The organism is Pseudoflavitalea sp. G-6-1-2 (assembly GCF_012927185.1).
Classification (GTDB): Bacteria; Bacteroidota; Bacteroidia; order Chitinophagales; family Chitinophagaceae; genus Pseudobacter.
On record NZ_JABBGB010000003.1, the window covers coordinates 575898 to 633568 of the forward strand.

Annotated in this window: 50 protein-coding genes and 1 tRNA gene (2 of these 51 cut by a window edge); 21 read left to right on the forward strand and 30 right to left on the reverse strand. The window is 47.0% G+C overall.

From position 1 onward, the window contains the following. On the reverse strand, positions 1–1085 hold the 5' portion of the coding sequence (locus HHL16_RS19610; RefSeq protein WP_169427041.1) for a dipeptide epimerase. Its footprint begins 13 nt before the window's first position; only the first 1085 of its 1098 coding nucleotides appear in the window; the start codon lies at positions 1083–1085; the stop codon falls past the left edge of the window. Positions 1086–1218: 133 nt separating this feature from the next. Between HHL16_RS19610 and HHL16_RS19615 the strand changes: the two genes are divergently transcribed. After that, positions 1219–2448, forward strand: coding sequence for a proline dehydrogenase family protein (locus tag HHL16_RS19615; protein ID WP_169427042.1), 1230 nt, complete (start codon positions 1219–1221; stop codon positions 2446–2448). A gap of 359 nt (positions 2449–2807) precedes the next feature. Next, a complete protein-coding gene (locus HHL16_RS19620; RefSeq protein ID WP_169427043.1) occupies positions 2808–3302 on the forward strand; it encodes a hypothetical protein in 495 nt (164 codons plus the stop codon). A gap of 99 nt (positions 3303–3401) precedes the next feature. On the opposite strand, the gene HHL16_RS19625 is transcribed toward HHL16_RS19620, so the two are convergent. From HHL16_RS19625 to HHL16_RS19635, 3 genes are all read right to left on the reverse strand, one after another. After that, the gene (locus HHL16_RS19625; protein WP_169427044.1) at positions 3402–4259 is read right to left on the reverse strand and encodes a dienelactone hydrolase family protein; all 858 of its coding nucleotides are present in this window, start codon (positions 4257–4259) and stop codon (positions 3402–3404) included. 83 nt (positions 4260–4342) lie between these two features. Further along, complete coding sequence (locus HHL16_RS19630) at positions 4343–4996, reverse strand: response regulator transcription factor (RefSeq protein ID WP_169427045.1); 654 nt, start codon at positions 4994–4996, stop codon at positions 4343–4345. Next, complete coding sequence (locus tag HHL16_RS19635) at positions 4986–6932, reverse strand: histidine kinase (protein WP_169427046.1); 1947 nt, start codon at positions 6930–6932, stop codon at positions 4986–4988. Before HHL16_RS19635 ends, HHL16_RS19630 begins: the two co-directional genes overlap by 11 nt. A 182-nt stretch (positions 6933–7114) precedes the next feature. On the opposite strand from HHL16_RS19635, the gene HHL16_RS19640 reads away from it, so the two are divergent. Continuing rightward, positions 7115–8563, forward strand: a complete 1449-nt coding sequence (locus HHL16_RS19640; protein ID WP_169427047.1) for a tetratricopeptide repeat protein — start codon at positions 7115–7117, stop codon at positions 8561–8563. Between the two features lie 22 nt (positions 8564–8585). Then, a tRNA-Val gene (locus HHL16_RS19645) sits at positions 8586–8660 on the forward strand. Positions 8661–8722: 62 nt separating this feature from the next. On the opposite strand, the gene HHL16_RS19650 is transcribed toward HHL16_RS19645, so the two are convergent. From HHL16_RS19650 to HHL16_RS19665, 4 genes are all read right to left on the reverse strand, one after another. Beyond that, entirely contained in the window at positions 8723–9010 is a 288-nt protein-coding gene (locus tag HHL16_RS19650) for a hypothetical protein (protein WP_169427048.1), read from the reverse strand. A gap of 109 nt (positions 9011–9119) precedes the next feature. Continuing rightward, on the reverse strand, positions 9120–9581 hold the full coding sequence (locus HHL16_RS19655) for an Hsp20/alpha crystallin family protein (RefSeq protein WP_169427049.1): 462 nt from the start codon (positions 9579–9581) through the stop codon (positions 9120–9122). Positions 9582–9611: 30 nt separating this feature from the next. After that, a complete protein-coding gene (gene groL / locus HHL16_RS19660) occupies positions 9612–11240 on the reverse strand; it encodes a chaperonin GroEL (protein WP_169427050.1) in 1629 nt (542 codons plus the stop codon). A 38-nt stretch (positions 11241–11278) separates the two neighbouring features. After that, a complete protein-coding gene (locus HHL16_RS19665; protein ID WP_169427051.1) occupies positions 11279–11560 on the reverse strand; it encodes a co-chaperone GroES in 282 nt (93 codons plus the stop codon). Positions 11561–11881: 321 nt separating this feature from the next. On the opposite strand from HHL16_RS19665, the gene HHL16_RS19670 reads away from it, so the two are divergent. Both HHL16_RS19670 and HHL16_RS19675 read left to right on the forward strand, forming a co-directional pair. Next, a complete protein-coding gene (locus HHL16_RS19670; protein WP_169427052.1) occupies positions 11882–12853 on the forward strand; it encodes an MBL fold metallo-hydrolase in 972 nt (323 codons plus the stop codon). Between the two features lie 68 nt (positions 12854–12921). After that, on the forward strand, positions 12922–13677 hold the full coding sequence (locus tag HHL16_RS19675; protein WP_169427053.1) for a hypothetical protein: 756 nt from the start codon (positions 12922–12924) through the stop codon (positions 13675–13677). 82 nt (positions 13678–13759) lie between these two features. On the opposite strand, the gene HHL16_RS19680 is transcribed toward HHL16_RS19675, so the two are convergent. The 13 genes from HHL16_RS19680 to HHL16_RS19740 form a co-directional block, all read right to left on the reverse strand. After that, positions 13760–14203, reverse strand: a complete 444-nt coding sequence (locus HHL16_RS19680; RefSeq protein ID WP_169427054.1) for a YqgE/AlgH family protein — start codon at positions 14201–14203, stop codon at positions 13760–13762. Between the two features lie 134 nt (positions 14204–14337). Beyond that, positions 14338–15279, reverse strand: a complete 942-nt coding sequence (locus HHL16_RS19685; RefSeq protein ID WP_206022498.1) for an RraA family protein — start codon at positions 15277–15279, stop codon at positions 14338–14340. Positions 15280–15320: 41 nt separating this feature from the next. Then, a complete protein-coding gene (locus HHL16_RS19690; RefSeq protein ID WP_169427056.1) occupies positions 15321–16472 on the reverse strand; it encodes a bile acid:sodium symporter family protein in 1152 nt (383 codons plus the stop codon). 28 nt (positions 16473–16500) lie between these two features. Further along, a complete protein-coding gene (locus HHL16_RS19695) occupies positions 16501–17784 on the reverse strand; it encodes an amidohydrolase/deacetylase family metallohydrolase (RefSeq protein ID WP_169427057.1) in 1284 nt (427 codons plus the stop codon). A 41-nt stretch (positions 17785–17825) separates the two neighbouring features. After that, positions 17826–18320, reverse strand: a complete 495-nt coding sequence (locus HHL16_RS19700; protein WP_169427058.1) for a RidA family protein — start codon at positions 18318–18320, stop codon at positions 17826–17828. A gap of 36 nt (positions 18321–18356) precedes the next feature. After that, the gene (locus HHL16_RS19705) at positions 18357–19580 is read right to left on the reverse strand and encodes an aminotransferase class V-fold PLP-dependent enzyme (RefSeq protein WP_169427059.1); all 1224 of its coding nucleotides are present in this window, start codon (positions 19578–19580) and stop codon (positions 18357–18359) included. 29 nt (positions 19581–19609) lie between these two features. Continuing rightward, entirely contained in the window at positions 19610–20521 is a 912-nt protein-coding gene (locus HHL16_RS19710; protein ID WP_206022500.1) for an SMP-30/gluconolactonase/LRE family protein, read from the reverse strand. 11 nt (positions 20522–20532) lie between these two features. Then, positions 20533–22743, reverse strand: coding sequence for a pyrroloquinoline quinone-dependent dehydrogenase (locus HHL16_RS19715; protein WP_169427060.1), 2211 nt, complete (start codon positions 22741–22743; stop codon positions 20533–20535). Positions 22744–22775: 32 nt separating this feature from the next. Beyond that, positions 22776–23696, reverse strand: coding sequence for a DUF4380 domain-containing protein (locus HHL16_RS19720; protein ID WP_169427061.1), 921 nt, complete (start codon positions 23694–23696; stop codon positions 22776–22778). A gap of 18 nt (positions 23697–23714) precedes the next feature. Next, positions 23715–25301 (reverse strand): RagB/SusD family nutrient uptake outer membrane protein, encoded by a 1587-nt coding sequence (locus HHL16_RS19725; RefSeq protein ID WP_169427062.1) that lies wholly within the window; start codon positions 25299–25301, stop codon positions 23715–23717. 37 nt (positions 25302–25338) lie between these two features. After that, positions 25339–28713 carry a TonB-dependent receptor gene (locus tag HHL16_RS19730; RefSeq protein WP_169427063.1) on the reverse strand — a complete coding sequence of 1125 codons (3375 nt, stop codon included), beginning with the start codon at positions 28711–28713 and terminating at the stop codon, positions 25339–25341. 230 nt (positions 28714–28943) lie between these two features. After that, complete coding sequence (locus tag HHL16_RS19735) at positions 28944–30119, reverse strand: FecR domain-containing protein (protein WP_169427064.1); 1176 nt, start codon at positions 30117–30119, stop codon at positions 28944–28946. Positions 30120–30161: 42 nt separating this feature from the next. Then, the gene (locus HHL16_RS19740; RefSeq protein ID WP_169427065.1) at positions 30162–30728 is read right to left on the reverse strand and encodes a sigma-70 family RNA polymerase sigma factor; all 567 of its coding nucleotides are present in this window, start codon (positions 30726–30728) and stop codon (positions 30162–30164) included. A gap of 175 nt (positions 30729–30903) precedes the next feature. Between HHL16_RS19740 and HHL16_RS19745 the strand changes: the two genes are divergently transcribed. Further along, the gene (locus tag HHL16_RS19745; protein WP_346766850.1) at positions 30904–31665 is read left to right on the forward strand and encodes an endonuclease; all 762 of its coding nucleotides are present in this window, start codon (positions 30904–30906) and stop codon (positions 31663–31665) included. Between the two features lie 184 nt (positions 31666–31849). On the opposite strand, the gene HHL16_RS19755 is transcribed toward HHL16_RS19745, so the two are convergent. From HHL16_RS19755 to HHL16_RS19780, 6 genes are all read right to left on the reverse strand, one after another. Beyond that, entirely contained in the window at positions 31850–33052 is a 1203-nt protein-coding gene (locus HHL16_RS19755; protein WP_169427066.1) for a hypothetical protein, read from the reverse strand. A gap of 154 nt (positions 33053–33206) precedes the next feature. Further along, a complete protein-coding gene (locus tag HHL16_RS19760; RefSeq protein ID WP_169427067.1) occupies positions 33207–34121 on the reverse strand; it encodes a FecR family protein in 915 nt (304 codons plus the stop codon). Continuing rightward, complete coding sequence (locus HHL16_RS19765) at positions 34114–34653, reverse strand: sigma-70 family RNA polymerase sigma factor (protein WP_169427068.1); 540 nt, start codon at positions 34651–34653, stop codon at positions 34114–34116. The genes HHL16_RS19760 and HHL16_RS19765 overlap by 8 nt, the downstream gene beginning before the upstream one ends. Positions 34654–34718: 65 nt before the next feature. Next, the gene (locus HHL16_RS19770; RefSeq protein ID WP_169427069.1) at positions 34719–35477 is read right to left on the reverse strand and encodes a hypothetical protein; all 759 of its coding nucleotides are present in this window, start codon (positions 35475–35477) and stop codon (positions 34719–34721) included. Between the two features lie 116 nt (positions 35478–35593). Continuing rightward, positions 35594–36034: a GNAT family N-acetyltransferase gene (locus tag HHL16_RS19775; protein WP_169427070.1), complete on the reverse strand. Its 441-nt coding sequence runs from the start codon at positions 36032–36034 to the stop codon at positions 35594–35596. 21 nt (positions 36035–36055) lie between these two features. Then, positions 36056–36454, reverse strand: coding sequence for a DUF3592 domain-containing protein (locus HHL16_RS19780; RefSeq protein WP_169427071.1), 399 nt, complete (start codon positions 36452–36454; stop codon positions 36056–36058). A gap of 110 nt (positions 36455–36564) precedes the next feature. Here HHL16_RS19780 and HHL16_RS19785 point away from each other — a divergent pair, with 110 nt between their 5' ends. From HHL16_RS19785 to HHL16_RS19795, 3 genes are all read left to right on the forward strand, one after another. Then, a complete protein-coding gene (locus HHL16_RS19785) occupies positions 36565–37350 on the forward strand; it encodes a DUF3050 domain-containing protein (RefSeq protein ID WP_169427072.1) in 786 nt (261 codons plus the stop codon). A gap of 182 nt (positions 37351–37532) precedes the next feature. Further along, a complete protein-coding gene (locus tag HHL16_RS19790; RefSeq protein WP_169427073.1) occupies positions 37533–39953 on the forward strand; it encodes a mechanosensitive ion channel domain-containing protein in 2421 nt (806 codons plus the stop codon). 216 nt (positions 39954–40169) lie between these two features. After that, on the forward strand, positions 40170–41162 hold the full coding sequence (locus HHL16_RS19795; RefSeq protein WP_169427074.1) for an outer membrane beta-barrel protein: 993 nt from the start codon (positions 40170–40172) through the stop codon (positions 41160–41162). Between the two features lie 67 nt (positions 41163–41229). On the opposite strand, the gene HHL16_RS19800 is transcribed toward HHL16_RS19795, so the two are convergent. Then, positions 41230–42534, reverse strand: a complete 1305-nt coding sequence (locus HHL16_RS19800; protein ID WP_169427075.1) for a DUF389 domain-containing protein — start codon at positions 42532–42534, stop codon at positions 41230–41232. 202 nt (positions 42535–42736) lie between these two features. On the opposite strand from HHL16_RS19800, the gene HHL16_RS19805 reads away from it, so the two are divergent. The 11 genes from HHL16_RS19805 to HHL16_RS19855 all read left to right on the forward strand — a co-directional run bounded on the left by HHL16_RS19805 (position 42737) and on the right by HHL16_RS19855 (position 56912). Further along, complete coding sequence (locus HHL16_RS19805; protein ID WP_169427076.1) at positions 42737–43819, forward strand: histidine kinase; 1083 nt, start codon at positions 42737–42739, stop codon at positions 43817–43819. Then, on the forward strand, positions 43785–44501 hold the full coding sequence (locus HHL16_RS19810; protein WP_169427077.1) for a response regulator transcription factor: 717 nt from the start codon (positions 43785–43787) through the stop codon (positions 44499–44501). The genes HHL16_RS19805 and HHL16_RS19810 overlap by 35 nt, the downstream gene beginning before the upstream one ends. Before the next feature lie 106 nt (positions 44502–44607). Next, positions 44608–45129 carry a DUF1440 domain-containing protein gene (locus tag HHL16_RS19815; protein WP_169427078.1) on the forward strand — a complete coding sequence of 174 codons (522 nt, stop codon included), beginning with the start codon at positions 44608–44610 and terminating at the stop codon, positions 45127–45129. 77 nt (positions 45130–45206) lie between these two features. Next, on the forward strand, positions 45207–47681 hold the full coding sequence (locus tag HHL16_RS19820) for a DUF5703 domain-containing protein (protein ID WP_169427079.1): 2475 nt from the start codon (positions 45207–45209) through the stop codon (positions 47679–47681). 305 nt (positions 47682–47986) lie between these two features. Further along, entirely contained in the window at positions 47987–49687 is a 1701-nt protein-coding gene (gene aspT / locus HHL16_RS19825) for an aspartate-alanine antiporter (RefSeq protein WP_169427080.1), read from the forward strand. Positions 49688–49718: 31 nt separating this feature from the next. Continuing rightward, positions 49719–51356, forward strand: coding sequence for an aspartate 4-decarboxylase (gene aspD / locus HHL16_RS19830; protein ID WP_169427081.1), 1638 nt, complete (start codon positions 49719–49721; stop codon positions 51354–51356). A gap of 62 nt (positions 51357–51418) precedes the next feature. Next, positions 51419–52480 (forward strand): type II asparaginase, encoded by a 1062-nt coding sequence (locus tag HHL16_RS19835; RefSeq protein ID WP_169427082.1) that lies wholly within the window; start codon positions 51419–51421, stop codon positions 52478–52480. A 30-nt stretch (positions 52481–52510) separates the two neighbouring features. Continuing rightward, on the forward strand, positions 52511–53695 hold the full coding sequence (locus HHL16_RS19840; protein WP_169427083.1) for a porin: 1185 nt from the start codon (positions 52511–52513) through the stop codon (positions 53693–53695). A 45-nt stretch (positions 53696–53740) separates the two neighbouring features. Next, a complete protein-coding gene (locus HHL16_RS19845; RefSeq protein ID WP_169427084.1) occupies positions 53741–54379 on the forward strand; it encodes a hypothetical protein in 639 nt (212 codons plus the stop codon). A 169-nt stretch (positions 54380–54548) separates the two neighbouring features. Then, positions 54549–55343, forward strand: a complete 795-nt coding sequence (locus tag HHL16_RS19850; RefSeq protein ID WP_169427085.1) for an SDR family NAD(P)-dependent oxidoreductase — start codon at positions 54549–54551, stop codon at positions 55341–55343. Between the two features lie 189 nt (positions 55344–55532). Beyond that, on the forward strand, positions 55533–56912 hold the full coding sequence (locus HHL16_RS19855; RefSeq protein WP_169427086.1) for a hypothetical protein: 1380 nt from the start codon (positions 55533–55535) through the stop codon (positions 56910–56912). Positions 56913–56989: 77 nt separating this feature from the next. On the opposite strand, the gene HHL16_RS19860 is transcribed toward HHL16_RS19855, so the two are convergent. Next, on the reverse strand, positions 56990–57628 hold the full coding sequence (locus HHL16_RS19860) for an ATP-dependent Clp protease proteolytic subunit (RefSeq protein WP_169427087.1): 639 nt from the start codon (positions 57626–57628) through the stop codon (positions 56990–56992). An 18-nt stretch (positions 57629–57646) separates the two neighbouring features. Then, positions 57647–57671: the 3' end of a hypothetical protein gene (locus HHL16_RS19865; protein ID WP_169427088.1), read on the reverse strand. The gene runs 233 nt beyond the window's last position; the window shows 25 of its 258 coding nt (coding positions 234–258); its start codon lies beyond the right edge, outside the window; it ends in the stop codon at positions 57647–57649.

Sequence of the window (57671 nt, forward strand, 5' to 3'; positions counted from 1 at the left end):
TTTGTTAGTGTATGCAGGAAAGCTTCGTCTGCATCGGCTCCAATGCCGGGCGTATCGGGTGTTTCTACCATAAATCCGTTGTAGCGCACACCGCCGGTTACGGGGTCGAGCTGATGGCCGAGCATGCAGGTATCCATATCGTAAAACACTACATTATCGTGTGCGAGGGCAAAATGAGCGAAGGCGGTCAATGCCACGCGGCTTTCGAGCATTCCGCCCATCATGCAGGGGATGCCGGCAGCGGCGCAGGTTTCATTGATTCTGATGGCTTCGAGAATACCGCCCGATTTGGCGAATTTGATGTTCACATAATCGCAGGCGCCGGCGCGGATAAGGCGTTGCGCATCGTGGTGATTGAAAACGCTTTCATCGGCCATGATCTTAACCGGAGACGCTTTTCTCAGTTCCGGAAGAAAATGATCGTTCCAGTGGCGCATCGGCTGTTCGCAGAACTCGATATGGTATTGTCCCAACTGGGTGAGGGCGAATAAAGCATCTTCATAACTCCATCCCTGGTTGGCGTCGATGCGCAGACCGATATTGGGCCCTACGGCTTCGCGGATGCGACGGATCCTTTCTACATCCTCCTTTGCATCTTTTCCAAGTTTCACTTTGATGATGCGTACACCTCTGGCAACGAAGTCGATGGCTTTTGCAGCCATTACTTCAGGTGTATCGATGCCGATAGTGAGATCGGTTTCGAGTGGCTTGCTGCCGCCGCCGAGGTAAACGGAGAGGGGCTGACCGGCTTTCTTTGCAGCCAGATCGAACAAGGCCATGTCGAATGCGCTTTTGATAGTGGCATTGAAGGCGGTGAAAGCATGGAGCTCCTGCATTCTGATCTCGATCTGTGAGGCATCTTTACCCTTCCAGAGCGCGGCAAAATCCTTTGCCATTTCGAAGCAGGTAGCCTGCGTTTCGCCCGCAATCATGGGAAAAGCAGAACATTCTCCTACGCCATACATGCCGGCATCGGTATGAACCCTGATGAAAATATTCTGTGCATAATGCATTGTGCCCGTTGCGATAGTGAAGGGGTACATGGGAATGCTGAACTTCCAGATCTCAGTTTTGGTAATGGTCATGTTTAATAGTATGTGAAATGGGCTGAAAGATAACAAAAATTGTCCTGTTCGTCCCTCCGGTATAGTTGTCTGCATAATGCATAGTTTCTTCAATATCTTTCCCTTACATTTGCGCCGAACATTCGTTAGTAGTATGGATAATCCAGCACCGGTAAACACAATATCTTTCGACAATACCGAATACGCTTTTGCTTATAAAAGCGATAAAGAACTCAAGAAGGCAAAATTCCTCTTTTCCAGCATGGGCATCGAAAGCCTGGTGAGAATCGGCACCAGACTTACACCTTGGGCAATCCGGGTGGGACTGCCAGTGAAAGGAATCATCCGCAACACTATTTTCCGTCAGTTTGTAGGAGGCGAAACACTGGAGCAGACGGCTGTAGTGGCCAATAAACTTGGAGAATTCAATGTACAGGTGATCCTCGATTATGGTGTGGAAGGCAAAGAAGGAGAGGACAATTTCGATCATGCCACGGAAGAATTCATCCGTGTAATCAAATATGCAGCTACACAGCGCACGATGCCTTTCATGAGCATCAAAGTAACGGGCTTCGCGCGTTTTGCACTGCTCGAAAAACTCGATGCCGCCGCAACAGACCGCAGTGGTTATCAGGGTACTGTTCATACAGAAGTGTTGAATGATGCCGAGAAAGCAGAGTGGGACCGCGTTGTGAACCGCATGGAGCGCATCATCAGCGCCGCTGCAGATAATAAGATCGGCGTACTGGTAGACGCAGAAGAAACTTGGATTCAGGATCCGGTGGATGCACTCACCATGCAGATGATGGAGAAATACAATCGCAACAGAGTGGTGGTGTTCAATACCATTCAACTCTATCGCCGCGACAGACTGCAGTTTCTGAAAGACAGTTTTGCACAGGTAGCGCAACGCGGATTTATCCTCGGAGCAAAACTGGTTCGTGGAGCGTACATGGAAAAGGAACGCAAACGCGCAGCCGAAATGAATTACGAATCGCCCATCCAGCCAAATAAAGAGGCCAGTGATCGCGATTACAACGAAGGCGTGGCTTTCTGTCTCGATCATATCGATCAGATCTCTCTGATTGTTGCATCGCATAACGAGCATAGCAATCTCAGAGCAACGCAGATACTCGACGAAAAGAAGATCGCACACAATCATCCGCATGTGCATTTTTCACAACTGTATGGCATGAGCGATAACATCACTTTCAATCTCGCAAAAGCGGGCTTCTCTGTGAGCAAGTACCTGCCTTTCGGACCGATCAGTGATGTGGTTCCTTATCTCATGCGCAGGGCACAGGAGAATTCATCTGTAGCCGGACAAACAGGCAGAGAGCTGGGACTAATCAAAAAAGAAGTGGAAAGAAGAAAAATGAAATAGAACTAATCTTTGATAGAGCCGAAGGCCTGCATTGTGCAGGCCTTCGGCGTTTTTATTCCACAAAGCATACAACTTTCCGGTAGTTTTTGAACATTCCGGACTAATACGGCACGCGAATACAGCTGTAATTTGTATTTTGTATACCTGAACTTCAGTTATTATTCAGGGCTCTCACTATTTCCAATACGGTCAGGCATTTCAGGCGATACTTCTCTGATTAGATTCACTTCCACGATTTCGACCGATCCGGGATCAGTCGATGGTGCTATTGCTGGTAACAGCGATGGCGGTGTATTGTGTGAGTTTTTATGAAACAGATTCATCACTATTTTTTATAGGAAACACTAAAATTTCAACACATGAAACCATTCATTAATGCACTGCTGATGATTGCATTGTTTGTATCAGCCTGTTCCAAGTCGGGCGATCAGGGACCCAAAGGAGATCCCGGCAATGCCAATGTATCTGTATTTGAAAAGGATATTTCAACGGCCACCTGGATTACCTCCGGCACAATGGCTGCAGGATATCTTTATCTGGATATCGCAGCGCCGAATGTGCTCACAGCAAAGGCACTCGAAGAAAATACGATACTGGTATATGTTTACACTTCAGATTTTAGCGGATGGGGAATTGTTCCATATATGACTGAAAGGAATATCAGAGTTACTGCTATGGTAAATACAGGTGTGGTAAGAATTATTAAAGAACAGAACGGAAAGCCTTCCACTCAATCGTGGCATAACAAAATAAGAGTTGTATTGGTAAAAAATGCCGGTGCTCCCGGAGCATTGAATCTAATAAAAGAAAGAGGGATCGGTGCAGGAACATCACACATCGGATCGCTGCAATAACCGGTTTCATTGCCAAATCGGTTGCATCAGAATTCTGCAACCGATTTGGTTATGAGTTTGCGAAACAATTGTTTTGTCTGCTACGGATTGGATGAACTGTTATTTTAGCCTGCTGCCAAAGAAATTCAATGTGCGTTCCCATGCAAGTTTTGCAGCGGCTTCGTTGTATCGTGGCCCGGATGTATCGTTATGGAAAGCATGCTGTACGCCTTCATACATATACAATTCATATTGTATACCTGCTTTTTTAAGGGCTTCTTCATATGCAGGGATGCCTGCGTTAACGCGTTCGTCCATCTCTGCGTAATGGAGCTGCAGCGCTGCTTTTATTTTGGGTACATCAGCTGCACCAGGTTGTCTGCCATAGAAGGCAACAGCTGCATCGAGCGTGGGAACATATACTGCAAGATAGTTTGCCATAGCGCCTCCCCAGCAGAATCCAACACATCCTGTATGTCCATTGCAGTCGGTTCTCGATTTCAGATAATCGAATGCTTTTATGTAATGATTTACGGTCTTTGGCATATCTAGTTTGCCGATAAGCTCGCGTGCTTCATCAGGGTTTTCGGGCGTGCCTCCCGATGCTGACAATGCATCGGGCGCGAGAGCAATGTATCCTGCATTGGCTACTCTTCTTGTTACATCTTCGATATGAGGATTTAAACCACGGTTCTCATGAATTATCACCACGGCTCCATATTTCCCGGCGGCGGATGGGCGTGCGAGATAACCTTTCATGGTGATGTCATCAGTTGAATAGGTGATGCGTTCGGTGATGATGTCGTTGCTGGTTTCTGAAATGGTTACAGCGTTATCGTATTTAACTTCGAGCTGTGCGAGAGTGGACAATGCTGCCGTCATGCTGCCGGTGAGCAATGCGAGACGTTTGATGAAGTCGTCGCGACGGAGTGGTTTGTGTGTGTATTCGTCGAACAGATTGATGATCTTTTGATCCATGGTTGCAGGTTTGTAATGGTGATGGAAAAAGATGTGCGGGGTACAGGTAATGAAATATACTACAATTGACGTGCCCGGTAAAATCAAATCCAAGCATTGTTGATAAGGCCCTGTTTTGTTGCCTCGGTGATCATTTCGGCTACATTTCTGGCTTTCAGTTTCTGTAAGAGATTCTTGCGATGATTGTCTACAGTGAACTTGCTGAGGAATAATTGTTTGGCAATCTGCGAAGAGGTAATCCCCGAAGCAATCAGTGTGAGTATTTCTTTTTCCCTTGCCGAAAGGCGAATCACATTCTGGTCATCGGGCAACTGTTTATCAGATTCAACAATTTGTTTTACTTCAGAGCTAAGTGCTGGTTTGCCATCGATCGCGTCGATAATGCATTCGATAATTTCTTCCGGTGGCGTGCTTTTCAGGAGGTAACCATCGGCGCCCTTGCCCAGCATCTGTGTAATGGCGCTACGCTCGCTGTGATTGGTGAAAATAAGTATCTGTGTATCGGGAGATATTTTTCTTATCTGGTGAAACAGCTCCATTCCGTTGAAGTCCGGCAAACCTATATCCAACAAAATCATGTGGGGGTGATTGCCTGATAAGAAATCGAGCAGACTTTTTCCGTTTGTGAAACTCCCGGTTACGACAAACCTGCTTTCGCTGTTCAATAGTTTTACGAGTCCTTCCAACACAATCGGATGATCGTCGATTACTGCTATGGTTGTTTTGTTATGCAACATGCAACTGAATATTTACGGATGTGCCATTGCTACCCTTTATCGGGCTGATATCTATGCTGCCATTGAGATAATGTACCCGACTCCGGATATTCCTGAGGCCGATGCCTGCCTTTTGATTGTTAAGCTGCAGCCCTACGCCATCATCTTCCACAGTTATCAGCAACATATCAGACTGACGTGCACATTGAAAGAATACAGCAGTTGCCTGAGCATGTTTCAGAATGTTGCTGAACAACTCCTGAACAATCCGGTAAATGATCACCTGCTTTTCTACTTCAAAGTTCTGATCGAGATTGATGAACTCATTTTGTACAGATAGGCCTGCAGATTCGAGCAGATGGCAGAGGTCTTTCAAAGCCGCTTCCAGACCAAGTTTGAGTAGCATTTCAGGCATCATATTATGGGCAATGTTCCGCAGCTCCTGAATGGAAGTGCCTAATTGGATGGTTGAATGGGCAATACCATTTCTTACATCGCCCTCTTCCAGATTGTTGGCTATGATGCCGAGATTGATTTTGATACCGGAAAGTGTTCCTACCAGGCCATCGTGGAGGTCGCGTGCTATTCGTTCCCGCTCTGTTTCCTGTGCATGCAGCATTGTTTCGGCGATCTTCAGTTTTTCTTTTTGCGCAGCGGCACGTTTGTTATTCCGGAAGAATAAATATCCCCAGCCAAGTATTATCAGCAAAAGCAGACAGGTTACTCCCAGTAGAATATTGGTGAATCTTTGATTGCTGATCTGCTGGGATGTTCTTCTTTTATCGAGCTCAAGCCTTGCTATCTTCTCTTCTTTTTGCGAAGTGCGCAGTAGTGCTTCGAGCTCGTTTATCTTTTGAGTATTTTCCTGTAACTGCACACTGTCTTTTATTTCGTTGTATTTCTTCATGTACAGAAATGCAGTTCTATAGTCGCTTAACCGGGAGGAATAATCTGCAATATTTGCTGCGGAGACAATGATCCTTTCGGTGTAATTATCTTCAATGGCCATCTGATGTTCTTTGAGTGCAGCATCTCTGGCATTCTTATAGTTTTTCAGGCTGTATTCCGCAGCACAAATGGCCTGCAGGGCCATGTACATATTCGATCTCTCCGGATATTTTTTCAGCAGGTTTATTGTTTTGTTTGCATCAGCTATGGCCCTGGCTGGTTGCCCGATATTGGCGTAGTACGATGCCTGAAATGCATAGTAACGTGGCCATAGCGGAGATTCGCCGATCTGATCGAGCGCATGCCTGGCTTTATCCAGATACAGTTTTTGTTCATCGAACTTTTTGAGGTTGTCACATACAACAGCAGCATTGATAAAGGCGTAAGCCTGATTGCTGGGGCTGGTTCCCGGTTTGTCTGCAAGACCTACATCCTGCAACATATACCGGTAGGCTTTTTCATAGTCGCCCATCATTACAAATCCTGTTGAAATATTACTTAAAGTGGCCTGATACAAATTATCATCACCAATTGATTTTATCAATGGAAGGTTATTGATCAGCACTTCCATGGAGCTTTTCATATTGCCACTCGTAGAGTAGGCGACAGCGATGTTGTTATTAGACATCACTTTTAATCTGATTGCTCTTGCACTCGTCTCATGCTCCAAAAAGGCAAGCGCTTTGTTGGCATAGAATAATATGCTGTCGGTATTAGCTTCCGAAGCATACACATAGGAGCCAAACTGGTATGCTGATCCTTTGTACAGGTTGTTGCCGGTTTTATCAGCAAGTGGAAGCATTGCATGCAAGGTGGCTTTGGCTTTTGCGATTTGTCCGGTTTTGATTTCTTCTCTGATCAGCTTACCTAAGATGGTAACTTTTGCAGTATCGGATTTCTCCTGCCCATAAGCGGCTTTCAGGCTGTCTGCAACGTTTTGCTGCGCAAGAACTGGGCTTGTGCAAAGCATCAGTCCCAGTATCGCTTGTAGTACAGATTTGATTGTCATATAGTGTTCTCTGCTTTTATATGATCCTAATCTTTCCTAAATGTATAAAAACAATAAGAGTAAGAATCAGCATAGCCCTAAAAATGACCATTTATAGCTATTGCCCTGATTGCCTGTTACAGGTAATTTTGAGATCGCAACATTTGATGGCACACAACTATTTCTGATTACAATTTACTGTGATGACAAAATACGTAACCCTCCTGATTCTCTTCAATGCATTCCTTCATGCGAATGCTCAGTCGGGTTCATTGGCAGAAAATGCCTGGAAGAATCTGACGGAAGCCCGCTTCAGTTCTGCAAAAGGTTTGGCAGCAGAGGCAATTGAAAAGGACAATAGCGATGCCCTGGCATATGCCGTTCATGGATATACGCTGATTATAGAAGGAAATAATAGAGATGCTGAAAAGGATCTGGAAAAAGCCGTGGCGCTGAAGCCTGCACAGAGTCCATATCTTGCGCTGCTTGCCTGGTGTTATTTTATGAAGGGGGAAGACAAATCTGAAGTGGATAAAATATGCCGCAAAGCGGAACAATCGGAAAAGCCATTGAAAGATTGTAATCTGGTTGAGTTGTTTGGCAAGCTATTGAGAAGGGCTGTATCCAATCCCAGTTCAGGTGGTGGGGACTATGGTTTGGATGAGGCTACCAACCTGATACAGAAGAGTCCGAAGTTTGTTCATGCCTATGCCATAAGAGCGAATATTTACAAGCTCCGCAAAAAATACGACAAAGCAATTGCGGATTACTCAAAAGCGTTGGAGATCAATGCTGCATTTGCGATTGCCCGTCTAGGGCGCGGAGATGTATATCAGGAGATATCAAAATACGATCTGGCGCTGAAAGACTATCAGAAATTACTGGAAGCTGCTCCGTCAAATGCCATAGTACATAACCGGATAGGGAATGTTCAAATGGATATGTACGAATATGAAAAAGCCATTGAATCTTACTCCAAAGCCATCGGATTGAATGCCAATTATATCAATGCCTACAGAAACAGAGCTATTGCATTCGAATCGGTTGCACAAACAGATTGGGCTGATAAAGATTGGAAGAAATACCAGGCGTTGGGTGGTACAGATATTTCACGCGAAGCTTTTCAGCCGAGGATTTACCCGCAGGGAAAGTTCGATGCCGCGCTGGCAGGTAAGATGCTGAAAAAAGGAACAGCCAGTATTTCGGGCCGTGCCTGCACTTCGAGGGATGGATATCAGTGGAACGCAAATGGAATGTACATTACCCTTTATCCGGCTACACCCTATGTGGAAGAGTGGTTCGAACTGCAAAAGAAAAAGGGCAGGAAAACTGCAGTGTACATGGCAAACGCTGCTTATCAGTATTCCATTACAGTTAATGCCAATCAAAACGGTGAATACAGGTTCGATGAAATCAGTCCGGGAAGATATTTACTGATTGGCGATTTTGCCCTGGAGATCACCAATACAAAAGATGTGTATGACGGTGCTCAGCGGGAAGGGCCAGCAATGGTTCATTACTATCACAAAGAAAAATATGTAAACAACTATAACGACAAACTGTTTCGTTTTGTAGAGGTGAAAGCGAATGGAGAAGCGTTGAAAAAAGTTTCGCTGACCAGAACAGGAAGAGGCGGATGTTATGGGTGGTAAGCCTTATATTGCAGTCTTTCAGGGACTGTTAGCTCAGTTGGTTTAGAGCATCGCCTCGACAAGGCGAGGGTCGACGGTTCGAGCCCGCCACAGTCCACAGATCAATCAAGCCCTGCAAATGCGGGGCTTTTTCATAGCGGTGCTCATTTTTCTCTCGGGTCATATTCCCAAATGACTGTTTCTGAATAACTGTTTTGCAATGGTGCGGCAGTTGGCGGCCAATTGATCCAATGTGCAGGACAATATTCTGATGTTGGCGGGAAGATTGTTTACGGTTTCTGTAAGTTCCATAAATAATACATTGCCGTTGTCTGAGTTGCTGTTCCCTTTCAATTGACTGAATAAATCATAAGCTGCTTCTTTGTTGCTTCCCAGATCAAACTTTCCGAAGCTTTGCAGTTCGCCCTTGATCCTGATATGAATTATGATAAAAAATTGCTGAGCCATATATTCAGGTTTTGTTGCAAAATGGAGCCATTGCGGTTTCTGTTTGAAGCATATTAAAAGAATAAGGGAAGATGCTACTCCTCCCTTATTCAGATTAATGGGAACCGGATTACTGCACAGCAATGGTTCTGCTTACTTTTTTCGCTTTTTCGCTCTTGGGCAAGATCAGATGCAATACTCCATTCTCGTATTTTGCAGAGATATTGCCGGTGTCGATAGAGTCGTTGAGATGGAAGTTCTGGTGGAACGACTGGCGTTTGAATTCACGCCGAACATAGTTCTCTTCTTTTTCTTTTGTTTCTTCAGCATCTTCATACGAAACAGTAAGAGAGTCATTGGTGATCTCCAGATTCAGTTTTTCTTTCTGAATGCCTGGCATTGGCAGTTCCATTTCGAAACTGTTGCCGGTTTCAAGGATGTTCACCGGTATCCTGCCTGTTGAATCGAATCCTTTGAAGCCCCAGAAAGAGTCGTCAAAGAATCGGGATAAATTATTCTGGAAGATCTGATCTACTACACTTCCAAAAGTTGCAGGCGTGTGGCCATTTTCTTTTTTGATGATGTTTGCCATAAATCCTCCTTTTATGAATTGTAAGAAAAATCAATATTCCATTCCGGGCATTGCAGGAGCGGCTGCAGGAGCAGGTTCCGCCTTTGGATTTTCACTGATCACACATTCTGTAGTGAGCAGTAAACCTGCGATGGATGCAGCATTCTCGATGGCAATCCGAGCTACTTTTGCAGGATCGATCACTCCTGCTTCCAGCAATGGTTCATACTGTTCGGTACGTGCATTGAAACCGAAATCATTTTTTCCTTCGCGCACCTTCTGCACTACAATGCTTCCTTCCAATCCACAGTTCTTCACAATCTGACGAAGGGGTTCTTCCACTGCACGCTTAACAATGGCAATACCGGTTTGCTCATCTTCACTGGCTGCATTCACTGCTTCCAGTGAATCGATGGCGCGTATGAACGCCACACCACCTCCAGGCACGATGCCTTCTTCCACTGCTGCTCTTGTAGCATGCAGTGCATCATCTACCCGGTCTTTCTTTTCCTTCATTTCCACTTCTGTTGCTGCGCCTATATACAGTACTGCCACACCGCCGCTGAGTTTGGCAAGCCGTTCCTGCAGTTTTTCTTTATCAAAAGTTGAAGTGGCATTCTCCAATTGAGTCCTGATCTGTTTGATGCGTGCCTGTATCTCTTCTTTGCTGCCCTTTCCACCTACGATGGTTGTATTGTCTTTATCGATAGTTACAGAGTCGGCAGAACCAAGGTAATCAAGGTCTGCGTTTTCGAGTTTATAGCCTTGCTCTTCACTGATCAGACGGGCATTGGTTAATACAGCAATATCCTGCATCATTTCCTTTCTTCTGTCTCCAAAACCAGGCGCTTTCACTGCTGCCACTTTCAGTACGCCGCGAAGCTTATTCACTACCAGGGTGGCCAGTGCTTCGCCTTCAATATCTTCGGCAATGATGAGCAGCGGACGTCCGGATTGCGCAGCTTTTTCCAGCAGCGAAATAAGATCTTTCATTACCGTGATCTTCTTGTCGAAGAGCAGGATATACGGATTATCCAGTACTGCCTGCATCTTGTCTGCATTTGTAACGAAGTAGGGAGAGATATACCCTCTGTCGAATTGCATGCCTTCCACTATGTCTACAGTGGTTTCAGTACCGCGTGCTTCCTCCACTGTTATTACTCCTTCTTTGCCTGCTTTGCCAAAGGCTTTTGCGATGAGTTTGCCGATGGCTTCATCATTGTTCGCAGAGATGGTAGCTACCTGCGTAATTTTTTTATTGTCGTTACCTACTGTCTGCGACTGTTGTCTGATGGATTCTACTATCGCCTGCACGGCTTTATCGATCCCTCTCTTTATCTCCATGGGATTGGCGCCGGCAGCAACATTCTTTAAACCCTCATGGATGATGGATTGCGCCAGCACTGTTGCCGTGGTGGTGCCGTCTCCGGCAATATCAGCTGTTTTGGATGCTACTTCTTTCACCATCTGTGCACCCATGTTTTCAATAGGATCTTCGAGTTCGATTTCCTTTGCTACACTAACCCCGTCCTTGGTGATAGTGGAGGTGCCGAATTTTTTTTCCAGCACTACATTTCTACCCTTCGGACCCAGGGTAACTTTTACTGCATTGGAGAGGATGTCTACACCTCTCTTCATTTTGTTTCTTGCATCTGTATCAAAGAAGATCTTCTTTGCCATAGTTGCAGATTTTTAAATTAAAGGTTTAAGTGAAAAAATTACAGTACTGCGAGAATATCTGATTCGCGCATGATAAGAAGATTGTCGCCATCCAGTTGAATTTCAGTGCCGGCGTATTTTCCATACAATACAGTGTCGCCTGCTTTTACGGAAACGGGCTCATCTTTTTTGCCCGGACCTGCGGCCACAACTGTGCCGCGCTGGGGCTTTTCTTTGGCGGTATCCGGGATGATAATTCCTCCGGCAGTTTTCTCATCGCCCGGAGCGGGCTTTACTACAACCCTGTCGTGAAGTGGAGCGAGCTTTACATTGTTTGCCATAATTCTATGATTTTGAATTGTAAAAACAAATTCATAAAAAATGAAGAACAACCCTTGTGCACAGGATGCAAAAACGGTATTTTCAACTCGCATGCCAGCACATAAAAAACTGACAACTATTACAATGGTCTTGCAAAACTGACACTGGCAAAATCGGAGTGCACAGAAATTTTGACAGCAACTCAACAGAACAATGTCTTTTATTTTTACAGGAGCTGCGTCACCCGTATTGTTTTCCTTATTTTTAACCTTACTCAACTGCTGCTACCTGAACTCTGCCGAAGAGATGCTATGCTTTATTTTTATCTGTAAAACCAGTCTATGCTTGTGAGGCTTCAAATATTTCTGTCAGTTCTTCTTCTGATAACTGTTTGCAGCTGCAAACCTTCAGGCAAGCGTGCAGATGATAAATTGCCGGCCCCGCTTCCGTCTGCATTTTTAGTGGTGCTTGGCATTGCGCAGGATGCGGGGTATCCGCAGATAGGCTGCGAAAAGGATTGCTGCAAATCATACTGGGAAGGCAAAGAAAGCAGGAAATACAGCACCTGCCTGGCATTGGTAGACAAAACCAGTAACCGGTACTGGATCTTTGAAGCCACTCCGGATATCACTCCGCAATTGCATGAAGTACAGAAATATGTGGGAAATGTGGCGAACTATACTCCCAATGGAATCTTTATCACACACGCGCATATCGGACATTACGCCGGATTGATGTTTTTAGGAAGAGAAGCCATGGGCGCAAAGAATATCCCTGTCTATGCCATGCCCCGCTTAGATACTTTCCTGCGAAGCAATGGTCCATGGAGCCAGCTGGTTGCTTTGCAAAATATCGACCTGATAAAAATGACACCAGACAGCAGCATGAAGCTGAGCGACAACATCACTGTTACACCAATCAAAGTGCCTCACAGAGATGAATATTCTGAAACAGCAGGATTCGAAATACAGTCAGGTAAAAAGAAAGTACTCTTCATTCCGGATATAGACAAGTGGAATAAATGGGAGCGTGATATAGCTGAAAAAGTAAGCAGTGTTGACCTTGCATTGCTCGACGGTACATTTTACAAAGATGGAGAAATCAAAGGCCGAAGCATGAGTGAGATACCGCATCCCTTTGTGGAAGAAACCATGCAGCTGTTCTCATCTTCTCCGAATGCTGTAAAACAAAAAATAAAATTCATACATTTTAATCATACCAATCCTTTACTGAAAGCGCAATCGCCGGAAAAGGATAAAGTAAAAGCAAATGGATTTTCCGTTGCATTCCAGGGAGAGATCATTGAGTTGTAAAACCCGTGGAATGGTTAACTGGCATAATTTTTTCTGAACACTCATACACAACACCACAATACACTGTTATGGGAATCTTCAAAAAACTTTTTGGGAAAACATCAGCACCTTCCACACCTCCGCCATCTCCGGTTTCCAGCGTAGAAAAAGACAAAGTGCCCGTTTATCCTATGATCAAAGATGCGGGCTGGCAGGCATTGCAGCATGCAGCGCATCTTCCTTTTGTGAAAATTGGCGATACGCTCAATCTGGCCATCGTATTTCCGCAGGATGCAGGAGACAGATTCGAGTACATCACCAACGCCGATCTGAATAATGAAGCCATCAAAGAGAACCATAAGAAATGGCAGGCGAATATCGATCAGTATCCCTTTGAGCTTGAAATATCCCAACACCTCAACAAAAGGGTAGTGTTTGCATCCGGAAATGATCATTCCTCCGAGAAGATCTTCTCTGCTGAGTTTCTTGCAGCGGCCTGCAAAGCATTGAATACGGATAAACTGATCATATCAGCTCCGCGCAGAAGATGCCTGATGATCACCAGTTATCACGAAGAATTTCAACTGCTGGAAACCTTCTTCCACCTGCATTTCATAGCCTGGCATGAAGACGATTATGGCAATGAACCCATTACCGAAATGGTGTTTGTAGCTGATGCCGGTAAAGTACAATATGCAGTGCCATTAGGTTTCCGAATCAACATGTATGAGAAAGATGGACAAAGGCAACTGGTGTATTCTACAATGGATGATCTGTTCGCAGAAAACGGACAGATTAATTTTCAGAAGATAATAGAGAGAAATAAAGTCCCGGTGTTGTATTGAGTTTGTAAAATAAAAAGGGTACCTCCTCATTGGGAGATACCCTCAACTGTTATTGCTGAAACCGTTTTCAGATTCTGGCGCATCATTCACCAAACAACTGTCCTTCTTTGGAAACCTCCCAGCTGCCTTCCACTATTTCTTCTTCGAGATCCTGATGATCCCAGCCGCAGTAGCCAATCAGCAGCTTGATATCTTTTTCTGAAAGTGTTTTGTTATTGATCAGGCGAACCGCCTCTTCGAAGTCTCCGCCTAAGTAGATATTGCCTGTAACAAGCGTTCCGCCGGTGATCAGATCCGGACGCTGATGTATGAAGAAAAGCGATTCTCTGTCCATGGGTCCACCATCATACATCGGAAATGGAGCACTGTGTTTGAACTCTTCCAGTTCATTGAATTTATAAGGGAACAACTCATTCACTACAAATCCCATCGCTCCGTTTTCATTGTATTCTGTGATGAAAATCTGCGTATTCTCGAAAAACGTGTCCTTCAGCAAATCAGTGCTGTTCAAAAATATTCCTTGCATAGTGAGCAAAATTACTACAGTAAGAGCATACATAAATTTCGTAACTGTGAAAGTTCAATGAAATGTCTGAAATGCAAAAGCGGCTCTCATATGAGATGCCGCTTTGCTATGTAACCCACTGCTTTATCTTACTGTTACCATGTTCTTTGTTTCATGTAGTTGTCCAATTGTTGTCTTGTCATGGGTACTTTGGATGGATTTTCTTTTACCCATTGCAGAAAATCATTTCGAATGGCATCTGTCCAGGATGCATCGATTTGTCCGGGAGTGTACACACCGGCTTTCAGACGCGCGCGACCGAACTCATCTTTCAGCGCAATGAATTCGCAATACACAATTGCAGCTTCTGCCAGATGAGCAGGTATGAAAACAACGCCTTCTTTTTTACCGAGCACCAGATCGCCGGGAAGTACAATGGCTCTTCCGATCCGGATTGGATAGTTGATGCCCGTCATGGTTACATCTTTGAGAAAAGATGGATCGAAATCTCTCACGAAACCCGAAAAACCATCGATGGCCTCCAGTCCCTGCAAATCTCTCACGCCTGCATCAAATACAACGCCAGTCTGTGTTTTGGTGTAAATGGAATTGCCCAGATTATCTCCGATCAATGTACCGTTGATCACTTTGGAGAATCCGTCGGCAACATATACATCACCCCGTTGCAACAGATCTATCGGCCAGGAATTGGTTGCGCCGATGCGGCCTTCCGATTTTCCTTTCGCGCGGATGATGCTGTCTACATCCGGCCGGGATGGCATGAACTGCGCAGTAAGCACACGGCCCGTTAATACTTTTTCGGGATGAATTATTTTCCAGCCTGCTTCAAACTGATTTACGTATCCCTGATTCTGCAAATACTGCCAGCAATCTTCGAGTGAGATATTGGCGAGCCGTTTGATGAGACTATCAGAAACTTTTGGCCTGCCATCGGGAAAACGTTCGCCTGTCCATTTTACAGTCAGCGCCATCAGTTGCTCTTTCGGCATCGATATTTGCTGTGCATGAATGGCTGATGCAAAAAAGCATGCGGCAAACAAGCAAAGGACTTTTATCGGATGAAGCAATTGTTTCATAATTGTAATCATTGTGGGATCTGAGTTATTGTGCAATTCAATTATTTTGTCAGTGCGGCATTCAGGTTTTCGGGCGCACTCTGAGTATCAACAGGAGGTTTCCTGTGCCAGTACGATGCAAGTATCGAACCTGTAACATTCATCAGTGGCCCGAATATCGCAGGAGCCAAACCAACGGTAGCAATCTTGCCCATCGATTTAGCGAGACCTGATGCCAGTCCTCCATTCTGCATGCCCACTTCGATGGCGATGGTTCTGCAATCCCGCTCATTCATTTTGAATAATTTTCCACTCCAGTATCCGAGCGTATATCCGGCAACGTTGTGAATGAGTACCAGCAATACCAATGCGGGGCCGATAGTGAGCAAACTGTTGCGGCCTGCCGCGGTGATGATCACAATGATGAACGCAATGCCCGCCATCGATACCACAGGCATGGCCTTATCTAACCATCCGGCTTTGCCGCTGAAGAATTTGTTGAAAAGCAATCCTGCCAGTATGGGTATGATCACCATCTTGAAAATATCGAACATCATATCCATAATGTTGATCTTGATGAACGCTCCTGCGAGCAGGTTCATCAGCAACGGTGTTACAAACGGAGCAAGCATAGTGGAGATGGCAGTGATAGTCACCGATAATGCGAGATTGGCTTTTGCCAGATAGGAGATCACATTCGATGCCATGCCATTGGGTGAGCAGCCTATGAGAATAATGCCTGCTGCGATCTCAGGATGGAACCCACTTACATTGGCCAGCGTAAAGCCTATCAGCGGCATAATGATGTAATGGCTCAAAACGCCAATCAGTACGCCTTTCGGCATTTTCACCACGCCTACAAAATCTTCAAAGCTCATGGAGGTGCCCATGCCGAACATGATCAATTGTATCAGCGGTGATATCAGTACTGCAAATTTGAATCCGTTGTACTCGATGAAATAATGAGGATAGAACAGCGCGGTGGTCACTGCTGCAAATATGATCACGGTGTAGGAGAATCCTTTCAATGTTTTGTACCCTCTGAATCCTACAGCCAACAGAATAAAGAACAAAATGTACAATGGACCTGCCTGCTGAATCTCTCCGAAAACTGTAATGCCAATAGCTGTCAGCAACAGTACAAACGACAGCCAGAAAGCGATCTTCAAAACAGGTTTGGTTTTGGTAGGTGATGCGGTTTGTTCAGAAGCCATAACTGATTTTTATTGCTGAGCATTTTGTTTAATGGTCGCTGTGATTTTTCCCGGCGTTCCATGGCGCGGGGCGAGGAAGAAATATCGGTGTGGCGATGCCATTGAGGTCGTACACGATCTTTCCTGCACGGATGGTCATGGCACATTCCAGTTTTTGTTTGCCTTCGATTTTGTATCCGGTGTAATCATAAAAACCGAAAGTTCCTTCGCGAAGACTGAACAACGCTACATCTGCAAAACTTTGCGGAGAAAGGTTGCCGATATCTTCCTTCTGAATCACCTGCGACGGAGTGTAAGTACTGGCGCGGATTACAGCCGGAAGGTCCATTCCCATTGCCAGAAAAGTAGACATCACATTCAGCTGATCTTTCATGGCATTGTTCATGCTGCCTGTGTGCAAGTCTGTACTGATGGTGGAAGGATAGAAGCCCTGTTTCAATGCAGGTATCGCCTGAGAGAAACGGAAACTGAGTCCGCCATAACCTACGTCGAATACGATTCCGCGTTTGCGGGCTTCGAACACAAAAGGTTTTACGATGCCCGCTTTTTCATCAACGATGGCTTCGCGCGTAGGGGAGAGGTTACCATAGGCATGCGTGAATACATCACCCGGACGCAGGTGTTTCATAAACAATTCTTCGATGCTCAGCGCCGGCCTGCTTCCTCCGAAATCGATCATTACAGGAAGATGGGCCAGCCGGCCTGCTGCTACTGCACTGTCAACAGGCCTCCAATCCGGCCCCTGATAGTGGGCCACTTTGATGCCTACAATGATGTCGCTGTTCGTTGCGGCTGTCATGGCAATCATCTTGGGATTGAGGTCACCTGCATCCTGTTCGTATACACCGCCGCGCATTCCTTCGCCCATTACATTCAGCATGCTGAGCACACGGGTTTTGGAATGTTCGATGATATTCTTTTTGAAGATGGCGAAGTTCTTCCAGCCTGCTCCGCCTGCATCTACCACAGTAGTTACGCCTACACGGAATGTGAAACCGTCTGGTGGTACGGCTTCCAGCCCATTGCTCAGATAATGATCGGGCTCTGTGCCGAAGAATACATGCGCATGCAGGTCTATCAGTCCAGGTGTAACAATCAGTCCTTTTGCATTCACTACCTGCACTGCTGAGCTGGCATCGATGTTCTTTGCCACTTTTATGATGCGCCCATCATTGATGGCTACATCCAGTACTGCATCGATATTGTTTTTAGGATCTATCACACGTCCATCTTTGATAACGATGGCGTATGTCTGGGCAAGCAGATCGCATGTGCCCAGCAAGGGCATCAATAACAATAATAGAATTTTCATTTTCTATATTTCTCTTAATAATTTTGATGTAGAGGCTCTGCTCAGGAGCCCAAAATCGCAATGCAATCCATCTCTACCAGTGAATCTCCGGGAACGCCTCCTTTGGCTACTGCTACTGTTGTACGCACGGGAGGATTCTTTCCGAATCGGCCTTTGTATACTTCATTCATGCCTTTGTAATCAGCGATATCGTTCAGGTATACATTTACCTTGATCACTTTATCCATGCTGGAACCGGCTTTGATCAGTTCTGCTTCCAGTTCTTTCAATACGATCTCTGTATGCGATTTGATATCGAAAGGTGCTACGTGTGCTCCCTTTCCTGCGATGTACACGAGGCCATTGTGTTTTACGTGGCCGGAGAAAAGCGGCACTTGTTGCTGATCATCTGCATAGGTGATATTGCCTGCAACTTTCTCTGCCGATGCATTCGATGCATCTGTGTTGTCTGCTGCATTCGCTGCAGCGCTGATGCCCACTACTCCTGCTGCTGAGGCCAGTAATCTTTTCAATACGGATCTTCTTTGTTTTTGCATAAAATGTATTTTAGGTATGAATAAACTGTTGATGATTTACATGGCTTTGGTGAGCACTTCTTTGATCCTTCTGGCTACGATCTCCACCTGATCGGGTCTCAGCAAAACCACGCCGATACTCAGTTTGTCTTGTTTCCTTCCTGCGAAGATGCTGGGCCTTCCGTCGAGTAATTGTTTCACTGCTTCTGCTGCACTGATTTTTATTTTGGTTTGATCCCAGCTCAGCAGCATGCCCGGAAATACATTGGCTACTCCTTCGGGGATCACTGTTTCTGCTACAAGTGTTGGAACGGACTTCAGATAATCGCTGATGAATTTAGTGCGGTCCAGCCATTCCTGCCACTCCTTTTTGTGATCTTTTTGGAGATAGACTTTCAATGCGGCATACATGCCGAAAATTTCTTCTTTGTTCACTTTCATCGGACGGCCGATGGGACTCTCATGTGGACTATGATTCAGTTTCGCAGCTTCGATCAGATCTTTTCTTCCGAAAAGAAGGCCAGCGCTTTGCGGGCCGCGGATCATTTTGCCTCCGGAGAAAGTCACCAGATCGAAACCGATCTGCTGGTATTTGAAAAGATTTTCTACGGGTGGCACATCAGCAGCGGCATCGATGAATGTAGGAACCTTACGACGTTTGGCTACTGCCACAAATTCTTCGTGTGTGATGCTGCTTTCATCGGCAGCATTGAAGAACAAAGCCATCACGGTATTTTCATTGATGGCCTTTTCCATTTCTGCGGCTCCGGTTACTTCAACAATCTTCACTCCGGTTGTTCTCACTGCCTGATCGAACAAATACCGATGTGTTTTTTGCATGATCACTTCTTTCTGTGGTCCGGGAAGATTCGGCAGCGCTTTGATCTTCTGCTGATCGTTGCCTGTGATGCAGGCCGCGGTTCCGAGCGTGAGCGCGCAGGCTGCGCCTGATGTGACCATCGCGGCTTCCACTTTCAGCATGGCTGCAATTTTTGCGCCTGCCTTATCCTGCAAATCGTACATATTGGCGAAGTCGTGCGATGTGGAGTTGATGGCTTCCAGCACTTCGGGCAGCATCAGCGATCCGGAGAGAAAGGTCATGGTCACCAATGCATTGATGATGGGTGTTACGCCCAGTTCTGCGAAGAGATCCGTTTTCGGATCGAAGTAGGGTGAAGTAGTGGCTGCTGTTTTGGGTGGCGCTGCATGCAACGACTCCACAGGAATTACTCCTGCCAGTGGCAGCAGGCTAAGGTTTCTGAGTACATCTCTTCTTTTCATACAGAAAAAATTGAGAGGTGGTTGAATGATTATTTTTTGCGAAGCATCTCATATTCACGGCCCGGATCATCTGCGAGAAAGCTTTCGATATTGCCTTTGTCCATCAGCGTTACGTATACTGTACGGCCGTCTTTCCCTCCGAAAGCCACGTTGGTGGTCTGTTTTCCGCCAACAGGGATTTCTTTCAGTATCTCACCTTTCGGAGAGATCTTGGCCACTACACCCTTGCCGAATCTTGCGAGGTAGATATTGCCTTTGATATCGCAACGCATGCCATCTACGGTATGATCCGGAAATTCTATCAGCACTTTTCTATTGCTGATATTTCCGTTGGAGAGATCGTAAACCCAGATGAATTTTCCTCCGTTCACGTACAGTGTTTTTTCATCCGGACTCACTTCGATGCCATTGGCAGCGCCATTGGTAACGCTATCGAGAAGGGATACTTTTCCATCTGGATCGATCCTCCAGATGCGTCCGCTGTTTTCTTTCCAGTTGGGATCGCTGGCATAGATCCTGTCTTTGCTGTCGATGGCAATATCATTCGGCTGATACATGGTTGGTTCATGTGCGAGTACAGTGATGGCCTGTGTTGTTGCATCCACCTTCAGAATATTGTGACCGGTGTAATCGGCAACAAGCATATTGCCATGACTGTCGAAACGGATGCCATTGCCTGTACTGCCCTGTGGAAGCGTAACGTAGACGGATGCAGTGCCGTCTTCCAGCACTTTTCCGATGGTGGATTGCTTCTGAAAATTCACGGCGTAGAGCACGCCGTTCTTATCTACAGCCGGGCCTTCCACATCGCTGGTGAAACTGTTCACCGGTGTAAGAACTGTGGCTTTGAATAACTCTTTGGCGGGTTGCTGCGCGCAGGCATTCAGGCCCAGCAACAGTACCATTGCTGTAAGTGAAAAAATAAATTGGGATGTTCTCATGTATAAGATTGTTAGTTGGGTAATGCAAATGCCATAACCATTCCGGCGGGATGTTCTTTGTTGCCGCCTATCGATACTGCGATATATTGTTTGCCATCTACTGAATAGGTAGAAGGAGTTGCAGACAGATATGAAGGGAGTTCGTACTCCCATACCAGCTTCCCTGTTTTCTGTTCGTATGCCATCAGTTTTTTGCTTCGGCCACCTCCGAGAAAGATCAGTCCTCCGCGCGTAACGATGGGGCCGGGTGATCCCGAAACACCTGTTGCCGGTTCTCCTTTTTTCTGGAGTTCGGGCATATTGCCTGCAGGAACCGTCCACAAATATTCTCCTGTGTTCAGATCGATGGCATTGAGTGTAGCGAATGGAGGTTTGATCGACGAACGTCCTTCAATATCGCGCCAGGGCATGTAGGCGAGGGTATTGAGATAAATAGTGCTGGTGTCTTTGCGTGTTGAATCAATTTTGCCGATCTTATTTGAATTCCGGTTGGCATGTATTTCGTTGAGATCCTCGCTGCTGGCCACGTTGGGGTCTTTCCATTTGTCGTAGAGATAGTTGATCACGGCGCGTTCTCTTCCGTTGAGAATCTTCGCAAATGGCGGCATTTTCCCTGCGCCTTCGCGCACGCGTTGCAATGCCTGCTCTTCCGACATTCTTTTTCTGAGATCGATGAGAGATGGAAACTGCGGCTCGATTCCGCTTCTGTCTTCTTTGTGACAACTGGCGCAATAAGTGATGTAGACTTCTCTACCATTCACATCCTCTGCTGCCGGACCAGTAAGTTTTGAATTATCCACTTTTAGCAGCTGACTGATCTCCGGCGATTCATTCGATTTCAGATAGAGCACACCTGATGTTGGGTCGTAAGCTGCACCGCCCCATTCAGATCCTCCAATGGTGCTGGGGAAATTGATGGAACCGCGGACGGAAGGAGGCGTAAATAATCCATCGTATCTGTATCGTCGGAACTGCGCCAGCAGTGAATCATGTGCATCCGGCGAAAAATCAGCCAGATCATTTTCTGTAAGTGTATGCCGCGCGTATGGTTTGGGCCTCGTTGGGAACGGTTGTGTGGGCCATGCCTTTTCGCCGGGCACATCCGATGCAGGAACCGGTTTCTCTTCAATCGGAAATATTGGTTCGCCGGTTTCGCGATTGAATACGTAGAGAAAACCAACCTTCGATGTTTGTGCCACTGCATCGATCTTTTTTCCATCACGCTCTACAGTTACGAGATTGGGAGGGGAGGGAAGATCGTAGTCCCAGAGATCGTGGTGCACCGTTTGAAAATGCCACACGTGCTTCCCTGTTCTGGCATCGAGCGCTACAACACAATTGCCGAATAGGTTTTGTCCTTCGCGGTCTGCTCCGTAAAAATCATAACTGGGTGAGCCGGTGGAAAAGAAAACCATTCCGCGTTTTTCGTCGATGGCCATGCCTGCCCAGCTGTTGGCGCCGCCAGCATATTTCCAGGCATCTTTGGGCCAGGTCTCATAACCGATTTCGCCGGGAAGGGGAATGGTATGGAAGGTCCAGGTGAGTTTGCCGGTGATCACATCGTAGGCGCGAACGTAGCCGGGTTGTGAGCCGTAGAGCTCAGAGACCATGTTGCCGAGAATGATGAGATTGTCGAAGATGATGCCCGGCGATGTTGGTTTTACGGAGATGAGTTTGGGATCGTCTCTGAGACCAACGTTCATGCTCACGCGCCCGTTGTCCCCGAAGCTGCTGATAATTTTTCCGGTTGCTGCTTCCACGGCAAAGAGCTGATCGTCTGCTGTAAAGAGGATGCGTTTATCGTTGCCCGATTTATCTTCCCAATACGTAACGCCTCTGAATGGGCCTCCGCCGGGGCCTCCGTTGAAGGGATCGAACTCCCAGATCTTTTCTCCGGTCTTTGCATCGATGGCATAGATCCTTCTTCGGGCGGAGGCAGTGTACATCACATCATCCACGATAATGGGATTGCACTGGCTGTTGTTGAATCGCGAACCTTCCGCTGCGTCGTTGGGATAGAAGGTCCAGGCAACCTGCAGTTTGTTTACGTTCTCCGGATTTATTTCGGTATGCGGAGAATAGCTGCTGCTGGCCTTATCTGCTTTGTAGGCGCTCCAGCTACGGTCTTTTTTTTGTTTGCAGGATTGAAGCAGCAAAGCTGCGACAAGTAAGCAGGTGCAACCTGCTGTATTGATGCTGAGAAACCGATGTAGGGTTTTCATAAAATAAGCAATCACAATTTTGTTTAATAAAATTATTTGACTGCCTTCCGCACATAGTCGATCAGTTCCGGGTTTCCGGGTTCAGGTTTAATGGAGTGAGGAAGTTTCCTCAACATCCATTGCATGTTCCATACGCACGACTTTCCGGGCGGCAGTTCAGTGAATGCTCCCTGATGTTCTATTTCAACATAACTTTTTTCCTGTCTGTCTTTGTTTGCGTACAATTCTACTTCGCCTTCCTGGGGAGCGAGTTTCTCAAATGGGATATCGGGAAATTTCTTGATGAGAATAAAACCATGGTTCACTTCTGCGAACCAGCCTTCGCTGCCATCTGCATAGAGTTGCATATCGCCTTTGTCGGGAATCTGCTGCTGGTTGTAAGTGAACCAGCAAACACCATCGATGATTTTTGTCTGTGGGATCAATCCTCCGCGGAGTGCGCCTTTTCCCATGGGAAAGAAGGAGAAACCGTTGGTGTGCACCCTGGTTACTTCCCAGGGTGCAACGTGTTTCACAACGGCGGAATGATTAGCGATGATGTATGTTAGATTATACCATCCATGCTGTACATCGGCAGAGAAGATCTTGGTAACGGAAAGCCCTGTATTGCGATCAGGTGTGCTTTCCATGATGATCTTGTGCTCTTCGGTCTTCACTGCATAAGGTTGATTGTCCCATGCAGCAGGTGGTGGCCAGTTCCAGTCGCTTTGCGGACTGGGCCAGAAGGTAGATCCCCAGTTGTCGCTGTTGACTGTACTGTCCGTCAAAAAATTACTGCCATCGATAGTGAGATGCGTAATGCGCCCTCCTTTGTCGGGAGCAATGCCCATCGACTGGCCTTGCATGCAGCTTAGCTCATACCGGTTTCCTTTTTTAACAGGCAAAGCTGTTTGTGAGAAGCAGGCCGACGAAATGCAGATACTGCAGGCGGTCAGCCACCGATTGAATTTCATACGGCATTTTTTTAGGATCTAGTTCCAGTCGTTGGCAACATCACTTGCCAGCGCCTGATTGGTTTGCCGCTCTCCCAATGGAATTGGAAGCAGCAGGTGCTTGTCTTCAAAGGGATGTTTTCCCGGGCGTGGCGGATTCTCCGTATTCATGGTCTCTTTGGCAATGCCCCATCTTCTGAGATCGAACCAGCGCGATTGCTCGCCTGCAAATTCGATCTGACGTTCACGCCTGAGCGCAGTTCTTGCATTTGTCTGATTGAGCGCCGGATAATTCACAGCCATTACAGACGGACGGTTCCGTACATCATTGATCAATCCAACGGCTTCGGTGAGTTTTAGCCCCTGTTCGATGTAACACTCTGCCAGCATCAGTTTCACGTCAGCGAAACGTACCACATGCGTGTTGATCTCACTCATGGGCGCTTCTGTTTTTTCCTGAAACTCATAAGGCTCATATTTCCGCCAGGTGGTTGGCAATGGATGCGGAACATCTTCCCATATTTCGAGGTCTTCGTACAACTGAGGGCCGGAAGAACAATGATCGCATACATCGATATCGCCACCGGAGCCAGCCGGACCGTAATATGTATAGGCTGCACGTGGGTCGATGTACGGCGTTCCATTCACAGGGTTGGCATATTTGAATGCAGCTACCTGCGTGCTGGAAACGCTCACGTTGTACCAGTCGTTGAATCCGTATTCCTGTGCTCTTCCTGTATGGGCTGTTTTTCCATCATCACCTTCCCATCCCTGAAACATATAGTATTGGGTATTGGGCGAAGTGTATTTGTGATTCACTGCAAAAACAATCTCAGGAGAATTGTGATTGTCGTCCGAGAAAAGATGATCGAAGCTGGGATCGAGCTGGTACGTGAAAGGCGCTTTGGTGAGCTTTTCGAACTGTACAGCTGCCGGGCCGTATTTTTTCTGTGTGAGCAGGGCTTTGCCGAGAAATGCGATGGCAGCGCCTTTTGTTGCACGGCCGGTATTTGCATCATCGTATTCTACAGGAAGTCCGTCGATGGCAGCAGTGAATTCGTCTTCCACAATTTTCCATACATCAGCTGCATTGGCGCGTGGCTCTGCATTGCGAAGCGATGCGTCGAAATCCATTTTCAGCGGAACACGTCCCCAGCAGTTAACGAGGTAGTAGTAACCGAATCCGCGGAACCAGTGTGCTTCTGCCACGTATTGTTTTTTTAAAGCTTCTTCTTCTGCTCCTTTGGGTACCCATTTCTCCATCACTTTCAGTGCGAGGTTTGCTCTGAAGATCATTCGATACAGCGATGCCCACATGAACACCAGATCTTCGTTAGAGTTGGAATAGCTGTAATCCCACAATGCCAGTTCTACGCCTACCAGGGCAGCTACAGGAGAGGCGTCGTTCGACATCAGATCGAAATTGAAATACCATTCGCGGCTCATCATGCCACCATGGTTGAACACAGCGTAGCAGGCAATGATGGCTTCATTGAATTCTTTCTGTGTTTTGAAGTATGTGCTTGCGTTATACGTGTTTTCATTTTTCGTATCCAGCAGGCTTTTGCTGCAACCTGATGACAGTATCAGCGCTGTGCAAAGGATCGAAAATATTTTTGTTTTCATCTTGAATATTTTATTGTTGAACACCTGTTGGAATCGGTTAGAAAGCTAAGCGCAGACCCAGCTGAAAGCTGCGGGAATGCGGATATCCGGCTCTGTCAACTCCACGGTCGAGAATTCCTCCGCCTACCTCCGGATCAAATCCGCTGTAGCCGGTAAATGTGAACAGGTTCTGCGCCGTTACGTATACTCTCAGACTCGACAATGCATTTCTGGTAAGTGTTCTGAGCAGATCCTGTGAAAATGTATAGCCCAGCGTGATGTTGCGCACACGCAGGTATGATCCGTCTTCTACGTACCACGAATGCATGCGGTCGGTATTGTACAATCTGTTCTGCCCGATCTTGGGGATGTCTGTAACATCTCCGGGTTTCTGCCAGCGTTTGAGGATCTCTGTTTTGCCATTGAATGGAAGCGGAAATCCCTGCATGTAGAAATTGAGACCGTTGATGAGATCTACGCCTGCCAGTCCCTGAAGACCGATCATGAGATCGAAATTCTTCCATCCCAGATTGATATTGCCACCGAAGCTCCATTTGGGAATGGGATTGCCGATCACTGTTTTGTCTTTTTCATCCACCACACCATCACCATTAACGTCTTTGAATATGCGATCTCCGGGAAGCAGGCCACTCTGATATACAGCAGCGTTGTCGCCGGTAGTTTTTCTTGCATACTCGTTGTATTTGTCGATGTCTGCCTGATCGATAGCTACGTGATCGTACACATATCCGTAGTAAGATCCGATGGGGTAACCCTGACCGGTGTAGGTAGATGTGGGTACGTCGAAGAACTCACCACGCTGAATAGGAACTGCGCCCTGTGTACCGAGTGTAGTTACTTTGTTTTCGTTGTAAGCCGCATTCAGACTGATATTCCAGTTGAAGTCGCCACGGCGGTCTGCATATCCCACAGTAGCTTCCACACCTTTGTTGTATACCGATGCAGCATTGATCAACTCTTCGGTAGGTGCACCTGAAACGCCTCCGTACCCTCTTGAGTAAGGAATGGGAACACGCACCAGCAGATCGCGGTTGTCTCTGTTGTAGTAGCCAAGGCTGAGAGAAAACTTATTGTCGAAGAAAGTTGCATCGATGCCGATGTCGGTGGAGTAGGTGGTCTCCCATTGCAGATCCGGTGAAGGTGGAATGGCAATGGTGGCTCCGGTGAGCAGATCTTTCGACTTGCCGAATGGATACACAATGCTGTTGCTCGATCCTTTCCACACATTGCTCTGGTACGCAAATCCATCGATTTTGGAGTTGCCGGTTTTACCATAGCTTCCGCGCAATTTCAACTCGGAAATGAAACTCAGGTTACGCATGAATTTTTCGTCGGACAATCTCCATGCTACACCAACTGAAGGGAAATATCCTACGCGATGATCGGGCGCAAAGAGTGAAGTAGCGTCTCTTCTGGTTGTAACCGAAAGAATGTATTTGTCGTTGAAGGTATAATTGAGGCGTCCGAAATAAGAGATAAATCTTTCTGTTGAGTTGGCGCGTGCCAGTTTGATGGCGGCATTGATGGCTCCTCCGATCTGGTGAATATCATCGTTGGGGAAATCGCTTCCGGTGAGCTCCACACTTCTGTAGAGACCATCATCCTTGTAACTCATACCAGCTGTGAGATTGAAGGCATGTTGTCCGAAAGTTTTATCGTAGTTGAAATAGTTCTCGAAAATATAACCAAGGTTGTAGCTGTACGATTCGCTGGTTTGGGTGGCAGTCAATAACTGATTGGCTCTGTAGGTAGGATTGAAATTGTAGTACTGATCGAAGTCGAACGAAACACCAATCTGCGAACGGAATTTCAGTCCGGTGAGCAACTGCACTTCTCCGAACAATTGCAGGTAGCTGTTCATGCCACGATCGCGTACATCGCGGATGCTGGGCCCGATCAGCGGGTTCTGTGCATCGTTTCCGTCTTTCTGACTGGTAGCGATGCCATAGCCATGACTTTCAGGATTGTTTGGATCGTACAAGCCGATGTATGGCGGCATGCGCAGGCCTTCGGAGATATTGGCCGGTGTACCGCGTGTTAAGCGGTATCGCATGCTGAGCTGTTGCCCGAATTTGAAACGCTTTCCCACTTTTTCTTCGAGGTTCACTCTGAGGTTCATCCGTTGAAAATCGGAGCCCACTACCTGTCCGGCCTGTTTGGTGTAACCGGCAGACACAGTGTAGTTCATGGTTTCGGAAGAGCCGCCAACATTCAGGTGATGTTCCTGCAGTTTTCCGGTCCGGAACATGGCATCCTGCCAATCGGTTCTGGTGATCAATGAAGCGGGATCGTTGATATTGGATGGCACCGGAGATTCCGGATTCATCAGATACCATTCTTTTACGATGGATACATATTCCGCAGCATTCATCAACTTGAATTTTTTCCATGGACTTGAAACACCTGCATAGGCATCATAAGAAACCTGCGGACGTTTGTTTCTTGGACGGCGTGTGGTGATGATCACTACGCCATTGGCGCCCTGTGCGCCATAGATGGCAACGGAAGCGGCATCTTTGAGCACAGTGATGTCCTGAATATCGTATGGGCTGATGGAGTTGAAAACAGTTTCGTTGCTCTGGATACCATCGATCACATAGAGTGGTTCGGTGCTGGTGAAAGATCCGGTACCGCGCACCACTATGCTGCTTCCGGCTCCGGGACGTCCTCCGTTATCGAGTACCTGAACGCCGGCCATCTTGCCCTGGATCAGTTGCGATCCGTTGGATGTGGCTACATCGCCGAAGTCTTTGGAAGAGGCTGTGGTAACCGATCCTACGAGATCTTTCTTTCTGCGCGATCCGTAACCAACCACCACAATTTCGTTGAGGTCGTTGGCAGCGATCTGCATGGAGATGTTGATGAGATTGCGGCGGCCGATGCGTTCTTCTTTTGTAGCAAGACCTGTGTAAGTGAATACCAGTACATCATTGGAGCCGGCAGTGATGGCATACGTGCCATCGTCGTTGGAGAGGCTGATGGTGCTCTTGCCTTTCACGGCGATGGTAACGCCGCCAAGCGGTTCGCCATTCTGATTCTGTACGCGGCCTTTAACAACAATGGAATCGGGAACGATGGGTACGGGCTGCAGCATCAGCAGTTCCGTTTTTTCTTTGTCTTTGCGCACCCGTATCAACACCATATTGTCGATGATGGAGTAGGAGAGCGGTTGACTTTTCATGATGGCAGTCAACGCATCCTGCAAAGTGCCGGCCGTTATTCTGATGGTAACGGGCTGGCTCATGCGAATGGTCTTTTCGTCCCACATGAACGATACGCCGGTTTGCTTTCGGAGTTCCTCGAACACTGATGTTAAGGGTGCATTCTTAACATTCAGGTTCACTTTCTGTGAGAAACCCTTTGAGCTGGCCTGCAAGGCAAAGCAGAGCAATAGGATAGCAGTTAGTTTCATTGCCAGTAAGGTTTTCCTGATGGTTGGGTGAGGCGGTTTCCGGTGTACGCCGGAGGCACCACCCCATGTTTGGGCTAACCCCTTCAGGGAAGGGGCGGGTAAAGCCATAAATTGCATAACTTAGCAAAGTTTTGGTTAGGTAATAAATGCAGCTCGTATTTATGAGAATGACCTGAACTTTCCGCCAGAAATGTTGCAACCATTTCTGGCTTTTTTCAGCCCATCCGTGATCACTGAATAATCACTCTTCTGTTTTCGATGCGGCTTTCGATGCCACTTTCCTGAAGGGCTTTCAGCATGGTAGAGAGATTCACATTCCTGCTGATGGTTCCTCCGAATTTTCTGTCGGGTACCGTGGATTCGAACACCACCTGAATGTCGTACCAGCGGGCCATTTGACGGGCCAGCGCATCGAGATCCATTCCTTTCATTACAAAGGTTTCGTTCTTCCAGGCGATCACCGCTTCCGTATCGATATTGTGCAATACCTGCAAGGATGAAGTATTGTTTACACTGGCCTGTTCACCGGGTTTGAGTTGTACTTCTTTTCCATTTTTATAATGTACCTGAACGCTTCCCTGGAGCAGGGTTACTTTCATGGAAGGCTCGTCTGAGTAGGTATTGATGTTGAACGATGTGCCCAGCACTTCGGTGGTAAGTCCATTCGAGGTAACACTGAAGCGACGCTTCGGATCTTTGCTCACTTCGAAATACACTTCGCCTGTGATCTCTACCAGGCGTGCGTTTGCTGCGAATGCTACAGGGTAGCGGATGGAGCTTTCTGCATTGAGCCATACCCGGCTGCCATCGGAAAGAGTTAGGTTCACAACGCGGCTTCCGCGCGGAACTGTAAGCAGATTGTATTGAAGTTCATTGGTTTTTGTTGCGGATTCGTAAACGAGGCCGTCTTCTTTTTTCACCAGTTTTGCATTGCCTTCGTAGGTGATGGCGCCTTCGGAAAGACTATCCAGATAAAGCTGTTCTCCATTGGCCAGTGTGATAACGGCACGCGCTTGCTGCGGTGCATGCACTTCTTTCGCAGCTGCTATTGTTGTTGCAGGAGGTATTTTTTTTGTGGGTGAGGATGAGAAGAAATAGTAGGCGCTGGCTCCGGCTATCACTATCAATATGGCTGCAGCTGCCTGCCACCATTGAGCAGAACGGCGGGGCAGTTTCATGAGGTGGTATCTATCCTGTTCAATCTTTTGCTGCAGGCTGGCGAAGATCTCTTCATTCATTTCCTGGTTGGTAACAGGTTGATCGACCAGTACGGTTTCTGTATTGCCGGGATTGATGGTGTCGTACCAATTGTGCAGGAGGGCGCATTCCTCCGCGGTTGCGGTACCCGCGATGTATTTCTCAGCAAGCCGGCTGATCTGCTTCTTCGTTAGATGTTTACTGCCCATATCTGCATGGAGACATGAGCAATCAATTCACCCGCAGCATTTCTAAAAAAAGTTGGAAAAAATTGTGGCGCCCATTTTCTGGAGACGATGGCGTATGATACTCAATACCTTGCTAACGTATCTTTCAGCAGTTCGGGGCGATACGCTGAGCTGTGCTGCCACCGATTCGAGCGTTTCGTCTTTCAGTTTGTGATGCAGAAATACCAGGCGGTAGTTTTCGGGAAGGTCCTCCGAGAAATGCATCAGCAGATCGAGCAGCTGTTTGTTGTCGATGTCGAGGTAATCGCAATCCTTGTGCTGACGGCGGAATTTGGAGAGCAGTCCTGCCTTTCTTTTTTCGTTGTCGAGATGCCGGTAAACAGCATACCGCGTCATTGCAAAAAGATATACGGGAAGGTTCTGAATCTCAAGCTGGGTGCGCTTTTGCCAGAGTGTGAAGAATACGTTCTGTACTATTTCCTTGGAGTCTTCGGCAGATTGTAAGCGTTTATGAGCAATGAAGTACAGCTTTTCCCAATACAGTTTGTAGATCTGGGTAAAAGCCTGCTCATCGCCTGCCCTGAGTAAGGATAAGAGTGTAGTTTCGGTATCGTTGATGATTGGCGTCAAAAAAGACGTCTTTGCATAAATATAAAAAATCTGTTCCAGATTATTATCAATCAACTTGGCGAGTTAGTGGCTCCAGTATTCTTTCAGATGAAATTCAACGTTAATGGCTCAGCGATGAAAGGTTGGGTAACCGGTTGTTTGTGAATGTGCAGCAATAGCTAACATTTGTTCATTGGTGGCGTGGTCTGTGGTTTGCTTGGGTTTCGATATGCCGGAAGGACCATCGATTATCATTCTGAAAGAACGTGTTGCTCCCTTTGAGGGTAAGAAATTGCTTGCAGTGGGCGGCAATACCAAAGCCTTTGACATTCAAACGCTGAGGAATAAAAAAGTAAGTTTCAAAAGTTGGGGGAAACATTTCCTCATTTGTTTCCCGGAATTTACTGTGAGGATCCATTTTCTGCTTTTTGGCTCTTATCTGGTGAATGAACGAAAAGAAGCCGCACCAAGGCTTCAGCTTGGTTTTGCTAATGGAGAAGTGAATTTCTACGCTTGTTCTGTGCTGAAGATGGAGGAGCCGCCCGATGAAGTGTACGACTGGAGTGCAGATGTAATGAGCCCTGACTGGGATGAGAAAAAGGCGCTTAAGAAATTGAAAGCAGTTGCTGAAATGCTGGTCTGCGATGCCATACTCAATCAGCACATATTCGCGGGTGCAGGCAATATCTTCAAGAACGAAGTGCTGTGGCGCATTCGCGTGCACCCTGAAAGTAAGATAGGAGATATCCCTGCGGCAAAACGAAAAGAGCTGGTGCGTGAAGTAGTAAAATACGCATTTGATTTTCTGAAGTGGAAGAAAGCCTATGTGCTTAAAAAACACTGGCAGGTGCATACAAAAAAAGAATGTCCGCGTTGTAAAATACCGCTGCATAAGGAATACCTGGGAAAAACAAACCGAAGGACATTCTTTTGTGAGAACTGTCAGAAGAAATACTGATCTGGGTCTACAAAGATCATTTCTTCCTGAAATAGCAATCCAGCCGGGAATGCCAACAACGGCATCATACAGTCGCTCTATCCCGGAAGAAAAGTGATTGGCATAGACTGCCGCAACTTATTCGCTAACGGAGGTATGGTGCATTGCGTAACACAACAGCAACCGAAATAGCCGCTGTCTATTTCTAATCAAATATTCTCCATCGAACGGAAAGCTGCAAATTGAATGGACGGAACTTCCTGTCTTCGCGCTCTGCAACCGGAGTAACAGGAAGCAAACTGGAAATGCAAAATTGCAGCTTTCTGATTTGATAAGCGAGCTCCAGCCTGGCAGCCAAAAAACCTGAAGGAAGATTTTTTTCGTAGGCCCCATTGCGTTTAACTTCCTGCAAAGGAATTTTTGATTGTTTTGTGGTGTGAATGCCGGCAGTGTCTATTTGTATCAATGCAGTTCTGGTGAGATGGTATTGAACAGCAATACCGGCAGACCATGCATTAGTCAACTTGTAATTGTACTGTATGGCTACACTGCTGCCTGAAATGCTGATCAGGTTTTCGTCAAACTTTAAATGGCTGCTGTCTTCTATTGGTTTTATATAGTTGGTTGAATCTACCAGTTTGCTTTTGCCTGCAAAATATCTGTTGAACAGGCTGGCCTGCAACAGAATTTCATGTTTGCCATTCCACGATTTCCCCGCCCAGAGTGTGGGAACCATTTGCCTCAGGAGTTGGGTCTGATTATCGATCCCGAAATAATAAGTTGTTCCGTATAATGGTATGTCTGCGTTCCATTGCAGCCCCCAGCTGAGTCCGCGGAGATCAGGAAGAATGTTCCTGAGTGAAATTGAAAGTCCGTTCCTGCTTTTACGTGGTGTTTTGAATTTTGTAGTTGAAGAGGCTGGCAGGAGTTCGGGTTCGCTGCTATCTGAAGGTATCTCCAGTGATCTTGAATGAAGCAATGAATCTTTGAAAATGATTTTGCTGATGGAAATGGATGATTCTGCTGTTTCTTCTTCTTCCATTTTTTTTGAATGATCGCTGACAATGGAAGCAGGTATGTTCTTTTCCGAAACGATTCTATTGCTTACCTGCTGCTGAACAGATTTTTCGGTTTTTAAATCGGCCACTAATTTACTATTGCTTTCTTTTGATGCTGGCTTCGGTGAAATCAGCAACGGAGGCTTTTCTTTTGCTGCTGATTTATTTTCTTCAGGTTTCTTATGAGTATCTGCAAAAACATAATATCCCCTGAACTCCGTGAAGTCGAGGGATGTATGTTTTCTGATATGGCTAAGCAACTGGCTGGCTGTGTAATGGCCTTTCGGAAAAAAAATGCTGGTCGATTTATTCAATCTGGATGAGTTGAAAGATATACGGATGGTGCTCATCCTATGGATATATTTCGTCAGAGAATCGAGTCTGATAGTGCCTTCCAGCGGAAACACCGTTTGCTTTCCAGACTTTGTGGTACTGAATTGTGCTGATGTACAGAATGAACATACTATCAGCAAACAACAACACAGCAGATACCTGATCCGGTTTTTATGGGCATGTATTGGTTCCATCGATCACAACTACTTTTTTGATATCATCCAACGTGTAATCAAATCCGATTGTAAAGGCCATGATGTCGAGTATTTGGCGGAGCGGCATGTTCTCGAATTTTGCAGAGATCCTGCAATTCTTCATCCCGTCTGATTTCAGTGTGATACCGATATCGTAAGCTTTTTCGAGATAAGGGATCACATCATGCAGTGGCGTTCCGTCGAACTCGAATATCTGCGTGGCAAAACTCATTTCGTTGAGGTTGGGTGGGGGAGCAGCTTTCAGCTCTCTGGAGCTGGCATCGATCCGGAAAGAACCACCGGCGTTGATGGTTGAAGTAACACCTCTGGTAATGATGGTTGCGCTGCCTGTTTGCACAAATACTGAAGTAACCGAATCTGCATGGTTATGCGTTACGAACAGTTGAGCAGAATCGGTGGTGATTTCAACGGATCCGGATTGTACAATGAGGTGGCTATGCTGGTCGTTTGTCTGGAAGTAAGCTGCTCCATTTTCGAGTACAGCTGTCTGTTGTGGTTGTTCGCCACGGATAATGAGCCTGCTTTGCTGATCGATAATAATGGTTGTGCTGTCTGCCAGCATGGTTTTGTTGGTATGGTCTGCAGTTTGGATAACGATGGCTTGTGCCGGCTGCAGTTTTTGATGGCTGGGTTTATTGGTGAAATACAATACGGTGGCTACGCCTGTGATGCCTGCTGCTGCCAGCAGTTTAGCGCCGTAGCGGAATACGAAGGATCCACTTTTGGATGCAACAGACTTTACTGCTGCATGCCCAACAGGAGCCATGTTCAGCAGCTGATCCATTTCGGACCAGGCGGCATCTGCAGGAATATCCGGCTCCGGATAATCCTCCGGATTGGACGAATACCTATGTAGATTTTTTTCATTCACCGCTGTTGAGTTTTTGGTTTTCAAATATTGCTTTCAGTCTGCTGCGGCATTCACTCAGGTGCCATTTTACGGTGCCTTCTTTCATATCGATTGCCGAAGCAATTTCCTTTATTGAGAATCCTTCCAGATAATAGAGGGTACAAACATATCGGGTATTGGACGGCAGTCTGCCCAGATACCAATAGATATCGGACCATTCATGATCGTGAAAAGGATTGTAAGAAAAAGCTTCTGTATGACTCTCTTTTATTTCGAGGGTAACGATGGTCTTTCGCTCATTGATCAATGCAATCGCAGCATTTCGGATGGTGGTATAGCTCCAGTTGAAAAAATCCCCTTTTGCTGCATCAAACTGATGGATATGTTTGAATACCCTCATCATGCCGTTGTTCAGTGCCGTGAGTATATCGTGTTCATCGGCAAAGAATCTTTTGCATAAAGAGAAAAAAGCCGGATAGAAATGTCTGTACAGTTCTTCCTGACTTTTACGATCCATTTTTTTGCAACCTTCTATCGTCTCGTTTAAATCCATCAGCAATATTTACAAAAGCAGGGCCTCACTGTTCAGTGAAGGCCCTTGTTTTTTCCGGTTCCGGATCATTTTGGCAAATGCAGCCTGGTAAACGTTATACCAGATGTATATGGCCACACAAAAGTAATACCGGTATTATCTTGTGTAATGCTTCCATTATAAACAACTCCGTTGAGTTTAATGGAAATCGGATGTGTTCCGTCTGCTACAGGGTAGAAGGGAATACTGGCGTAAGATTTAGCTTCTCCCGCATAGCAGGCACTGTCCGGAGGAATTTTCACTCCCAGGAAATCGATGGAATACCCTGAGGCGTTGAATACAGTATCATACTTGATGTAATTGTTGAGGCAGTGGTAATTGTTTTTGGTACGAACTGAAAGAATAACACCTGAAGTTGCCCCTGACCACAGGTTGGAGTCGATCTTGATAGGATCGATCTTCAATTCATCGCCGGTAAGCGGAACAAGATGCCAGGTTGTGTCGTAGGTAGTTGAATGTACTTTGTTGCTTACACTCACTTCACGTCTTTCTGCTGAGCTGCCTGAAGTTGCTGTTACAACAAAGTTACCCGACCTGCTGAAAGTGATCGATGCTGTATTCCCGTTAGGATTGATCACTACAGCCGTATCTGGCCATACTTTCCATTTTACATCACTGCCGGCGGCCGCATTCAAAGTGAAAAGAACCGGCTCTCCCTGTGAAATGGTGGACGACTTGTTCAGTTCCAGATTAGGCGATGATTTGTCGTTGTTGTTTCCCTTTTTGCAGGCATAAAATCCCAGCACTGTAATAGCTGAAATACAGATCCCGTAAACGATCTTCATAAAAATGGTTTAATGTGTTTGATGAGATTGATCCTGCAGGATAGATCAATGCTGATCTCTACAGATATATATTCACGGGAGTAAGCGAAAGGTTGGAATGCCGTCTTAAGAAAACGTTAAAGCAGATTAGGTCTTTCCATCAGGTAAAGATCGAGGCCCTTGCCCCAATGATCTTTTTCAGTTCTTACGAGTACGTAACCGAATTTCTGAAAGAATTTCCATGCAAGCTGGGAGGTTGTTACCACCAGTTTTTCAATGCCGGGTTGGGTGTTGAAGATGCTGATGAAATGCTCCACTGCTTTTCTGCCAAGCCCTTGTCCGGCAGTTTGTGGATCAAAGAAAATCCAGGTGATCCTTCCGGAATTATCTGCTGAGTTGATGTAATAACCGGCGCCACCAACGATGTTGCCATCATGAATTATGGTGAAGTAAGTATCGCCATGCTGCGATAAGTAGAGGTGGAAATCATGCACTTCCTCCGGATCGAAATACTGAGGTGTATTCTTTAGAAAGATTGCCGTGAGTGGGTCTTTATCTGAAATATCGAATGGACGCATGATTGATAATTTTACTGCTCATTAAATGAAGCCGAGAAATTTGGCTACGCCTGCAAGTATGGATAGGGCGCCGGCAATCAGAAAAATATTGGGCAGGTTCTTATTCGCGGCATTTTCAATCATGAAATTTTTAGGATCATTCCTGTCGTAGATAACTGTTACTTCATCTCCGGATGCATACTTGCCTTTCTCCCGTGCAATATCGCTGACCTCTGTGATCCAGTTATCATGTTCATCGAGGAACCTGATCACGGGAAACTCCAGGTTTCCATGTTCCGGGCTGCCGGTGTCTTCACGTAACTCGAAAACTATACCGCTGGTTCTGATGCCATTTTTTGATAAGTGATCTGCCTTTTTATCTGCCTTGATTCCAATAATGAAAAACAAAATTCCCAGCGCTATGAAAGTGATGAATGCCATTGAGTTGCGGGTTTAGGGTGCATGCCTGAAAAGCGGGGCAGCAAAGTAAATATAAGCTGCTTTCCTGTAGTAAGCAACGAACCATTACCTTCGCGGCCAAATTACAAGTGATGAATAACCGGATTGAGCAGTTACAGCAAACTATCGAACCCCTCAAGCAACAGATTGTAAACCATCCGTTGTATTCGGTGATCGATGGTATCGGAGATGTGCGCATTTTCATGCAATACCATGTGTATGCAGTGTGGGATTTTATGAGCCTGCTCAAGAAATTGCAGCAAAACCTAACCTGCACAGCAGTTCCCTGGTTTCCCAAAGGTGATGCAGAGACCCGTTACCTGATCAATGAGATTGTGGCAGGAGAAGAATCTGATGTAGATGAGAACGGCACCCGTACCAGCCATTTCGAATTGTATCTGCAGGCGATGAATCAGAGTGGCGCCGACACTGCCGTGATGCAGCAGTTCTGCCAAACGCTGCAACAATCTAATTTAGCAGCAGCTTTTGATGCAGCCAATGTTCCGGCAGCGGCACGCGAATTCGTATCCTTCACCTTCGATACCATTGCTTCCAATAAAGATCATGTACTGGCAGCGGTGTTCTGCTTCGGGCGTGAAGACCTCATCCCCGGCATGTTCCATTCCATGGTGCAGGATCTCAGTAAAGAGATGCCTGCCAGCATCAGCACTTTCAAGTATTACCTCGAACGCCATATCGAAGTAGACGGAGATCACCACAGTGAACTCGCACTTCGCATGACAGCCAATCTCTGCGGCAATGATGAAGAGAAGTGGAAGGAGGCCGAATTGGCGGTGACCGCAGCGCTCAACAAACGCATTGCACTCTGGAATGGCGCTTATGAAAGCATCAAGGCGCAACAAGGAATTACAGCATAACAAACTCCGTATTGGCGGACGGTGAACCCCTATCCGCCAGTACGGAGTTTCGTCCGCCAGTCATATCAATGTTTCCCGCATTTACTTATTTGGACCGTTTCCTCTAAAAAAACGGCTTCTCTGACGGTAACGTTCTGATTATCGGCATAGTTTTTATAGATTAGCGCAGCAAAATCAGCTAAATGAAAAACCCTTTGCGCCGACTTTTAACAGTTAGCCTTCTTACCCTATGTTGCCTGGCATCTTTTGCCCAGGACTCAACCCGTACTGCCGGAAATCGTTCAGATTCCACTAAAAAACAAACAGATTCCATACGTCCTGGACGGGATACCGCCCGCAGAAACAGTCTGGCCGCCATTTTCGGCGATTCTGCCAAACTCACCACGCGCGATTATCAGCTCCGCCTCGAGAAAAGTTATGTGGTGCTCGATGATATCGACAACAAATCAGAACTCGGTTTCGACATCGATCACGTAAAAGAAAGAGCAGCAGACAGCGACTCAGTACTTTTCGTTCTCAAAGACAATATTCTCAATAACAGCAGCGCACTCAATCTCCGGAATCTGCAGGTGTTCAGAACCCTGTTGCAGAATATCCAGCGCGAAACCAAAGACCATCGTGTTATTCTCGATAGCAATGAAGCAGTGTTGAACGGACTGAAAACAAATCTCAAAAATCTGATGGCAGATACGGTGCTCCGTTCGCTATTCAGAGACTCGGCGCTTCGTCAGCAATTTGCTTCCCAGCTGAAAGACATGCGCGAGAACTGGCGTTCCGGCACCAATCACCTGAAAGAAAGTCTGGCTACCATCAGCGGCCTTCAAACTAAAAACTCTTCTCAGAGCATTGCTGCTACCATGTTGCTGGAGAAAGTGAACATGCTGCTCAATACATCCACCAACCGCATTTTCGGAAAAGAATACAATTATATCTGGGAGCGCGATACATCCAACCTGAGCAGCAGTGCAAAATCTTCTTTCGCGAAAGCATACGATGGTGAGCGAAAAGCATTGAACTATTATTTTAAGGATAGCGGCAACAAACGCCTGTTCCTCCTGCTCATAGGTTTTCTCTTTTTCATCTGGATGTACAGAAATATCCGGGCACTGAAAAAACTCAACAGTCTCGATATACTGAAAGAGATGGACTTCGAGTATCTGCCTTCGGCATACATTATTTCGGCATTCATCATTATGTTCAGCATTGCACCGCTGTTCGATCTGCATGCGCCTTCGGCGTATATCGAGTCGATGCAGTTTCTGCTGCTGATCATTCTGTCTATTCTTTGCTGGAAGAAATGGCCAAGAAGATTATTCTGGTACTGGATAGCGATGGTACTGCTCTACATCTGTTTTTCATTCATGCACCATGTGGCGGATCCCGGACTGGGTGAGCGTCTCTGGCTGATTCTGTTGAATCTGCTCAGCATTTTCTTCGGATTACTTTTCCTGTCGAGAATGAAGGAACACCTCAATCTGAAAGGATTCCTCCGGTTTGTGATTATTCTGCACAACGTGATGAATGTGCTCAGCATCCTCTTCAATATCTGGGGGAGATTCTCGCTGGCACAGATCCTTGGCACTGCTGCGATCTTCTCATTCACGCAGGCAATCGGACTGGCGGTATTCAGCAAGATCGGAATGGAAGCCATTCTGCTGCAAATAGCAACCGGCCGCATTAAACGAAACGTTACTTCCAAATTCGACTATCAGCCAATACTGAGTGGATTCCGCAGACCGATCTTCTTCCTCGTGGTATTGCTCTGGCTGATGGTGTTCACCACCAACCTGAACATCTACACAAATGTGCTGAACGGCCTGAGTGATTTTCTCGCAACGCCAAGGCATATCGGCAGCGCCTACTTCACTTTAGGCGGCGTGCTGCTTTTCTTCATGATCATCTGGATAGCCCACCTGCTGCAGAAATACGTAGGTTATTTCTTCGGCGATACCGGCAGTGACGATGAAGTGTACAATAAAGGTCAGCGCTCGCGCCTGCTGATTGCCAGATTGATTTTGCTCTGCCTCGGTTATTTGTTGGCGGTAGCTGCTTCCGGTGTACCTGTTGATAAGATCACCATCGTGCTCGGTGCACTGGGTGTTGGTATCGGTTTGGGTTTGCAGAATATCGTAAACAACTTCGTGTCTGGCATCATCCTCATATTCGACCGGCCATTGCAGATCGGAGATTCTGTTGAAGTAGGCAACAAAACCGGAAGAGTGCGTGAGATCGGCTTACGCTCCAGCACACTCGTTACGGGCAATGGCGCTGAAGTGATCATTCCCAACGGTGATATCCTCGGTCAGCAGATCGTGAACTATACTTTATCGAACAATCATATCAGGCTCGAAATGGCCTTTGCTGTAAAAGGAAGTGATGATATGGAAGTGGTAGGCTCTGCGATCAAGAAAATTATTGCACAGTCTCCCTTTGCACTGAAAGGCAAAGAACCCAGTATTCTTTACACAGGTGTAGTCGACAACGGATTTGAACTGAAAGCGTATTTCTGGTGTGCCGATGTTTTCAAACAGGGCGATGCCAAAAGCGATGTACTGATGAGGCTGCACAAAGAACTGCCTGCATCCGGACTTCAATTCGATTAAGACTCAGCTGGCACCGATATTGCATAAGAGCAGTTTCTACAATGAGACTGCTCTTTTTTCATTCAGCACATTTTGTGATATGTGTTGAAGTATCACTTACATTTGCATCATCAACGGAAATCACCCCCCTCGCAAACTTCCGGATTATCCCCCCACTTTATCGCATCCCCGAACAGTAGAAAACGGCATTTTCTTTTTTCACTAAACAGTACACCTATGCGCCGAATTCTTTTGTCAACGATTGCCTGCTTTTCATTTGCCATTATCACTAACGCCCAATCAGGAAACGGAAAATTTTACATGAAAGTTACCGGAGGGTATTTCTTCAGTGTTTCTCCCGGACAGTTTCCGGATGTTGGTCCGTATGCTCCGCGGGATGAAGTTCATACCTACAATCCCGGAACCGGCGCTACCACCACAGTGAGCGAGAAAGTACTCACGGGATCTTACGGAGAAGGCGTCCGTGGCGGCATTGCCGGCGGATACAATATCAACAAATACATTGCAGTGGAGCTTTCTGTGAACTACTATCACAGCAAAACCAATCTGATGACCCGCAACGTTACCACCGTTCAGGGAACCAGCAACGAACTCGGAAGAATTGAATCGAACGGGCATGTGCAGGCCATCGATATTGCTCCGAGCGTTGTGATCAGTCCGGGTTACGACAAATGGAACCCATATGTTCGTTTGGGATTTGTGGTGCCTGTATGGGGCCGTCTCTACATCGAAACCGATGCCAGCAAAACCAGTCCGGTTCCCGGCCAGCCCGCTGCCGTAGTTGCCAAAACAGCCATCCACAGAAAGGAAGAAGTGAAGCCCAATGTTACTTTCGGATTTCAGGGAGCGTTTGGTGTTGTGCATCCGGTAAGCAAACGCATATCCATCTTTCTAGAAGCTGAATACAGAAATGTGCCTGTAAAGAGCAAGAGCAAAGAAGTGACCACTTACAACGAGAACACCAAGATCGTGAACACTGCTACTGGTCAGCAAATAGGGCCGGACAGGCCACGTGGGCTCAACGATCTCAGTGTGGCGGAACGCAATACGGATTATGTAACCACGCTCGATCAGAGTTCGAACACACCAACAGGTACATCGGGTACCACCACCAATTACAAGAATAACAATGCACCCGCCAACGAATTGAAATCGTTCATCAATATCGGAGGCATGGGTGCCAATCTGGGTATTAAGATCCGGATGTAGAAATACTTGCAGACAGGTTTCAGTTCCGGTGGAGGCAGCAATGCACCACCGGATTTTTTATGCATCATTATTTGCCTGATGCGGTAATGACGGTGACGCTGCCCGTTTGCAATCTCGCCTGAAGCCAGCGCTGCATCTTTTCCTTTTCGCCACTTGGCAGTGGCTTGCTGATTTTGAGCACTGCGAGCCAGGTATGTTCTACAGCGCTGTCGCTGATAGCATTGCCGGGTTGAAGAAAAGCGGATTGCAGCAGCGGATACTGCGCTTTCAGTTCTTTGAATACCTGTTTACTGAGTAAATTTTGTGCATGTAGACTATCGACGATCAGCTGTGCTGCATTGGTTTCGTTCTGACGGGCATTGATGGCAGCATTGAGGTTCTCCTTCATTTTGTTGTCCGATTCGGAGAGTGCAGCAAAGCCCTGCCTTATCTGGAGAGTAGCATTACGGAGATCGTAGTATTGCATGCGGCTGCGCAATGTTTCAATCTGTGAAGAATCGATTTGTTTGCCGCCATAGACCAGCGTAATTTTTCGGGTTTCGGGATCGATATTTTTACTGAGCAGGTAATCACCTTCAATGGTTCCTTCCTTTTCGATAAAGTTGGAAGCGGTTTCTTCGAACCGGGCTTTGCGAACTACGAGATAGCCAAAGTAGATGCTTGGTGCAAGCGTGAGTATAACGATCAGCCAGATGATGCGCTGGGAGCGGGCTTCAGCCCTGGCATCGTCCAGATGCAATCTCGGAAACTTCATAGTACGCACTGCCAGCAAGGTTGCCCATGCGATAAATACCGTATTGAGGAAGAAAAGGTAAAAGGCGCCGAAAAAGAATTTGAAATTCAGGGTCGCCAATCCAAAACCAGCAGTGCAGAGCGGAGGCATCAGCGCTGTTGCAATGGCAACACCGATAATTACGTTCCCCCGGTTCTTGCTGCAGATGGCTACTGCTCCTGCGAGACCGCCGAAAAAGGCAATCAGTACATCATAGATATTGGGAGAAGTGCGGGCGAGCAATTCTGAATGCGCTTCATTCAGGGGAGAGATGAGAAAGTAAATGGTGGATGCAGTAAGGCTCACACCGGTTGCAAACAAATAGTTCCGAAGTGATTTACGCAGCAGGGGGAGATCGTTTACGGCAACACTGAACCCCATTCCAAGAATAGGGCCCATCAGCGGAGAGATCAGCATTGCGCCGATGATCACGGCGGGGGAGTTCACGTTCAGGCCAAGAGAAGCGATGAAAATAGCGAAGATCAGGATCCAGAGATTGGTACCTCTGAACACAACGCCGGCGTTAATGCTTTCTTTCACTGTTTCGAAAGCTTCTTTCTCTTTCAGCAGTTTGAATCTCTCGAGGAGGGTAATAGCCATAATCTGGGATTGATGGTGACTACGGATGAGTGGGGGAGGCGATACATATTAAAGATAATGAAGTTTAATCGTCTGCCGGTCAGCACAAAGCGATGTCTCACCATCGTCGCCGGTAGGTTGATGTTTGTTGTTTATTTGCTTCAACCTTCTGACCGTAGGTTTTTTGCCAGCCACAGGATTATTTTTCCGATTTTTATCCTGCATGAAAAGATTTCTGGAACATCTCGCTTTCTGGACCATCTACACCCTGCAGGACGCCCTGCTGGAGATGGTATGGATGGCGCCCGCCCTCAAGGACTATTCCCCTGAAAGCCAGTGGTGGATATCGGTGCACATTGTAATGGCACTGAATATTCCCAAACTGCTGATCGCTTATTTTGTGATGTACGTTACAGTAACCAAAGTGATCAATGAAGAAGGCAAACTCTGGTGGAACATTACGCAGGCCTGCATCGTAGCTGTTTTTTCGGTGGTACTCTATCGCGTGATCTTCAATTATTATGTACTGCCCATAGCAGCACACAATACACTTGCAGTAAAGCCGCTGTTCGAGCTCAGCAGAACCCTGCTTGCCGTGATGGACATCGGGTTCGGAGCCGGAGTTGCCATTGCACTTCGTCTCGCACGCATTCAGCTGGCAGGCAAGGAACGCGAGAAGAATCTGCTGCGGGAAAAACATTCAACCGAGCTGAAGTACCTGCGCAATCAAACCAATCCGCATTTTCTTTTCAATACACTCAACAATATCTACGCGCTTGCGCGAAAGAAGTCTGATGAAACCGCCGAAGTGGTGATGAAGCTGTCGAAGATACTGCGCTTCATGCTCTACGAAACCAGCAAAGACCAGATAATGCTGTCGCAGGAAATAAAGATGCTCGACGATTATCTCGAGCTCGAAAAGATCCGCTACAACGAACGGCTTACCATCACATTCGATAAAGATATCGACGATGAGTCTCAACCCGTTTCGCCTTTGCTGCTGCTGCCTTTTGTTGAAAATGCATTCAAACATGGCGTGAGCGAAACCCGCTTCAATTCTTACGTGTACATCGCATTGACCCTGCGCGATGGGATGCTTACCTTTACAATAGAAAACACCAAGGAAGATAACGGATCTGATGAAGTAACGGACAGTATCGGCCTGAGCAATGTGCGCAGGCAATTGCAGCTGATGTATGCAGACCATACGCTCGAAGTTTATTGTAAACCCACCACATTCAAAGTACATCTCACCATTAACCTGAACAGCCATGCAAACCTATCGTTGTATCATAGTGGAAGATGAGCCGCTTGCGGCCGAAGTGCTGAAAGATTATGTGCAGCAGATCCCTTTTCTGCAACTGAAAGCCATTTGCAGTGATGCAATCTATGCGCTCGAAACTTTGCAGCAGGAGCCGATCGACTGCATCTTTCTCGATATCCATCTTCCCAAACTGAAAGGCCTGGAGTTTCTGCGCTCGCTGAAAAATCCGCCTGCAGTTATCATCACATCGGCCTATCAGGAATATGCGTTGCAGGGCTATGAACACAATGTGGTAGATTATCTGCTGAAGCCGATAGAGTTCAGTCGTTTTCTCATGGCCGTTAACAAACTGAAGATGCAGGCCGAACCGAAGAGCATTCCTTCGGAAGCCATCCTGCCTGCGAGTACCAACCGCACGTACTTTTTTTTCAATGTGAGCAAGAAACGTGTGAAAGTGTATCTCGATGAAATGCTCTATATCGAAAGTCTCAAAGAATACATCCGCATCACAACAAAAGGAAAGACCATCCTCACTAAATTTCAATTGGGGCAAATTGAAGAACTGCTGGCCCGCAATAATTTTCTCCGCATACATCGTTCTTTCATTGTTGCCAAAGACAAGATCGATGCATTCACTGCCACCGATGTGGAAGTGAATGGCAAGCAGATCCCCATTGGCAGAAGCTACAAAGAACTGGTGTTGCGTGCATTGGAACAACAATAGCAGCGGGAAGTCGAAACCTGTTGTTCGTCGACGCAAAACAGTTGCCGGTTGAATACTGCTGCGGCCATTACATCCGTGTGGTAACTTTAAGTAAATCCCTGGCAATATGTCAACCATCACTAACACGGCGCCTGTTCAGACTTCGGGCCGCGGTCTCCTCAAAGCAATTCTCTGGGCAACCCTCATCGCAGGAACGCTCGATATAATATCAGCCATAGTCATTAGCGGAGCTGTTTCCGGAACGTTCGCGCCCATCCGTCTCTTACAGGGCATTGCCTACGGGGCAGTTGGCAAGTCGGCCTTCGAGGGTGGATTGGGCATGGCTTTGGTTGGCCTTCTTTTCCATTATTGTTTCGCACTAATCTTTGCCACAGTGTTCTTTTTGCTGTACCCCGTTCTCCCTATCCTGCAACGTAATGCAGTGTTATGGGGAATGGTGTACGGCGTTGTGGCATGGTCCATTATGAATGGTCTGGTGATTCCATTATCCCATATTGGCCCTGTGCCATTTCTGTGGTGGAAAGCGCTTGTGAATATTGTAATTCTGATGTATGCGATTGGAATACCAATTGCACTGATTGCGAGAAAATACTATAGCCGCAAAAGGCTCAATACTGTTGAGGGTTAAGATTGTTTAGTAGTAAGCCAATATCATGGCGTCTGATACCGGCAGAATTCTGCTAATTTGAAGGGTAATCAGGCGCCATGATCAAATTAATTGCTTCCGTATTGCTTGCCGGCATCATTGCATTGCATCCGGCCACACTCAGCTCCCAAACTGTAAACCCGGTTTCTCCCGATTTACGAAAGCTGGTCAGCGCTTCCGACCTGCATTACAACAGCCCTGTCGGCAGAAGCGAAGAAGGAATGCCCACCGGCAACGGAAGAATGGGTACATTGGTGTGGACAGTTCCTTCGGCCCTGAAGTTTCAGCTTAACCGTGTGGATATTTTCGGCAACAATTCATCTTCCCATAATTTCTTTGAACGCCACACCGACTATTGTGGTGGCGCAGGCGCGCTCAGCCTGAATTTCCCTGAGGCTGTTTTTGAACAGGGCTCATTCAGTCAGCACCTCCATTGTTTCGATGCAACAGTGAACGTGAAAGGAAAGGGAGTGGAAGCCAATATTTTTACATGGAGCGACAGAGATGTGATGAGCATCACAGTATCGAATAACCGAAAAGCTGTTCTTCCGTTTTCGATCGATCTTTCATCACTTAGGTTGCCCGATGCTAAACGTGGCGATCATCGTGCCATTTCCCGCGCCTTTGTTCAGAACAAATACATTGTGCTCACACAGGAATTCAGGGAAGGGAATTATTACTGCGCATCGGCCGTAGTGATCAGCGGCGGACCCGCTGTGAAATTTGCTGAACAGACAGATAAAGGATCTGCGAAATTATTGTTGCAGACTGCTTCACAGGCGCGCATCCTCATTGCCAGTGCAGCCAGTTTCGATTCTACGGAAAACATCACCAATAAAGCCATTCGTGAGCTGGAAGCCGCACAGGCGCTGGGTTCCGAAGCCATGCTGCAAAGCCATCGTAACTGGTGGCATCAGTTCTGGAGCAAAACTTACGTGCAATGCAGCAGCAAAGATGGCGAAGCCGATTTTGTTCAGCAGCATTACCAATATTATCTCTACGTGATGGGCGCGTCTTCGCGCGGAGCATATCCCACAAAATTCAATGGCATGCTCTGGACTACCGGAGGGGACGACAGAAAGTGGGGTGCACTCTACTGGGGAGCCAATCAGAGCTGCCTTTACAATGCTCTCTTTGCAACGGATCATACAGAACTATTGCAACCGATGTTCAATCTGTACAGCAATGCATATGATTCCTACGAACAGGCTGCCATTCAGCAATGGGGAAGCAAAGGTGTATACATTCCAGAGGTAACAGGGTTCGATGCCACGCCGGCATTGCCCGACGATATCGCTGCCGAAATGCGCGATCTCTACCTTTGCAGAAAGCCCTGGAGCAGCCGCTCTCAGCGTTTTGTCGATTATGCCTACACGCAACTACCCTTCATCAGCCGCTGGAACTGGAAGAAAGATGAAGGATGGAAACAGGGAAGATGGTACTCCGGAGACAAAGGCGGCGGTGCATTCGGCCATGTTACGCATATCTTTTCACGCGGTGCAAAAATCGCTTACCAGTACTGGATGCAATTCGAGTTTACGCAGGATACCAGCTTTCTCCGCAAGTATGCTTATCCCATGCTCAAAGGCGTTGCTGAGTTCTATGCCAACTTCCCCAATTTCAAACTGGAGTCCGATGGGCTCTATCATATCCGGCATGTAAACGATAACGAGTCTATCTGGGATGGACATAACACGGTAGAAGAAATATCCTCCATGCGTGGCATTTTCCCTGCTGCCATCAAAGCCGCAGCTATGCTGAATACAGATGCAGATCTGCAAAAGCAATGGAAACATATCATCGATCATCTCAGTCCGCTTCCGCTCAATAACGAAGGCAATGCATGGGCAGGATCTATGCTTCCGGTATTGCAGGGCAATCCCATGCGCAGGCCAGACGGCAATACCATGCCTGTTTGGTTCTTCGATCTCTGCACTTTGCAGAATACCGATTCGGCCACTATGCAGATTGCGCGAAACACCTACAAGATCTACTATCCTCAGGGCATCGATACCGCTTCGAAAGTGTATGTGCTCTCCAAATTGCCGGTGGCTGGTACCACATTGGGAATTCCCGAAGCTACGCAGTACCTTATTCCGGCACAGCTGCGCACTGCCGAAGTGCCCGTTCTCCGCAACAGGATGGATCTGCGCGAAGGCTTTCAAACCACCAGCGTTCAGCGTATGGGAAGGGCCGCAGAAGCGCTCCAGCTGGCGCTTTGCCAGAGCCTGCCTGCAGCTCCGGGTGAACCTCCGGTGATCAATGTTTTCCCCGCCTGGCCCAAACACTGGAATGCAAATTTTCAGTTGCTTGCCAGAAGCGCTTTCCTCATATCTTCCTCTTTCGCTAACGGACAGGTTGAATATGTACAGGCCACGGCAAAGGCTAATTCAGTGCTTCGTATCGTTAATCCGTGGAAAGGCAGGCCCGTTGCCGTTTTTAGCGGACAAAAGCTACTGAAGACTGTTAGGGAAGACCTCATCGTATTGCCTGCAACCAAGGGCACTGTGTTTAAACTTCAGCCTGCACAGTAAAATATAATTCCTGATTTTTAACGACTTGAACGATTATTTTCGCTACTTTTAATTACTGATTATCAATTCCCCACTCTTTACCGGATAGCTCCCGACCGGCTGCCAGTCTGCATCCGGCAGAAATCTTAGCGTACAGCAACTTTTCAATTCATTCCCTGACAGTCGTTCTATTGCCGGAACTTTCCGGTAATCGGTTTTGCATTGGCGTTAGCAAAACATTACAGTTACATTTCAGCATCGGCTGCAGCGATTTGCTTTTTACATCTGGGTCACATTGGTTACATGGATAACTAAAATATTACTGTATGCAATGGTTTGTACACGTATTTCAGCAGTATCCCGAACTGGCTATTTTTCTTACGCTGGCGCTGGGTTTTGCTATTGGTCCGCTTAAGCTGGGTAAGTTCTCGTTAGGTACAGTAACGGCTGTATTGCTGGTAGGCGTATTGATCGGACAGATGAAGATCGATATCTCTCCCAATGTAAAATCTGTTTTCTTTCTGATGTTCCTGTTTGCTGTGGGCTACAGTGTTGGTCCGCAGTTTTTTCGTGGATTGAAAAAAGATGGGCTTCCCCAAATGGGCTTCGCCGCTGTGGTATGTGTGCTCTGTCTCATCTTCCCCTGGATCTGCGGAAAAATAATGGGGTACGATGCCGGACAAACAGCCGGTCTCCTCGGCGGTGCTCAAACCATCTCCGCCGTAATTGGTGTTGCCAGCGATACCATCACCCAACTCGATATTCCGCAGGAAGCCAAAAGCAAAATGATCAACTCCATTCCGGTCTGTTATGCAGTTACCTATCTCTTCGGAACAGCAGGCTCCGCCTGGTTTCTGGCGAGTGTAGGGCCGCGGCTGCTCGGGGGCATCAACTACGTGAAGCAAAAAAGCAAGGAGCTCGAAGCCAGCATGGGAAGCGGTGATGCTTCAGGCGAACCGGGCATGATGCCTGTAAATCCAATCGTAAGTTATCGTGCATTCAAAGCAGACAACGTTTGGTTTGCCGATGGAAAAAATGTAATGGAGATCGAAAAATATTTGCAGGATAACGATCGCAGACTTTTTGTAGAGCGCGTTCGCGTGGGAACAAAAGTGATTGAAGTAGAACCCGGTACCATTGTGAAGAACGGAGATGAAATAGTACTCAGCGGACGTCGCGAAAACTTTGTGGGAGAATCACACCTCGTCGGTCCCGAAGTGATGGACGATGAACTGCTTCACTTCCCCGCAGAAGTGCTTCCCGTACTCGTCAGCAAAAAAGGATTGGGAGATATGACGGTGAAGCAACTCCGCCAACAATCATTCATGCACGGCATTTTCATCAGAACCATCAAACGTGCTGATATTCCGGTGCCGGTATTGCCTGATACGAAAATCGACAGAGGCGATACGCTCGAACTCGTCGGTTCAAAGAAAGCAGTGGACAAAGCGGCTGTGGAGATCGGTTATCCCGATCGCCCGACCAACAAAACCGATATGATGTTCGTGGGCCTTGGCATCGTAATCGGCGGACTCATCGGCGTGCTCACCATCCGTATCGGCGGTGTGCCGCTCAGTCTCAGCACAAGCGGCGGCGCACTGATCGCCGGACTGGTATTCGGATGGCTGCGCTCGCAGCATCCCACTTTCGGCCGCATTCCCGAACCAGCATTGTGGATGATGAATAATGTTGGACTGAATATGTTCATCGCTGTGGTAGGCATTTCTACCGGTCCCAGTTTCGTGGAAGGATTCAAACAGGTTGGCATCAGCCTGTTTCTGGTGGGAGCAGTGGCCACACTCGGCCCATTGCTGGTGGGCGTTCTGCTGGGAAGATATGTTTTCAAATTCCATCCCGCGCTCAACCTCGGCTGTACAGCGGGCGCGCGTACCACCACTGCTGCACTTGGCGCCATTCAGGACGCACTCGAAAGCAAAACTCCCGCACTCGGTTACACCGTAACCTATGCAGTTGGCAATACCCTGCTCATCATCTGGGGCGTGGTAATTGTGCTGCTGATGAAATAATGCATCATCAATCAAAACATAATTCAATTCTATGTCTAGCACTATTGCAAAAATAAAAACCACCCGCCGCCAGGAGAAGAAGCTCGAACAGCTGAGTCCGTTCGAACTGAAGAATACCCTCATCAGTCTGGCTAAAGATGAAGCTGAAACGGGCTCATTCATTATGCTGAATGCAGGTCGCGGCAATCCAAACTGGATCGCCACTACGCCACGCGAAGCATTCTTCACACTCGGACTTTTCGGATTGCAGGAATGCCGTCGTGTTGCAGATATTTCCGGAGGGATGGCGGGCATTCCCGAAAAGAAAGGTATTGCCAAACGATTTGAGAAATTCCTCAACAGCAATAAAAAAGCGCCGGGCATCGATCTGCTGAAAGGCATGTACCGGTACGGCATCAGGCAACACAAGTTCAATGCAGATGCATGGGTGCACGAGCTGGCCGAAGGTGTGATCGGCGATCAGTATCCCGTTCCCGATCGTATGCTCTCGCATATGGAAGTGATAGTTGGGGATTACATTGTACAGGAAATGTTCGACAGAAGCGAACCCAAGGTTCCATTCAATCTGTTCGCAGTGGAAGGCGGTACTGCGGCCATGTGTTACATCTTCGATTCGTTGCAGCAGAATTTTCTGGTGAAGAAAGGAGACAGCATTGCGTTGATGGTGCCTACCTTCACTCCTTACATTGAAATTCCGCAACTGGACAGATTCGAATTCAATGTGATCAATATCGAAGCCAGCTCCATGAATAAAGATGGAAGGCATACCTGGCAATATCCCGACGAAGAGCTGGAGAAACTGAAAGATCCTGCGGTGAAAGTGTTGTTTGTGGTAAATCCCAGCAATCCGCCATCGGTGGCCATTCATCCGGGAAGTTTGTCGAAGATCGTGAAGATCATCAAAAACCATAATCCCAATCTGATAGTGGTAACGGATGATGTATACGGAACCTTCGTTCCTGAATTTCGGTCGTTGATGGCTGTTATTCCGGATAATACCATCTGTGTGTATTCTTTCTCCAAATATTTCGGATGCACCGGCTGGAGATTGGGAGTGGTGGCCATCAGTGAGAAAAATATATTCGATAAAGGCATCGCAGCGCTTCCCGATCATGAGAAAGCGAAGCTGGCCATCCGTTATGGCACGCTCTCGCTGCAGCCGGAGAAAATTTCTTTCATCGACAGAATGGTAGCAGACAGCAGGGATGTGGCGCTCAATCACACAGCAGGCCTCAGTCTTCCTCAGCAAACACAGATGCTGCTGTTCTCGGCATTCTGTCTGCTCGATAAAAAAGACAAGTACAAAAAACTCACGCAGGATCTGTGCCGCAAACGCATGCAGTTATTATGGAAAGAGCTGGAAATACCACTGGTTTCCGACCCGATGAGTGCGAGTTATTATTCCGAGATCGACATAAAGGTATGGGCGCATAAAGTGTATGGCGATGCATTCACCAAATGGCTCACCACACATTTCGAGCCGGTGGACATACTCTTCAGGCTGGCAGAAAAAACAGGCGTGGTGCTGCTGAATGGCGGCGGTTTCGATGGACCCGAATGGAGCATCCGTGTGTCGCTGGCCAATCTTCCTACGGAATCGTATCCAGTGATCGGTAAAGCCATTACGCAGATCATGCGCGAATACGTGAATGCATGGAAAGGCAAATGATGAAACAATCAGTCAATTCAATTCAACAATATAATTTTTCCCTTCACTTAAAGTGGAAGACCATGAAACAATCCATCCTTCTTTTATTCTTATGTACGGCGCTGCTGCAGCCGCTGTTTTCGCAACAACAACAGAAACTGCCCCGTGTGATGATACTGGCCACCGGAGGTACCATCGCAGGCACAGGAGCTTCGGCAGACCGATCTGCTTACAAAGCAGGTGAACTGCCCGTGAAGGATCTGATAGCTGCTGTACCAGGTATCGAAAAAGTGGCAGATATCAAGGGCGAGCAGGTTTCCAATGTAGGCAGCCAGGATATGACGGTAGATATCTGGATGAAACTCAACAAGCGGATCAATGAAATTTTCAAGAACAATGAAGCCGATGGCATTGTGATCACCCATGGAACCGATACACAGGAGGAGACCGCTTACTTTCTCAATCTGACGGTACGCTACGATCATCCTGTTGTGCTGACCGGTTCCATGCGGCCTTCCACCGCCATCAGCGCCGATGGTCCCAAGAACCTCTACGATGCCGTTACAGTTGCTGCCAGCCCCAATTCACATGGCCGTGGCGTAATGCTCGTTTTCAATGAATCGATCTTCGATGCACGCGACGTTGAAAAAGTGAGTACCACTCATGTGAATGGTTTTGCTGCTCCCAATGGAGGACCACTCGGTCAGGTGTACGATGGTAAAGTGATCTACTATTTCAAAACATTGCACAAAGCCAATAAGAACACTCCGTTCGATATTACCGGCATGACCAAACTGCCCCGTGTGGCAGTGGCAGAGATCTACTGCGATGCGCCCGCAACTGCCGTGAATGCTTATGTGGCAGACGGAGTAGATGGCATTATCACTGCCGGAATGGGCAATGGCAATCTCAATAAAACCAATACCGAGGCTGTGGTGAATGCAGTGAAAAAAGGTGTGGCTGTATGCCGCGCATCGCGCGTGTTCACAGGCAGAGTTACGCTGTACGACGAAACCGACGATACCAAACTCGGCACATTCGTGAGCGATAATCTCAGTCCTCAGAAAGCAAGGATCCTGCTGATGCTGGCGCTTACACAAACCAAAGACAGAGACAAACTGCAGCAAATATTTTTCGAATACTGATTCCTGGTTAGAACCAAAACGGCCAATCATATGAGAGCAATATCCTTATGTTTACTGCTGCTGATCTCCGCAATGGCACTGCATGCACAGGACAAGCCGAAAGGAGAGAAGCAGACCGATACATTTTCCAACAAACCATTGATACCTGAAATAAAACAGAAGCTGCTTAGCAATATCGATGTGATCGCCAATATGCAGGCCAGTCAGCGTAACGAGTTCACAGATGGAGACTATACCCGTGGCCGCTTTTTGATGAATCAGTTCAGGCTGGAGATAAAAGGCAAGATCCACGACAGGGTATATTTCCGATTCCGCGACCGCTACACCAGAAACACCGTGCCGCAGTCCGAAGACAATATGAGTTCTTCCACCGACCTCGCTTACATTCAGGTGCTGGCATCCAAAAAAGTGAATTTCACCATCGGTAAGCTCTGTGCAGACTGGGGTGGCATCGAGTTTGATCTGAATCCCATAGACATTTACCAATACGCAGATATCGTAGACAATTCAGACAACTTTCTGCTGGGAATGGGAATGGGCTGGCAAGCCAGTGAGAACCATGCTTTCAACTTTCAGGCGCTGAACAGCCGCACACGTACTTTTAAGGAAATCTATGGCAATATTCCCGGCATCACCGAATCGAAATTCCCGCTTGCCGGCGTTGCCAACTGGAGAGGAAAAATGTTCGATGGAAAATGGCAGACCATCTGGAGTTACAGTGTTTTCAAAGAAGCGAAAAGCACTTACATGCACTACATCGCATTGGGTAATCAGCTGAACTTCCATCGCTTCAATCTTGCTTATGATTTTAAACTGAGTCTCGAAGACCTCGACAGAAAAACCATTGTGAGCAATATTGTTCCCGATGTAGGCGGGGTAGCCAATGCTGCGCAGGACGTGAGTTATCTCAGTCACTGGCTAAAACTCGATTACAAAGTGCTGGACAATCTCAACCTGAGCTTTGTTGGTTTTTATGATGTAGCACGATGGAAAGGAAACCCCGATCCGAACAAAGACAGCAAGCTGCGCACCGCATGGGGCTTTATTCCTGTAGTGGAATATTTTCCTTTCAGGGATCTCAACCTGAAATTCTTCGCCAATTATGTAGGCAGGGTGTACAGGTTCACAGATTATGCAAAGGATAAACTGGGTGCGAAAAATTTCAATACAGGTGTGATCTCCATCGGCTTCATCAGTCCACTCCATGTGCTCTGATGAGATGGATGATTTCATAAATATTCTTCATCTAAACATTGAGATATGAAAAATTTACTCATAGCAGTTTCGGTTTTCATCACTCTCGCTGCTGCATCATCCTGCACCAGCACGGAGTTGCTCAGCTCCTGGAAATCGAACAATGCAAATCTGCAGAAATACAATAAGGTACTGGTGGTGGGCCTTACAGGCGATAAAGATCGTCAGTTGAGAGATAACGTAGAAAGCTCCATGGTCACTGCGCTGAAGAACAATGGCATCGATGCGGTAGCTGCGTCGGAGAGTTACGGCCCCAAAGCATTCCTCAAAATGAATGATGCAGAAGTGGTGAGCCAGGTGAAGGCCGATGGTTATGATGGTGTAATGATCCTCGCGCTGCTCGATAAAGAAAAAGAAAAATATTACACCCCCGGCCGTGTGAGTTATACTCCTTACATGACTTACTACAGCCGCTACTGGCGCCAATGGAGAACCATGTACGATCGCGTGTATGAGCCAGGATATTACACCAACACTACCAACTTCACACTCGAAGCAAACCTCTACAATGTTGGTCTCGATAAACTGGAATACTCCGCGCAGGCAAAATCTTTCGATCCGAACAATGCAGGATCATTAGCTACGGGATTCACCAAAACTGTTGTGGCAGATATGGTGAAGAAAGGAGTGATTCCGGCCAAGTAAGCCGCTGATACCGGATAAAATAATACAGGTCCGCGCAGGTTCACAACATTCGTCGATAGAGTGTGAATGAACCTGCGCGGATTCTTTTTAGTTGCTCCCGGCACTGTTTTTACGAATTGAACATTCTTCGGGGATGGCTGTTAATTCACTTCACATAAAATAACAATTCATGGATTACAAACTGAAGGATAAGAAAGCGCTGATCACCGGATCAACCGCAGGCATTGGCTTTGCCACTGCAAAACAATTGTTGCAGGAAGGTGCGGAAGTGATCATCAACGGACGCAGCAAAGCACGTATCGATGAAGCCATCGCAAAATTACAGCAGCTTGTGCCCGGCGCAAAAGTGAGTGGCATTGCAGCAGACTTTTCAAAAGCGGAAGAGGTGAAAGCGCTGACGGAGCAATTGCCTGAAGTGGATATACTCATCAACAACGTAAGCATCTTTGAACCGAAACCATTTCTCGAAATTCCTGATGAAGACTGGCTGCGGCTTTTCGATATCAATGTAATGAGTGGTGTGCGTCTCTCGCGTCATTATGTAAAGCCAATGCTGGCGAAAGACTGGGGGAGAATCATTTTCATCTCCAGCGAAAGCAGCATCGATACGCCGGAAGATATGGTGCATTATGGCATGACCAAAACTGCGCAGCTCTCGCTGAACAGAGGAGTGGCCCTGCTTACGAAAGGTACCAATGTAACGTCGAATGCAGTGCTGCCCGGCCCTACAGCTTCTGAAGGAGTGGGCGTATTTGTGCAGGAGCTGGCGAAGGAAAAGGGAATTTCAGCAGCTGAAATGGAAAAGAATTTCTTCAAAGAAGCAAGGCCGGGTTCGCTGTTGCAGCGCTTTGCGAATGTGGAAGAAATTGCCAATCTGATTGTGTATGTGGCCAGTCCATTATCATCAGCAACCAACGGAGCAGCGCTTCGCGCGGATGGTGGACTCATCAAAAACATCTACTGATCTTTTTTCATAATGTGGATAAAACCTCATGCAAATGAGGCTCCTGTTGCTTTTTTGGTATCATTCTTGCAAAATTTTCTACGACATTCATCTTACACCCTCACCGTGTACTCATTTTAAAATTGAAGACGCTGGATCTTCCGCTGTGTCTGCTTTGTGAATGAAATAACTCTACGTAAAAAATTTTGAATGATGTTGTATCTGCTCGTATCTCTCTACGAGTTCAAACAGTTTTTGCAAATTGTGTTGTGGATTGCTGTGCCATTAACTGTTGTAGCCGTAGGAATGACTGTCTATCTGCATTACCGTCGCCGTAAAAGGCTGACTGAAACTCAGGATATAGAAGATCCGCTCGATACCACCCAGTGGAAACTCGCACTGGCAGGCGCTTCCGAGCCATCCACATCAGCAACCTCTGAGCCCTTACCCGACTGGTTGGCGAGTTCCAATCCGGATAACACTACGCTTCTGAAAAAATATGAAGCGGAAGTAAGGAGGTATAAAGAAGATTACAACACCCTCAAAGAAGACTTCAAAGAGTTGGAATTCAAGTATGAAGATCTTCGCAACAAAGCCTATAATGGCGCCAAACCATCCGCTGAAGAAAAGCCTTTATCCGAAAAAGAAAAAGACGATCTGAAAAAACAATTGCAGGATGCAGAGCAGGCTGTAGTGAATGCGCGTGCGGAGATCGAGAAACTGCAATCCTGTTTTTCACAGCAGGTGGAAGAACTTGGCGGGCAGCACAGAAAAGAAAAGGAAGAACTGGTGGCAGACCTTGCTGCACTGCGTGCCCAACACGAAGCTTTGCAACAACAATTCACTGAGCTTCAGCAACAGCCACCATCTGAGGAAGGCATTGTTGTACAGGCCTCAGAATCAGCCTTATCCTCAGACGGACAATTACGCATCGAGGAGCTGGAACAACAGCTCGCCAAAGCGCAGGAAGAGAATAACACGCTGAGGAACAAAATAAACGAAGGTGAATATTTGCAGGATCTCGCGCAGGAAAAGAAACTGCAGGTAGATTTTCTGCAACAGCAACTGGAGCAGCGCATCCGCAATTTCCATCAGCTGGAAAGAAAAGCAGATGAAGCGGCTATGCAACTCCGTGAGATGAAGGAAGTCTCCGAAAAATTCGAATACCGCATTCAGATATTGTCCGATGAACTAACCGAAAAACAACTGGAGGCAGCTAAGATTCAGGATGAAGCCACTGAATGGCGCGCCACTGCCCAGATCAGTCAACAGGAGCAGGAAATACAGCAACATCATCTCGAAGAAAAAACATTGCAGATCAATCAGCTGGAAAGCAGTCTCAGGCAAATGGAAGATGAGCATGAGAACCTGCGTAACACCATCACCTCCAGACAAACCGCAATGGACACGCTTCGTGATGATCTGCTCAAGGAGCAATCCAAGGCAAAAGAGCTTGAAAACAAATTAGAGCTCAGCAGTCAGCTGCTGGTACGCATCTACAGTGAACTGGCCCGCTCGCTCAATGCCGGATGGATGCAATGGCAACAGGGGCAGGACCCCCTCGCCATTGAAGCTCAACCTGCTACCTGATTTTATCTTCCTGATATAGTAGCCCGAACCTGTGCTACGGCCATTGCGCCGTGCGCAGGTTTTTTATTTCGGTTCGTTTATTCTTTTCTTCTGAAACCCAGCGGCGGCGCCTGCTTTTTGATGTTTCGGATCGCAGCCAGGTCGTTGGCATCTCCCAGAATTTCATCGACAAATCCAAACTCCTTTGCTTCTTCGGCATTCATGAATTTGTCGCGGCGGTACATCGATTCAATTTCTTCATACGGGTGACCGGTATTTTGTGCGAGCAGGTAGAACAGCTGATCCTGTAAACGTTCCTGCTCCTGATAAGCTATGCGCACATCTTCGGTATAACCTTTGGCTCCGCCGCCTGCCGGATGCATATGCACGGTGGCATGCGGCAGAGCGTACCGCTGGCCTTTTGTACCGGCTGAAAGCAGTACGGTTCCCATGCTGCCGGTGAATCCTACGGCGATGGTGCTCACGGGCGACTTCAGCATTTTCATGGTGTCGTAGATGGCAAAACCAGCATAGATCACGCCTCCCGGAGAATGTACGTAGAGGCTGATCGGCTGGTGGTTTTCACTGTCGAGATAGAGCAGCTGCGCTACTACGAGATTAGCGATATTATCGTCGATGGCGGTTCCGAGAAAAATGATCCTTTCTTTGAGCAACAGACTGTAGATGTCATAGGCACCACGCGTAGTGGTGTCTATCACTGTAGGAATGATAGGCATAAAAAAATGTAAAGTGGATTATGAAAAGATTTGCTGTATCTGC

Excerpts from the sequence above, each read along its gene's own strand:
- HHL16_RS19670 (WP_169427052.1), top strand. The coding sequence starts at position 11,882 with ATGCTTGTGAGGCTTCAAATATTTCTGTCAGTTCTTCTTCTGATAACT.
- HHL16_RS19690 (WP_169427056.1), bottom strand. The coding sequence starts at position 16,472 with ATGGCTTCTGAACAAACCGCATCACCTACCAAAACCAAACCTGTTTTG.
- HHL16_RS19755 (WP_169427066.1), bottom strand. The coding sequence starts at position 33,052 with ATGAGCACCATCCGTATATCTTTCAACTCATCCAGATTGAATAAATCG.
- HHL16_RS19725 (WP_169427062.1), bottom strand. The coding sequence starts at position 25,301 with ATGAAAACAAAAATATTTTCGATCCTTTGCACAGCGCTGATACTGTCA.
- HHL16_RS19735 (WP_169427064.1), bottom strand. The coding sequence starts at position 30,119 with ATGGGCAGTAAACATCTAACGAAGAAGCAGATCAGCCGGCTTGCTGAG.
- aspT (WP_169427080.1), top strand. The coding sequence starts at position 47,987 with ATGCAATGGTTTGTACACGTATTTCAGCAGTATCCCGAACTGGCTATT.
- HHL16_RS19630 (WP_169427045.1), bottom strand. The coding sequence starts at position 4,996 with ATGTTGCATAACAAAACAACCATAGCAGTAATCGACGATCATCCGATT.
- HHL16_RS19770 (WP_169427069.1), bottom strand. The coding sequence starts at position 35,477 with ATGAAGATCGTTTACGGGATCTGTATTTCAGCTATTACAGTGCTGGGA.
- HHL16_RS19720 (WP_169427061.1), bottom strand. The coding sequence starts at position 23,696 with ATGAAATTCAATCGGTGGCTGACCGCCTGCAGTATCTGCATTTCGTCG.
- HHL16_RS19840 (WP_169427083.1), top strand. The coding sequence starts at position 52,511 with ATGAGAGCAATATCCTTATGTTTACTGCTGCTGATCTCCGCAATGGCA.
- HHL16_RS19780 (WP_169427071.1), bottom strand. The coding sequence starts at position 36,454 with ATGGCATTCATCACTTTCATAGCGCTGGGAATTTTGTTTTTCATTATT.
- HHL16_RS19680 (WP_169427054.1), bottom strand. The coding sequence starts at position 14,203 with ATGCAAGGAATATTTTTGAACAGCACTGATTTGCTGAAGGACACGTTT.
- aspD (WP_169427081.1), top strand. The coding sequence starts at position 49,719 with ATGTCTAGCACTATTGCAAAAATAAAAACCACCCGCCGCCAGGAGAAG.
- HHL16_RS19815 (WP_169427078.1), top strand. The coding sequence starts at position 44,608 with ATGTCAACCATCACTAACACGGCGCCTGTTCAGACTTCGGGCCGCGGT.
- HHL16_RS19855 (WP_169427086.1), top strand. The coding sequence starts at position 55,533 with ATGATGTTGTATCTGCTCGTATCTCTCTACGAGTTCAAACAGTTTTTG.
- HHL16_RS19625 (WP_169427044.1), bottom strand. The coding sequence starts at position 4,259 with ATGGATCAAAAGATCATCAATCTGTTCGACGAATACACACACAAACCA.
- groL (WP_169427050.1), bottom strand. The coding sequence starts at position 11,240 with ATGGCAAAGAAGATCTTCTTTGATACAGATGCAAGAAACAAAATGAAG.
- HHL16_RS19695 (WP_169427057.1), bottom strand. The coding sequence starts at position 17,784 with ATGAAAATTCTATTATTGTTATTGATGCCCTTGCTGGGCACATGCGAT.
- HHL16_RS19710 (WP_206022500.1), bottom strand. The coding sequence starts at position 20,521 with ATGAGAACATCCCAATTTATTTTTTCACTTACAGCAATGGTACTGTTG.
- HHL16_RS19685 (WP_206022498.1), bottom strand. The coding sequence starts at position 15,279 with ATGAAACAATTGCTTCATCCGATAAAAGTCCTTTGCTTGTTTGCCGCA.
- HHL16_RS19800 (WP_169427075.1), bottom strand. The coding sequence starts at position 42,534 with ATGGCTATTACCCTCCTCGAGAGATTCAAACTGCTGAAAGAGAAAGAA.
- HHL16_RS19790 (WP_169427073.1), top strand. The coding sequence starts at position 37,533 with ATGAAAAACCCTTTGCGCCGACTTTTAACAGTTAGCCTTCTTACCCTA.
- HHL16_RS19705 (WP_169427059.1), bottom strand. The coding sequence starts at position 19,580 with ATGAAAAGAAGAGATGTACTCAGAAACCTTAGCCTGCTGCCACTGGCA.
- HHL16_RS19850 (WP_169427085.1), top strand. The coding sequence starts at position 54,549 with ATGGATTACAAACTGAAGGATAAGAAAGCGCTGATCACCGGATCAACC.
- HHL16_RS19820 (WP_169427079.1), top strand. The coding sequence starts at position 45,207 with ATGATCAAATTAATTGCTTCCGTATTGCTTGCCGGCATCATTGCATTG.
- HHL16_RS19635 (WP_169427046.1), bottom strand. The coding sequence starts at position 6,932 with ATGACAATCAAATCTGTACTACAAGCGATACTGGGACTGATGCTTTGC.
- HHL16_RS19805 (WP_169427076.1), top strand. The coding sequence starts at position 42,737 with ATGAAAAGATTTCTGGAACATCTCGCTTTCTGGACCATCTACACCCTG.
- HHL16_RS19650 (WP_169427048.1), bottom strand. The coding sequence starts at position 9,010 with ATGGCTCAGCAATTTTTTATCATAATTCATATCAGGATCAAGGGCGAA.
- HHL16_RS19665 (WP_169427051.1), bottom strand. The coding sequence starts at position 11,560 with ATGGCAAACAATGTAAAGCTCGCTCCACTTCACGACAGGGTTGTAGTA.
- HHL16_RS19835 (WP_169427082.1), top strand. The coding sequence starts at position 51,419 with ATGAAACAATCCATCCTTCTTTTATTCTTATGTACGGCGCTGCTGCAG.
- HHL16_RS19620 (WP_169427043.1), top strand. The coding sequence starts at position 2,808 with ATGAAACCATTCATTAATGCACTGCTGATGATTGCATTGTTTGTATCA.
- HHL16_RS19810 (WP_169427077.1), top strand. The coding sequence starts at position 43,785 with ATGCAAACCTATCGTTGTATCATAGTGGAAGATGAGCCGCTTGCGGCC.
- HHL16_RS19655 (WP_169427049.1), bottom strand. The coding sequence starts at position 9,581 with ATGGCAAACATCATCAAAAAAGAAAATGGCCACACGCCTGCAACTTTT.
- HHL16_RS19715 (WP_169427060.1), bottom strand. The coding sequence starts at position 22,743 with ATGAAAACCCTACATCGGTTTCTCAGCATCAATACAGCAGGTTGCACC.
- HHL16_RS19615 (WP_169427042.1), top strand. The coding sequence starts at position 1,219 with ATGGATAATCCAGCACCGGTAAACACAATATCTTTCGACAATACCGAA.
- HHL16_RS19845 (WP_169427084.1), top strand. The coding sequence starts at position 53,741 with ATGAAAAATTTACTCATAGCAGTTTCGGTTTTCATCACTCTCGCTGCT.
- HHL16_RS19785 (WP_169427072.1), top strand. The coding sequence starts at position 36,565 with ATGAATAACCGGATTGAGCAGTTACAGCAAACTATCGAACCCCTCAAG.
- HHL16_RS19730 (WP_169427063.1), bottom strand. The coding sequence starts at position 28,713 with ATGAAACTAACTGCTATCCTATTGCTCTGCTTTGCCTTGCAGGCCAGC.
- HHL16_RS19700 (WP_169427058.1), bottom strand. The coding sequence starts at position 18,320 with ATGCAAAAACAAAGAAGATCCGTATTGAAAAGATTACTGGCCTCAGCA.
- HHL16_RS19860 (WP_169427087.1), bottom strand. The coding sequence starts at position 57,628 with ATGCCTATCATTCCTACAGTGATAGACACCACTACGCGTGGTGCCTAT.
- HHL16_RS19675 (WP_169427053.1), top strand. The coding sequence starts at position 12,922 with ATGGGAATCTTCAAAAAACTTTTTGGGAAAACATCAGCACCTTCCACA.
- HHL16_RS19775 (WP_169427070.1), bottom strand. The coding sequence starts at position 36,034 with ATGCGTCCATTCGATATTTCAGATAAAGACCCACTCACGGCAATCTTT.
- HHL16_RS19765 (WP_169427068.1), bottom strand. The coding sequence starts at position 34,653 with ATGGATTTAAACGAGACGATAGAAGGTTGCAAAAAAATGGATCGTAAA.
- HHL16_RS19640 (WP_169427047.1), top strand. The coding sequence starts at position 7,115 with ATGACAAAATACGTAACCCTCCTGATTCTCTTCAATGCATTCCTTCAT.
- HHL16_RS19795 (WP_169427074.1), top strand. The coding sequence starts at position 40,170 with ATGCGCCGAATTCTTTTGTCAACGATTGCCTGCTTTTCATTTGCCATT.